This window comes from Mesorhizobium sp. 43Arga (genome assembly GCF_053714255.1).
The window spans coordinates 671,402-724,559 of sequence record NZ_JBSKBO010000002.1 but is presented as its reverse complement, the minus strand read 5'-3'; the positions used below and the strand labels follow the sequence as shown (position 1 = coordinate 724,559).

At 63.4% G+C, this 53,158-nt stretch carries 61 protein-coding genes, 1 tRNA gene and 1 riboswitch (2 of these 63 cut by a window edge); of the genes, 38 read left to right on the top strand and 24 right to left on the bottom strand.

The features are described from left to right. Nucleotides 1–219, bottom strand: the 5' portion of a protein-coding gene (locus ACWGS8_RS09975; RefSeq protein WP_454580753.1) for a DUF922 domain-containing Zn-dependent protease. The gene continues 378 nt to the left of window position 1, outside the view; only the first 219 of its 597 coding nucleotides appear in the window; it begins with the start codon at nucleotides 217–219; its stop codon lies beyond the left edge, outside the window. A gap of 100 nt (nucleotides 220–319) precedes the next feature. Here ACWGS8_RS09975 and ACWGS8_RS09970 point away from each other — a divergent pair, with 100 nt between their 5' ends. The 9 genes from ACWGS8_RS09970 (at nucleotide 320) to ACWGS8_RS09930 (ending at nucleotide 8,666) form a co-directional block, all read left to right on the top strand. Further along, nucleotides 320–817 (top strand): hypothetical protein, encoded by a 498-nt coding sequence (locus ACWGS8_RS09970; RefSeq protein ID WP_454580752.1) that lies wholly within the window; start codon nucleotides 320–322, stop codon nucleotides 815–817. Nucleotides 818–979: 162 nt separating this feature from the next. Continuing rightward, a complete protein-coding gene (locus ACWGS8_RS09965; RefSeq protein WP_454580751.1) occupies nucleotides 980–1,525 on the top strand; it encodes an NADAR family protein in 546 nt (181 codons plus the stop codon). 130 nt (nucleotides 1,526–1,655) lie between these two features. Further along, on the top strand, nucleotides 1,656–2,108 hold the full coding sequence (locus ACWGS8_RS09960) for an N-acetyltransferase family protein (protein ID WP_454580750.1): 453 nt from the start codon (nucleotides 1,656–1,658) through the stop codon (nucleotides 2,106–2,108). A 169-nt stretch (nucleotides 2,109–2,277) separates the two neighbouring features. Beyond that, on the top strand, nucleotides 2,278–3,447 hold the full coding sequence (locus tag ACWGS8_RS09955; RefSeq protein WP_454581259.1) for an aminotransferase-like domain-containing protein: 1,170 nt from the start codon (nucleotides 2,278–2,280) through the stop codon (nucleotides 3,445–3,447). 69 nt (nucleotides 3,448–3,516) lie between these two features. Beyond that, on the top strand, nucleotides 3,517–3,936 hold the full coding sequence (locus ACWGS8_RS09950; RefSeq protein WP_454580749.1) for a VOC family protein: 420 nt from the start codon (nucleotides 3,517–3,519) through the stop codon (nucleotides 3,934–3,936). 211 nt (nucleotides 3,937–4,147) lie between these two features. Next, nucleotides 4,148–4,663, top strand: coding sequence for a hypothetical protein (locus ACWGS8_RS09945; protein WP_454580748.1), 516 nt, complete (start codon nucleotides 4,148–4,150; stop codon nucleotides 4,661–4,663). A gap of 101 nt (nucleotides 4,664–4,764) precedes the next feature. After that, on the top strand, nucleotides 4,765–5,382 hold the full coding sequence (locus tag ACWGS8_RS09940; RefSeq protein ID WP_454580747.1) for a C39 family peptidase: 618 nt from the start codon (nucleotides 4,765–4,767) through the stop codon (nucleotides 5,380–5,382). A 15-nt stretch (nucleotides 5,383–5,397) separates the two neighbouring features. Next, nucleotides 5,398–6,471, top strand: a complete 1,074-nt coding sequence (locus tag ACWGS8_RS09935; RefSeq protein ID WP_454580746.1) for a D-alanine--D-alanine ligase family protein — start codon at nucleotides 5,398–5,400, stop codon at nucleotides 6,469–6,471. Between the two features lie 206 nt (nucleotides 6,472–6,677). Next, nucleotides 6,678–8,666, top strand: a complete 1,989-nt coding sequence (locus ACWGS8_RS09930; protein ID WP_454580745.1) for an AI-2E family transporter — start codon at nucleotides 6,678–6,680, stop codon at nucleotides 8,664–8,666. Between the two features lie 80 nt (nucleotides 8,667–8,746). On the opposite strand, the gene ACWGS8_RS09925 is transcribed toward ACWGS8_RS09930, so the two are convergent. After that, nucleotides 8,747–9,625: an alpha/beta hydrolase gene (locus ACWGS8_RS09925; protein WP_454580744.1), complete on the bottom strand. Its 879-nt coding sequence runs from the start codon at nucleotides 9,623–9,625 to the stop codon at nucleotides 8,747–8,749. Nucleotides 9,626–9,893: 268 nt separating this feature from the next. On the opposite strand from ACWGS8_RS09925, the gene ACWGS8_RS09920 reads away from it, so the two are divergent. The 3 genes from ACWGS8_RS09920 to ACWGS8_RS09910 all read left to right on the top strand — a co-directional run bounded on the left by ACWGS8_RS09920 (nucleotide 9,894) and on the right by ACWGS8_RS09910 (nucleotide 11,817). Further along, the gene (locus tag ACWGS8_RS09920; protein ID WP_454580743.1) at nucleotides 9,894–10,433 is read left to right on the top strand and encodes a TetR/AcrR family transcriptional regulator; all 540 of its coding nucleotides are present in this window, start codon (nucleotides 9,894–9,896) and stop codon (nucleotides 10,431–10,433) included. Nucleotides 10,434–10,589: 156 nt separating this feature from the next. Beyond that, entirely contained in the window at nucleotides 10,590–11,486 is an 897-nt protein-coding gene (locus ACWGS8_RS09915; RefSeq protein ID WP_454580742.1) for an aminoglycoside phosphotransferase family protein, read from the top strand. 100 nt (nucleotides 11,487–11,586) lie between these two features. Beyond that, the gene (locus tag ACWGS8_RS09910; protein WP_454580741.1) at nucleotides 11,587–11,817 is read left to right on the top strand and encodes a hypothetical protein; all 231 of its coding nucleotides are present in this window, start codon (nucleotides 11,587–11,589) and stop codon (nucleotides 11,815–11,817) included. 248 nt (nucleotides 11,818–12,065) lie between these two features. On the opposite strand, the gene ACWGS8_RS09905 is transcribed toward ACWGS8_RS09910, so the two are convergent. From ACWGS8_RS09905 to ACWGS8_RS09885, 5 genes are all read right to left on the bottom strand, one after another. Next, nucleotides 12,066–12,851 (bottom strand): DUF1236 domain-containing protein, encoded by a 786-nt coding sequence (locus ACWGS8_RS09905; RefSeq protein WP_454581258.1) that lies wholly within the window; start codon nucleotides 12,849–12,851, stop codon nucleotides 12,066–12,068. A gap of 287 nt (nucleotides 12,852–13,138) precedes the next feature. Then, nucleotides 13,139–16,300: a glycosyltransferase gene (locus ACWGS8_RS09900; protein ID WP_454580740.1), complete on the bottom strand. Its 3,162-nt coding sequence runs from the start codon at nucleotides 16,298–16,300 to the stop codon at nucleotides 13,139–13,141. Between the two features lie 117 nt (nucleotides 16,301–16,417). Further along, on the bottom strand, nucleotides 16,418–18,568 hold the full coding sequence (locus ACWGS8_RS09895) for a caspase family protein (RefSeq protein WP_454580739.1): 2,151 nt from the start codon (nucleotides 18,566–18,568) through the stop codon (nucleotides 16,418–16,420). Nucleotides 18,569–18,805: 237 nt separating this feature from the next. Continuing rightward, complete coding sequence (locus ACWGS8_RS09890; RefSeq protein ID WP_454580738.1) at nucleotides 18,806–19,810, bottom strand: aldo/keto reductase; 1,005 nt, start codon at nucleotides 19,808–19,810, stop codon at nucleotides 18,806–18,808. A gap of 183 nt (nucleotides 19,811–19,993) precedes the next feature. Next, nucleotides 19,994–20,299 carry a hypothetical protein gene (locus ACWGS8_RS09885; RefSeq protein WP_454580737.1) on the bottom strand — a complete coding sequence of 102 codons (306 nt, stop codon included), beginning with the start codon at nucleotides 20,297–20,299 and terminating at the stop codon, nucleotides 19,994–19,996. A 273-nt stretch (nucleotides 20,300–20,572) separates the two neighbouring features. Here ACWGS8_RS09885 and ACWGS8_RS09880 point away from each other — a divergent pair, with 273 nt between their 5' ends. Both ACWGS8_RS09880 and ACWGS8_RS09875 read left to right on the top strand, forming a co-directional pair. Next, the gene (locus tag ACWGS8_RS09880) at nucleotides 20,573–20,809 is read left to right on the top strand and encodes a hypothetical protein (RefSeq protein WP_454580736.1); all 237 of its coding nucleotides are present in this window, start codon (nucleotides 20,573–20,575) and stop codon (nucleotides 20,807–20,809) included. A 79-nt stretch (nucleotides 20,810–20,888) separates the two neighbouring features. Continuing rightward, entirely contained in the window at nucleotides 20,889–22,073 is a 1,185-nt protein-coding gene (locus ACWGS8_RS09875; RefSeq protein ID WP_454580735.1) for a sensor histidine kinase, read from the top strand. 77 nt (nucleotides 22,074–22,150) lie between these two features. On the opposite strand, the gene ACWGS8_RS09870 is transcribed toward ACWGS8_RS09875, so the two are convergent. The 5 genes from ACWGS8_RS09870 to ACWGS8_RS09850 form a co-directional block, all read right to left on the bottom strand. Next, nucleotides 22,151–22,384 (bottom strand): DUF378 domain-containing protein, encoded by a 234-nt coding sequence (locus ACWGS8_RS09870; protein WP_454580734.1) that lies wholly within the window; start codon nucleotides 22,382–22,384, stop codon nucleotides 22,151–22,153. 119 nt (nucleotides 22,385–22,503) lie between these two features. Next, nucleotides 22,504–22,749, bottom strand: a complete 246-nt coding sequence (locus ACWGS8_RS09865) for a DUF982 domain-containing protein (protein WP_454580733.1) — start codon at nucleotides 22,747–22,749, stop codon at nucleotides 22,504–22,506. Between the two features lie 1,191 nt (nucleotides 22,750–23,940). Next, nucleotides 23,941–24,014: transfer RNA gene (locus ACWGS8_RS09860), tRNA-Gln, on the bottom strand. Nucleotides 24,015–24,051: 37 nt separating this feature from the next. Next, on the bottom strand, nucleotides 24,052–24,348 hold the full coding sequence (locus ACWGS8_RS09855; protein WP_454580732.1) for a hypothetical protein: 297 nt from the start codon (nucleotides 24,346–24,348) through the stop codon (nucleotides 24,052–24,054). A gap of 238 nt (nucleotides 24,349–24,586) precedes the next feature. Beyond that, nucleotides 24,587–25,489, bottom strand: a complete 903-nt coding sequence (locus ACWGS8_RS09850; RefSeq protein ID WP_454580731.1) for an alpha/beta fold hydrolase — start codon at nucleotides 25,487–25,489, stop codon at nucleotides 24,587–24,589. Nucleotides 25,490–25,646: 157 nt separating this feature from the next. Here ACWGS8_RS09850 and ACWGS8_RS09845 point away from each other — a divergent pair, with 157 nt between their 5' ends. After that, a complete protein-coding gene (locus ACWGS8_RS09845) occupies nucleotides 25,647–25,940 on the top strand; it encodes a hypothetical protein (RefSeq protein ID WP_454580730.1) in 294 nt (97 codons plus the stop codon). Between the two features lie 86 nt (nucleotides 25,941–26,026). Here ACWGS8_RS09845 and ACWGS8_RS09840 read toward each other — a convergent pair whose 3' ends face one another. From ACWGS8_RS09840 to ACWGS8_RS09820, 5 genes are all read right to left on the bottom strand, one after another. Beyond that, nucleotides 26,027–26,272 (bottom strand): DUF982 domain-containing protein, encoded by a 246-nt coding sequence (locus tag ACWGS8_RS09840; RefSeq protein WP_454580729.1) that lies wholly within the window; start codon nucleotides 26,270–26,272, stop codon nucleotides 26,027–26,029. Between the two features lie 26 nt (nucleotides 26,273–26,298). Continuing rightward, complete coding sequence (locus tag ACWGS8_RS09835) at nucleotides 26,299–26,535, bottom strand: DUF982 domain-containing protein (protein WP_454580728.1); 237 nt, start codon at nucleotides 26,533–26,535, stop codon at nucleotides 26,299–26,301. 118 nt (nucleotides 26,536–26,653) lie between these two features. Next, a complete protein-coding gene (locus tag ACWGS8_RS09830; RefSeq protein WP_454580727.1) occupies nucleotides 26,654–27,109 on the bottom strand; it encodes a GFA family protein in 456 nt (151 codons plus the stop codon). 205 nt (nucleotides 27,110–27,314) lie between these two features. Then, nucleotides 27,315–27,494: a DUF3606 domain-containing protein gene (locus ACWGS8_RS09825; protein WP_015317039.1), complete on the bottom strand. Its 180-nt coding sequence runs from the start codon at nucleotides 27,492–27,494 to the stop codon at nucleotides 27,315–27,317. 220 nt (nucleotides 27,495–27,714) lie between these two features. After that, nucleotides 27,715–28,083 carry a VOC family protein gene (locus ACWGS8_RS09820; protein WP_454580726.1) on the bottom strand — a complete coding sequence of 123 codons (369 nt, stop codon included), beginning with the start codon at nucleotides 28,081–28,083 and terminating at the stop codon, nucleotides 27,715–27,717. A 223-nt stretch (nucleotides 28,084–28,306) separates the two neighbouring features. Between ACWGS8_RS09820 and ACWGS8_RS09815 the strand changes: the two genes are divergently transcribed. After that, a complete protein-coding gene (locus tag ACWGS8_RS09815) occupies nucleotides 28,307–28,732 on the top strand; it encodes a DoxX family protein (protein WP_454580725.1) in 426 nt (141 codons plus the stop codon). A gap of 75 nt (nucleotides 28,733–28,807) precedes the next feature. Here ACWGS8_RS09815 and ACWGS8_RS09810 read toward each other — a convergent pair whose 3' ends face one another. Together ACWGS8_RS09810 and ACWGS8_RS09805 are read right to left on the bottom strand one after the other, a co-directional pair. Next, nucleotides 28,808–29,113: a hypothetical protein gene (locus tag ACWGS8_RS09810; RefSeq protein ID WP_010910423.1), complete on the bottom strand. Its 306-nt coding sequence runs from the start codon at nucleotides 29,111–29,113 to the stop codon at nucleotides 28,808–28,810. A 116-nt stretch (nucleotides 29,114–29,229) separates the two neighbouring features. Continuing rightward, nucleotides 29,230–29,499 carry a hypothetical protein gene (locus tag ACWGS8_RS09805; RefSeq protein ID WP_454580724.1) on the bottom strand — a complete coding sequence of 90 codons (270 nt, stop codon included), beginning with the start codon at nucleotides 29,497–29,499 and terminating at the stop codon, nucleotides 29,230–29,232. 332 nt (nucleotides 29,500–29,831) lie between these two features. Between ACWGS8_RS09805 and ACWGS8_RS09800 the strand changes: the two genes are divergently transcribed. The 8 genes from ACWGS8_RS09800 to ACWGS8_RS09765 all read left to right on the top strand — a co-directional run bounded on the left by ACWGS8_RS09800 (nucleotide 29,832) and on the right by ACWGS8_RS09765 (nucleotide 33,748). Beyond that, nucleotides 29,832–30,239 carry a hypothetical protein gene (locus ACWGS8_RS09800; RefSeq protein ID WP_454580723.1) on the top strand — a complete coding sequence of 136 codons (408 nt, stop codon included), beginning with the start codon at nucleotides 29,832–29,834 and terminating at the stop codon, nucleotides 30,237–30,239. Continuing rightward, on the top strand, nucleotides 30,232–30,621 hold the full coding sequence (locus tag ACWGS8_RS09795; RefSeq protein ID WP_454580722.1) for a hypothetical protein: 390 nt from the start codon (nucleotides 30,232–30,234) through the stop codon (nucleotides 30,619–30,621). The genes ACWGS8_RS09800 and ACWGS8_RS09795 overlap by 8 nt, the downstream gene beginning before the upstream one ends. Then, nucleotides 30,515–31,279 carry a terminase large subunit domain-containing protein gene (locus tag ACWGS8_RS09790; RefSeq protein WP_454580721.1) on the top strand — a complete coding sequence of 255 codons (765 nt, stop codon included), beginning with the start codon at nucleotides 30,515–30,517 and terminating at the stop codon, nucleotides 31,277–31,279. Before ACWGS8_RS09795 ends, ACWGS8_RS09790 begins: the two co-directional genes overlap by 107 nt. 302 nt (nucleotides 31,280–31,581) lie before the next feature. Beyond that, the gene (locus ACWGS8_RS09785; protein WP_454580720.1) at nucleotides 31,582–32,709 is read left to right on the top strand and encodes a phage terminase large subunit family protein; all 1,128 of its coding nucleotides are present in this window, start codon (nucleotides 31,582–31,584) and stop codon (nucleotides 32,707–32,709) included. A 2-nt stretch (nucleotides 32,710–32,711) separates the two neighbouring features. Then, entirely contained in the window at nucleotides 32,712–32,912 is a 201-nt protein-coding gene (locus tag ACWGS8_RS09780; protein WP_454580719.1) for a hypothetical protein, read from the top strand. Then, a complete protein-coding gene (locus ACWGS8_RS09775; protein ID WP_454580718.1) occupies nucleotides 32,909–33,148 on the top strand; it encodes an ABC transporter permease in 240 nt (79 codons plus the stop codon). The genes ACWGS8_RS09780 and ACWGS8_RS09775 overlap by 4 nt, the downstream gene beginning before the upstream one ends. Continuing rightward, nucleotides 33,133–33,327 (top strand): hypothetical protein, encoded by a 195-nt coding sequence (locus ACWGS8_RS09770; protein ID WP_454580717.1) that lies wholly within the window; start codon nucleotides 33,133–33,135, stop codon nucleotides 33,325–33,327. Before ACWGS8_RS09775 ends, ACWGS8_RS09770 begins: the two co-directional genes overlap by 16 nt. A gap of 103 nt (nucleotides 33,328–33,430) precedes the next feature. Then, nucleotides 33,431–33,748 (top strand): hypothetical protein, encoded by a 318-nt coding sequence (locus ACWGS8_RS09765; protein WP_454581257.1) that lies wholly within the window; start codon nucleotides 33,431–33,433, stop codon nucleotides 33,746–33,748. Between the two features lie 117 nt (nucleotides 33,749–33,865). Here ACWGS8_RS09765 and ACWGS8_RS09760 read toward each other — a convergent pair whose 3' ends face one another. Next, the gene (locus tag ACWGS8_RS09760) at nucleotides 33,866–34,072 is read right to left on the bottom strand and encodes a hypothetical protein (protein WP_199649964.1); all 207 of its coding nucleotides are present in this window, start codon (nucleotides 34,070–34,072) and stop codon (nucleotides 33,866–33,868) included. 944 nt (nucleotides 34,073–35,016) lie between these two features. Here ACWGS8_RS09760 and ACWGS8_RS09755 point away from each other — a divergent pair. After that, nucleotides 35,017–35,487, top strand: a complete 471-nt coding sequence (locus tag ACWGS8_RS09755) for a GNAT family N-acetyltransferase (RefSeq protein ID WP_454580716.1) — start codon at nucleotides 35,017–35,019, stop codon at nucleotides 35,485–35,487. A 94-nt stretch (nucleotides 35,488–35,581) separates the two neighbouring features. Here ACWGS8_RS09755 and ACWGS8_RS09750 read toward each other — a convergent pair whose 3' ends face one another. After that, nucleotides 35,582–36,289, bottom strand: a complete 708-nt coding sequence (locus ACWGS8_RS09750) for a hypothetical protein (protein WP_454580715.1) — start codon at nucleotides 36,287–36,289, stop codon at nucleotides 35,582–35,584. Between the two features lie 157 nt (nucleotides 36,290–36,446). Here ACWGS8_RS09750 and ACWGS8_RS09745 point away from each other — a divergent pair, with 157 nt between their 5' ends. Both ACWGS8_RS09745 and msrA read left to right on the top strand, forming a co-directional pair. Further along, complete coding sequence (locus ACWGS8_RS09745; RefSeq protein ID WP_454580714.1) at nucleotides 36,447–38,033, top strand: glycosyltransferase family 39 protein; 1,587 nt, start codon at nucleotides 36,447–36,449, stop codon at nucleotides 38,031–38,033. A 174-nt stretch (nucleotides 38,034–38,207) separates the two neighbouring features. Then, nucleotides 38,208–38,726 (top strand): peptide-methionine (S)-S-oxide reductase MsrA, encoded by a 519-nt coding sequence (gene msrA, locus ACWGS8_RS09740; RefSeq protein WP_019859281.1) that lies wholly within the window; start codon nucleotides 38,208–38,210, stop codon nucleotides 38,724–38,726. A 78-nt stretch (nucleotides 38,727–38,804) separates the two neighbouring features. On the opposite strand, the gene ACWGS8_RS09735 is transcribed toward msrA, so the two are convergent. Continuing rightward, nucleotides 38,805–39,011, bottom strand: a complete 207-nt coding sequence (locus ACWGS8_RS09735) for a hypothetical protein (protein ID WP_454580713.1) — start codon at nucleotides 39,009–39,011, stop codon at nucleotides 38,805–38,807. A gap of 84 nt (nucleotides 39,012–39,095) precedes the next feature. Then, a riboswitch (TPP riboswitch) is annotated at nucleotides 39,096–39,209 on the top strand. Between ACWGS8_RS09735 and ACWGS8_RS09730 the strand changes: the two genes are divergently transcribed. The 4 genes from ACWGS8_RS09730 to ACWGS8_RS09715 all read left to right on the top strand — a co-directional run bounded on the left by ACWGS8_RS09730 (nucleotide 39,200) and on the right by ACWGS8_RS09715 (nucleotide 42,443). Continuing rightward, complete coding sequence (locus ACWGS8_RS09730) at nucleotides 39,200–39,808, top strand: Ykof family thiamine-binding protein (protein ID WP_199642009.1); 609 nt, start codon at nucleotides 39,200–39,202, stop codon at nucleotides 39,806–39,808. It overlaps the preceding riboswitch by 10 nt. A 43-nt stretch (nucleotides 39,809–39,851) precedes the next feature. Beyond that, on the top strand, nucleotides 39,852–40,670 hold the full coding sequence (locus tag ACWGS8_RS09725; RefSeq protein ID WP_454580712.1) for an ABC transporter permease: 819 nt from the start codon (nucleotides 39,852–39,854) through the stop codon (nucleotides 40,668–40,670). Further along, nucleotides 40,667–41,434 (top strand): ABC transporter ATP-binding protein, encoded by a 768-nt coding sequence (locus ACWGS8_RS09720; RefSeq protein ID WP_454580711.1) that lies wholly within the window; start codon nucleotides 40,667–40,669, stop codon nucleotides 41,432–41,434. Before ACWGS8_RS09725 ends, ACWGS8_RS09720 begins: the two co-directional genes overlap by 4 nt. Continuing rightward, nucleotides 41,427–42,443, top strand: a complete 1,017-nt coding sequence (locus ACWGS8_RS09715; protein WP_454580710.1) for an ABC transporter substrate-binding protein — start codon at nucleotides 41,427–41,429, stop codon at nucleotides 42,441–42,443. Before ACWGS8_RS09720 ends, ACWGS8_RS09715 begins: the two co-directional genes overlap by 8 nt. A gap of 133 nt (nucleotides 42,444–42,576) precedes the next feature. Here the strand turns inward: ACWGS8_RS09715 and ACWGS8_RS09710 are convergent, their stop codons facing one another. Both ACWGS8_RS09710 and ACWGS8_RS09705 read right to left on the bottom strand, forming a co-directional pair. After that, nucleotides 42,577–43,353 carry a hypothetical protein gene (locus tag ACWGS8_RS09710; protein ID WP_454580709.1) on the bottom strand — a complete coding sequence of 259 codons (777 nt, stop codon included), beginning with the start codon at nucleotides 43,351–43,353 and terminating at the stop codon, nucleotides 42,577–42,579. 22 nt (nucleotides 43,354–43,375) lie between these two features. Beyond that, entirely contained in the window at nucleotides 43,376–46,927 is a 3,552-nt protein-coding gene (locus ACWGS8_RS09705) for a tetratricopeptide repeat protein (protein WP_454580708.1), read from the bottom strand. 392 nt (nucleotides 46,928–47,319) lie between these two features. On the opposite strand from ACWGS8_RS09705, the gene ACWGS8_RS09700 reads away from it, so the two are divergent. The 7 genes from ACWGS8_RS09700 to ACWGS8_RS09670 all read left to right on the top strand — a co-directional run. Further along, a complete protein-coding gene (locus ACWGS8_RS09700) occupies nucleotides 47,320–47,844 on the top strand; it encodes a methyltransferase family protein (protein WP_454580707.1) in 525 nt (174 codons plus the stop codon). A 393-nt stretch (nucleotides 47,845–48,237) separates the two neighbouring features. Further along, nucleotides 48,238–48,891 (top strand): hypothetical protein, encoded by a 654-nt coding sequence (locus ACWGS8_RS09695; RefSeq protein ID WP_454580706.1) that lies wholly within the window; start codon nucleotides 48,238–48,240, stop codon nucleotides 48,889–48,891. Nucleotides 48,892–49,162: 271 nt separating this feature from the next. Next, nucleotides 49,163–49,327, top strand: a complete 165-nt coding sequence (locus ACWGS8_RS09690) for a DUF3309 family protein (protein WP_352627205.1) — start codon at nucleotides 49,163–49,165, stop codon at nucleotides 49,325–49,327. Between the two features lie 394 nt (nucleotides 49,328–49,721). Further along, complete coding sequence (locus tag ACWGS8_RS09685) at nucleotides 49,722–50,447, top strand: GntR family transcriptional regulator (protein WP_095203906.1); 726 nt, start codon at nucleotides 49,722–49,724, stop codon at nucleotides 50,445–50,447. Between the two features lie 3 nt (nucleotides 50,448–50,450). Further along, entirely contained in the window at nucleotides 50,451–51,473 is a 1,023-nt protein-coding gene (locus tag ACWGS8_RS09680; RefSeq protein WP_454580705.1) for an ADP-ribosylglycohydrolase family protein, read from the top strand. Then, on the top strand, nucleotides 51,470–52,447 hold the full coding sequence (locus tag ACWGS8_RS09675) for a carbohydrate kinase family protein (RefSeq protein WP_454580704.1): 978 nt from the start codon (nucleotides 51,470–51,472) through the stop codon (nucleotides 52,445–52,447). Before ACWGS8_RS09680 ends, ACWGS8_RS09675 begins: the two co-directional genes overlap by 4 nt. Nucleotides 52,448–52,486: 39 nt before the next feature. Further along, nucleotides 52,487–53,158 carry the 5' portion of an ABC transporter substrate-binding protein gene (locus ACWGS8_RS09670; protein WP_454580703.1) on the top strand. Its footprint extends 390 nt past the window's final position, so the window shows 672 of its 1,062 coding nt (coding positions 1–672); it begins with the start codon at nucleotides 52,487–52,489; the stop codon falls past the right edge of the window.

The following is a 53,158-nucleotide window of genomic DNA, read 5'->3' as shown; positions in this document are numbered from 1 at the left end:
GTCCCTGACCCCCCAGGTCAGCTTGAAGTTGGTGTAGGCGATGGCGCGGGCAATACCGACATTCGGTCCGTTCTCGCCGATCGACCGGTAGAGCTCCAGCCCGGACTGGCCCGAAATGGCGTAGGTCTCGACCTTCTCGACCGGCTTCCACTGCGCATGGGCGGTGACCGGCAAGGCCACCAGGGCGGTCAGCAGAAGACACAGACGAACTCTCGGCACAACACTCTCCAAACCGAACGGCCGTGCCGAACAGACAATGGCACCGGATCGCTTTTCCTATATGCTGCCGGTCGGTGCTGCAAATGTAAGGTGGGGAATCATGAAAGCGGGATATCTCGTCGTCGCTGGTGTCGTGGCCGCATTGCAGGCCGCGCAGCCGGCTTTTGCCGGGTCGTGCGGCGGCTGGAGCGCCAAGATGGAGGAAGACGAGGGCGGCAGCGTGCTGACCGCCTCGGTCTGCGGCGGACCAAAAGGCGATGCGCATCTGATGCTGGCCTGTTTCGACAAGCCGGTGCTGAGCTACGACCTCGGTGCCAGCGGCCAGCAGTTGGAGCCCGGCCTCAGCGGCGCGTTCGATTTCAAGGCCGACGGCAAGATCGTGACCAAGACGCTGCAGCTGGAGGCCATGTACAATTACTTCGTGGTGGATCTGGAGAAAGCTGATCCGCTGCTCGATCTGTTGCGGGGGAAGGGCGATGTGTCTGTCAGTTCGGCCAAGTATGGTTCGAACAGTTTTCCGCTGAAGGGTTCGAAGGGGGCCGTAGGCAAAGTGCTGGCGCAGTGCGGGAAGGCGAAGCCCGCCACTGATGCTGATTGAGGAGGCGCCGTGCTTCGCGCGCCGTCGATGAACATCGCCGACAGCGCCCGAGCACCGACGCCCGATGAGGGTGAGGCCAAGGCATAAGCTGATAGCTTGGTGCTGCCGGCACAGCAGGAACGGTATTGACAAGTCACCCGTCCGCTCTGTTCCGTCGCGCCCATGATTTACGATCGTTCCCAGCTCGAAGATGCCTTCCGGGCGAAGTCCCGGCTCAAATTCCTCTTCTTCTGGGGACATCAGCCCTCCAAGGATGGCAGCATCACTGCGTCCTGCTTCAGCCAGTGGTGGCCAGCCCCCTTTGTCCTGGCTGGGCGGAGCTATCCAACAACCGAACATTGGATGATGGCCGAGAAAGCGCGGCTGTTCGGCGATGGCGAGACGGCGGCGCAGATCCTGCAGGCGGGAAGCCCGAAGCAGGCGAAGCAGTTCGGCCGGCAGGTGCGCGGTTTTGACGAGGCCAGATGGGACGCCGAGAAACGGCGCATCGTGGGCGAGGGGAGTTTTGAAAAATTCCGGCAGAATGCCGCCCTGCGCGCATATCTGCTGTCGACCGGCGAGCAGATCCTGGTCGAGGCGAGCCCGATGGATCGTGTCTGGGGTATCGGACTGGCCGCCGATGACAAGAAAGCGGCGAACCCGCTGCTGTGGCGCGGGGACAACCTCCTGGGGTTTGCGCTGATGCAGGCGCGCGACCGGCTGCGTTGAGGATGGCCGAACAAGCTGCTCGGCTGTGTCGAGGCCGAAGAGCCGGTCTGACTTAGACGCAGGCGCGCATCGAAGTCTCGCATCTCCATACAATATTGCCGCCACCACCGCCGCGCGCTATCCCCGCACCATGATCACCTTCCGCAAGGCGCAAGCCTCCGACCTGCCTGATATCGTCGCGATGCTGGCCGACGATCCGCTGGGCGCCGCCCGTGAAGATGCCTCGTTGCCGCTGGCGCGGGGCTACCTCGATGCCTTCAACGCCATCGATGCCGATCCCAACCAGTTGCTGGTGGTGGCCATGGACGGGGCCGAGGTGATCGGCACGTTGCAGATCACCTTCCTTGCCGGGCTGTCGCGCAAGGGTGCGTGGCGCGGGCAGATCGAGGCGGTGCGGGTCGCCGGCCACCGGCGCTCGGGCGGCATCGGCCGGCTGATGCTCGAATGGGCGATCGAGCAGTGCCGGGCACGCGGCTGCGGCGTTGTGCAACTGACAACCGACAAGGGGCGGGCGGACGCGCACCGCTTCTATGAGAACCTTGGCTTCACCGCCAGCCATATTGGCTACAAGAAGAACCTTTAGGCGCTTCCGTTCCGCCCAGGCGGCGACTGGCGTATAGCGGAAGGCGTTCAGGCACTATTCAAATTGCCTGACAAAGCGGATATAGGTCAGCTACATTGACCTATATGAAAATCGTCTGGGGAGGCGTGACTTGACCCTTTTGAACCTGCTGGCTTCGCGCTCGTCGCGCATGAAGGCCTCCGAAATCCGCGAACTGTTGAAGCTGCTCGACCAGCCCGACATCATCTCCTTCGCCGGCGGCATTCCCGACCCGGCGCTGTTTCCGGCCGAGGCGATCCGCGCTGCCTATGCCGAGGTGCTGGGTGGCGCCGAGGCCGGGGCTGCGCTGCAGTACCAGGTGTCGGAAGGCTATCTGCCGCTGCGGCGCTGGATCGCCGGGCAGATGGGCAAGCTCGGCGTCGCCTGCGACGAGGGCAACATCTTCATCACCTCCGGCTCGCAGCAAGCGCTGGACTATCTCGGAAAACTGTTCCTGTCGCCGGGCGACGCCGCGCTGGTGACATGGCCGACCTATCTCGGCGCGCTGCAGGCCTTCAACGCCTATGAGCCGCGCTACGACCGGCTGCGGCCGGAAGGCGGCAACATGACGCCGGACGCCTATCGCGCCGCGGCCGCCGCCAATGGCGGCAAGGTCAAGTTCGCCTATCTGGTGCCCGACTTCGCCAACCCGACCGGCAACACGCTCGATCGAAAGCAGCGCGAAGCGGTGCTCGACCTCGCCGGCGAACTCGACATCGCCGTCATCGAGGACGCCGCCTATCGGGCGCTGCGTTATGATGGCGACGGCGTGCCGCCGATCCTGGCGCTCGACTGCGCGCGGTCCGGCGGCATCGACAAGGCGCGCACGCTCTATTGCGGCTCGTTCTCGAAAATCCTGTCGCCCGGCATGCGCGTCGGCTGGGTGTGCGCGCCGCGTCATGTGGTGGAAAAGCTGGTGCTGATGAAGCAGGCGTCCGACCTGCACAGCCCGTCGATCAACCAGCTGGTCATGCACCGCGTCGCCGAATCCGTGTTCGACGGCCAGGTCGACAAACTCATCGGCGCCTATCGCGAGCGCCGCGACGGCCTGCTGGGCGCGCTCGAAGCCAACATGCCTGAGGGCGTGGCCTGGAGCCGGCCGGAAGGCGGCATGTTCGTCTGGGCGACATTGCCGGAAGGGTCCGACGCCACCGAGCTTTTGGCGCGGTCGGTGAAGGAGGCGCGCGTCGCCTTCGTGCCCGGCAATGCTTTTTACGCCGACGGTACCGGACGCAACACGCTGCGGCTGTCCTTCACGCTGGCCGACCAGCGCGCGGTGACGGAGGGCATTCCACGGCTGGCGGCGCTGCTGAAGCAGTGACCCATCGGCGCGCGCATTGACGGCGCCGTTCGCAAACCTAGATTTGCAGCCTTGCAAGGAGGAATTTGCATGGAACTGCACCGCGGCCGGCTCATCGACCATCTCCAGCTGGTAGTGAGGGATCTCGCCGCCAGCCGGCGGTTCTACGAGGCGGTCTTGCAGGTGCTCGACGTGCCGATCGGCGGGACCGGTGAGGATTATTTCTGGTCCGACGAGCTGTTCATCTCCAGCGCCGACAGCCGGGCCGCGCAGGGAAAACTCACCGGCCGTCACCATCTGGCCTTCCAGGCCAGGGACCATGCGATGGTCGATGCCTTCTACAAGGCCGGGCTAGCGGCCGGCGGCACGGACAATGGCGCGCCGGGCGAGCGGCCCTATCATCCCGGCTATTACGCCGCCTTCCTGCTCGACCCGGACGGCAACAACATCGAGGCCGTCCATCACGGTGCGCACGCGCGCAGTGCCGCTTCGGTAAAGGTCACCTTCTAGGGACTTTCATGGAATTTCAGCCGCGGCCGCCGTCCGGCGGCATTTGCGCGCGTCCTGATCCAACGCGGATTGACGGCGTCCCTATAGTTGCCAGGTCGCTGACCCCGTTGCTAACCGTGCAAAGGCGGCCGGAATCGGCATTAAGGCAAGGTACTCCGTGAATTTCTGCCGGACTGAGACATCTTTTCCCCATCGTGGAGAAATATATTTCATGCAAAGATCGACGAAGGCAATCTGCGCTGCCACGCTTTTACTTATGGGAGGAGCCATTTCGCCGACAAGCATATTATCGGTTTCTTATATTTCATCGGCGCAGGCTCAGGAGGAATATCTTCCGACAGAGAAGGACTTTGTCGGCAAATGGAAGCTCAGCGGCTCGGCCATCCGGCCGCCGCGCGACATGACGGATGCGCCGACGCCGGAACAGGACGCGGCTGCCGCCGAGTTCATGCAGACGGTGACCACCTTCTACGGCGCGTTCGACTATCTGGAGATCACCGCGGACGGCCGCTACAATTTCCATCAGCCGGGTGACCCGGCGTCGGGCGCCTGCGTCTGGTGCGGAACCTGGTCCTTCAGCAAGAGCTCGCTATGGCTCAAGCTGGACACGGCGCCCAGGCTCGACATCTACGCCAAGGACGGCGACATCCAGATGACCTACACCGCCGAGCCCGACGAAAAGTCGAAATATGCCTGGCTGGTCTTCGGCTGGACGAAGGCCGAGTAGGCGCCACGCAACACGTCATTGAACTTCGACAGTCTTTAAACGGCTTTTCATCAATCTCTTATTCTCGCATACGAGATTGATGCGAGCCGCCCGGGAACCCTATGAGCCCATTGCCTGAAGCCGTGCCGTTTTTCAGCCAGTGGGAGACGCCTGACATGACGCTGGCCGTGCTCGCCGATGGCGCCAATGTGGCGCTCAGGCGCGATCCGCTGTGGCAAGGGTCGGGCGCGGAAACACCAGACGAATATGCGGTCTGGGCCGCCAACATCTGCGGTATGGCGTGCCTGAAGATGATCCTGGCGACCCGCGGCGAGATCGTGCCGACGATCGAGCTGGCGAGACGCTGCACTGGATATGGCGGCTATGTCGTCAGTGAGGGCTCGATCAAGGGGCTGATCTACGCGCCCTTCGTCACCTTCGTGAAGGCGGAGTTCGGCCTGGAGGCGCAAGTGATGACCAATGTCGCGACCTCGGACATTCCGTCGATCCTCGCCCGGTCACGCTTCTTCATCGCTTCGGTCAGCAGCGCGATCCGCTGGCCCGAGCGCGAGCCGCCGTGGAAGGGCGGCCATCTGGTGCTGGTCACTGCCGCGTCGGATGACGGTTTTCGCTTTCACAACCCATCCGGCCATACCAGCGCCACACAGGCAAACGCAGTGTTGGCGCCAGCCGATTTCGACCGTTTCTTTGCCAATCGCGGCATTGCCGTCGCCATTTGATTTCGAGGGATTTCAATGAAGGAAAAAACAAGGGTCGCCATCCTCTATGGCGGGCGTTCGGCCGAGCACGAGGTGTCGCGGCTGTCGGCCGCCAACGTGCTGAAGGCGATCGACCGGACGCGATACGAGGTGGTGCCGATCGCCATTTCCAGGGACGGCAGATGGCGGCTGCAGCCTTCGTCGCAAGCTGGCGCCGACGGGGCAGGGGCTTTGGTGTCGGAGGATGGCTTGGAGGTCGCCCTGCTGCCCGGCGGCAAGGGCCGGCTTGTGGCTCTCACCGAGAATGGCGAACAGCCTGACCCTGTCGATGTCGTCTTTCCCGTGCTGCATGGGCCGTTCGGCGAGGACGGTTCGGTGCAAGGCTATGCCGAGGTCGCCGACGTCGCCTATGTCGGCTGCGGCATCCTGGCTTCCGCCGCCGCCATGGACAAGGATGTCGCCAAGCGGCTGTTGCGCGAGGCAGGGCTTGCCGTTGCCCGCTCGGTTACCGTGCTAAGAGGCGAGGTCGGTTCGTTCCAGGAGATTGCCGGGGCGCTTGGGCTGCCTTTCTTCGCCAAGCCGGCGCGCCAGGGTTCGTCCTTCGGGGTGAGCAAGGTGCATGACAGGGATGGCTTCGAGCAGGCCGTCGAAACGGCTCTGCGCTATGACAGCAAGGCGCTGATCGAAGAGTTCGTCGACGGCCGCGAGATCGAGTGCTCGGTGCTGGAGCGGGCCGACGGTTCGCTGACGGTTTCGCTGCCGGGCGAGATCATTCCCGCCGGCAAGCATGGCTTCTACACTTATAAGGCCAAATATCTCGATGCCGACGGCGCGCTGGTCAAGGTGCCCGCCGATGTCCCGGCCGATGTCGCCGAAAGAGCGAAGGAGATGGCCGCGCGGGCCTTCCGGGCGCTCGGCTGCGAGGCCATGGCGCGCGTCGACTTCTTCCTGCGCGCCGACGGTTCGCTGCTGGTCAACGAGGTCAACACGCTGCCCGGCTTCACCGACATCTCCATGTACGCCCAGGCGCTGGCGGCGGCCGGCATTGCCTATAGCAAGGTGATCGACGTGCTGATCGAGCACGCGCTGGCAAGGCATGCGGCGCGGTGATCCGCCCTATGCAGCTTGAAGGTTGCCGCCGGCCCTGAAGCATGAATCCCGACGGGCGGACAAAATCACTTCTCTCCATTGCCTCGGGCCCGCCGGGAACATACTGACCCGGCCGGAATTGAAGGGTAACCAGTGGTCTGCCGGCCAAGGTTGCACGCCGGCTCAATATAGCGGACCATGGGCGGTGGCAGGGGGAGAGACATCAAGTGGCGGCCACTCGTCGAAACGGGACGGCGTCCGAGGCGCATGGGCTGGACGAGATTCTTTCGGCCGCCGCGCCCCGTCCGCGAACCGCGTTGCCCAATGTGGCGACCACCGTCACCACGGTGGCGGCGCTGTATTTCGGCCGTGAGGTGTTCCTGCCGATCGCGATCGCGCTGCTTTTGACCTTCGCGCTGGCGCCTTTGGTTTCGGCGCTCAAACGGGTCGGCATTCCCCGGATCGCCGCCGTCATCGCCAGTGTGCTGAGCGCCTTCGCCGCCCTTGCCCTGTTCAGCTTCGTTGTCGCCACGCAGGTCAGCGAATTGGCGCAGAACATTCCGGTCTACCAAACCAACATCCTTACCAAGATCCGCGCGCTCAAGGAAACCGGCGTCGGGGGCGGGATCATCGCCAGATTGAGCAGCGTGGTCGAGCGTGTCGGCCAGGAGATCGACAGGCAGGACGCCACGCTGCCGGCCGCAACGCCAGACAAGCCGCCGCGCGAGCCGGTGCCGGTCGAGATCGTTGCGCGCGAGAGGCCGCTCGAAGTCCTGCAGAACATCGTCGGTCCGCTGATAAGCCCGCTCGGGTCCGCAGGCCTGATCATCATCGTCGTCATCTTCATGCTGCTCGAGCGGGAGGATTTGCGCGACCGCTTCATCAGGCTTGTCGGCTATGGCGACCTTCACCGCACCACCGAGGCGCTTCAAGATGCAGCCAAGCGGGTGGGCCGCTACCTGCTCATGCAACTGGTCGTCAACATTCTCTACGCCATACCGATCGCGATCGGGCTGTGGGTCCTCGGCATTCCCAACGCGCTGCTGTGGGGGCTTCTGGCGCTGGCGCTGCGCTTCGTTCCCTATATCGGCCCGGCCATCGGCATGCTTTTGCCGCTCTTCCTGGCGCTGGCCGTCGCTCCCGGCTGGTCGCTCGTCCTGTGGACGGCGGCGCTGTTCGTGGTGATGGAACTGGTCACCGGCAATGTCGTCGAGCCCTGGCTCTACGGCTCGCGAACCGGACTGTCGCCGCTGGCGATCATCGTTGCGGCGATCTTCTGGACGTGGCTGTGGGGTCCGCTCGGGCTCGTCCTGTCGACGCCGCTCACCGTCTGCCTGGTCGTGCTGGGCAGGCACGTGCCGCAGTTTGAATTCCTCGACGTGCTGTTCGGCAACGAGCCGGTGCTGGAACCGCATGCGCGGCTCTACCAGCGGCTTCTGGCCGGCGACCCGGACGAAGCCACCGACCACGCAGAGGAGATGCTCGAGGAAAAATATCTGGTCGAATTCTACGACAAGGTGGCCATCCCGGCGCTTCTGCTGGGCGAGCGCGACCGTGTGCGCGGCGTCATGGGCGACCTGCAAAGGCGGCAGGTGGCGGCCAGCGCGCTCGCGCTGGTGGCCAATCTCGAAGACGATGCCAGGGAGGAAGCGGCCGAGGAGGACGCGCCGCACGGGGCTGAAGAGGCCGGCGAGCCCGGCGATGCCGCCGCCGAGGACGAGGCCGAGCTGCCCGACGGCAGTGGCCTGTCGGTGCTTTGTGCCGGCGGGCGCGGCGAACTCGACGATGCCGCCGCGGCGATGCTGGCGCAGGTCCTGGAGGTCCAGGGGGCGACCGTGTCGAAGGCTGACTTTGTCGACATGGAACCTGCCAGCATCCGCCGCCTCGAGCTCGAGGCCGTCGACACCGTGGTGGTCGGCTTCCTGAACCGCGATTCCGTCAAGCACGCCCGCTTCCTGGTTCGGCGGCTGAAGCGCGCGAAGGCGGCACTACGGGTGGGCATCGTGTTCTGGTCGGAGACCGGCAATGGGGACAAGCAAGCGGCGGCCAAGCTCGCCCAGGACATCAATGCGGATTTCGTTGCGCATGGCATGGGGGACGCCGTGACGGGTGCGCTGTCGAACGAGCCGCCGGTGGCGCTGAAGCTCGTCGCCAAACGGCGCGCACGGCGGCCGCGCGCGGCGCCAAGGAAGGCAGCGGCCGCGGCGGCGGGCTAGAGCAGTTCCAGGAAAAGTGTGAGCGGTATTCCCGTAGGGAATTGCGCCAAAACAAAGAGTTAGAGCGGACGACCTTCAGGCTACGCTTGACCGGCGGCCAAGCGCGCGGTGAGAAATGCTCCGATCGCGTCAAGCGCTTTGTCCGCTGCCGACAGGTGACCGACACCGGACAGAAAGCCGTGTGGCATGCCGTTCCAGATGTCGAGCGTGGCATCGACTTCCGCCGCGACGGCCTGCTCGGTGTAGCGCGTGGCATCATCAAGAAGCATCTCGTCGTCGCCGACATGCAGGCACATCGGAGGAAGGCCCGCCAAGCTCCCATATAATGGCGAAGCCAAGGGATCGGTCGGGTCGTGACCGGCAAGGTAGGAGCGGACCAGTTCAACAACCTGGACCCGCGTGAAGTATGGGTCGGCCGTCGCACGGCTCTGCCAGGACGCACCCGAGAGCGTCAGGTCTGTCACCGGCGACAAGACGACCGCTCCGACTGGTTTGAGGCTGTCGGAGCGGCCCGCAAGGATCGAGAGCAGCGACAGCGCGAGGTTGCCTCCCGCCGAGTCGCCGAGGATGACGATGCGCTGGGCGCCTGTTGCGACCAGGCCGTCATAAGCGGCTTCAACGTCGTCCAATCCGGCGGGAAAGGGATGTTCGGGGGCCAGCCGATAATCGGGAATGAAGGCTTCCGTGTTGGCCCGGGCGGCTATGTGCCCCACCAGATGGCGGAATGCTTCCGCCGTGCCCCAGTTGAACCAGCCGCCATGGCAGTGCAGGAGGGCCTGCCCAGCCGCGGCGTCGCCTGGTATGCACCACCAACCCGCGACGCCGCCCACGGTGTCGGATCGGTAGAAGACGTCCTCGGGCGCACTGACCTTGCTTATGATGGCGTCGAAGATGCCGCGAGCGCCGACGCCCTGCATTCGACCCTTATTGGGCATGGCGAGGCCGCGCAGCGCCGCCATGGCGGCAGCATCCTCGCTGGTGAGCGGGTGGGTTGTGACCCGCGGTCCGGACCGAGCCGGGTCTTGTATCGATGCCGATTTCATGACTGCTCTCCGCAAGTTGACAGCGACGATCTAATTTAATTAACGAAACGTATCGTAATCGTAAATCGATGTCAATTGCCTTTACGTGCCGTTCTGTTAATTTTGGTTCATGTCCAAGATTCCCGTTTCAACACCCCGCTCGGGTCGGCCACGGAGCGAGGCCGCCGAAGCCCACACGGCGATCATGGATGCCGTCTACGAGCTGTTGCAGGAGACCTCGGCTCGCGACCTGACCATGGAAGCCATCGCCAAGCGCGCCGGCGTTGGCAAACCCACACTCTACAAATGGTGGTCGAACAAGGCCGCACTGATCATGGCGATGTTCCAGGAGCGCGTCTCGGGTAGACTGGATGCGGTTGAAGCCGTGACGGCGGAGGAAGTCCTTCGTGTCAGGGTGCGGGTCCTGATCGGTGAGTTCAACGGCCTGTTTGGCAAGTTCTTTGCGGACCTGATTGCAGAGGGCCAAAACGATCCTGCGGTCCTGCGAGAACTCTATGACAAGCACATTGCCGAAAGGCGCGCATCGGCGGCGGCGGATGTCGAACGCGGGAAGGCAATGGGCGAGTTTTCAAACGACACAGATGCCACCTTGCTGATCGATGCTCTCTTTGGCCCGATCTATCTCCGCCTCATGCTGAAGTTCGCTCCGCTCACGGAAGAATATGGCGACGAGCTTGTCGATCAGGTCTTGCGTGGGGTGCGGCCGAAAGATGCGACTGCTTGATGACGCAGGGCGCGGAAGGCAAGTACGAAGCTGGCGCCAGCGGTCGACGGTGCGAAAGTGGAGGCAACGAAGCGGCCGGCAAAGGCGCTTATAACGGCTTTGCGCCTCATCCCGGTCGTCGGCGCCGGCGGATCATGCCCGGCAGGACGAGAACTGATGATGCATGACGATCAGGTGGATATCGACATCGATATCGCCGGCCAGATGATCCGCGATCAGTTTCCCCAATATCGCCATGAGGACATCACCTCGATTGGATCGTCGGGAACCGTCAACGCGATCTTCCGCATTGGCTCAAAGACCGCTGCGCGGTTCCCGCTGCGGGCGATGAAGCCGGCCGATTGCGCCGACATGCTTCGGTCGGAGGCCGCTGCCTTGGTCGAGATTGGACAACATTGCCTGTTTCCGACGCCGCAACCGATTGGGTTCGGCGAACCCGGTCCTCGATACCCAATGCCATGGGCATTGCAGACGTGGATCGAAGGCGAGGTTGCCACGCCGCTCGGGCTAAGCGGATCGACGATTTTCGCCCACGACCTTGCACACCTCGTGGCATCGTTGCGCCAGGCGGACACACGGGGCAGGCGCTTCGACGGGCAAGGACGTGGTGGACATCTCCCCGATCATGACGATTGGATGGCCGTCTGCTTTGAAAACAGCGAGGGCCTGCTGGATGTGGCTCGACTGCGCGATTTGTGGGCTCGGTTGCGGGAGCTGCCCTCCGCTGGGCCTGTCGTGATGAGCCACAAGGACCTTATTCCAGCAAACCTTCTCGTGCAGGGCGAGCGTCTTGTCGGCGTGCTTGATTGCGGCAGTTTCGGGCCAGCCGACCCGTCGCTGGATCTGGTGGTCGCGTGGCATCTGCTGGACCACGAGCGAAGGGCGATCTTTCGGCGCGGCCTTCAGGTCGAGGACCTCTTATGGAAGCGCAGTGCTGCCTGGGCATTCCAGCAGGCCATGGGTCTCGTCTGGTATTACCGCCGCACCAACCCCGCCATGAGCGCGCTGGGGCGCAGCACGCTGTCTCGCATTCTCGACGATCCTGACATCTGAACCCTGATTGCCGGCGGCGAGCTACAGGGTCTGTCGGAACATTACGCTCCACCAATGCGTTTCACGATCCAGCAAGGGACATTTTTGTTGGAGGCTGAACATGCGCAGCTTCGAATTGATCGATCTGCTTTGCGTGGTCGAGGCCTGCAGGCACGATCGAGTGGTCGGAAATTTTGTCTCGATGGCTGAAGGCGTGGAAGAGTTGCGGGTGCTGACCGGCGATTTCGTGTCACCCGACGATGTGGTGGCAAACGCTCTCTCCACGGTAGCGCTTGCACGGGGCTGCTCAGTCTTGTTCGATGAACAGGCAGGGGCTGAAATTCAGCTTTAATGTCCTGATGGCTAAATCTCCATGACGCGGAAAGCCGTCCTGGGTCCGTTCGCCCGGTTGATCTAGAGCGTTTCACCGTTTCATGGAAACGGCAAAACGCTCTAACTCTTTGTTTTGACGCAATTCCCAAGGGAAAGCGCTGCGCGCTTTTCCCGGGAAAACCGCTCACACTGTTCCGGGAATTGCTCTAGCGGTAGGTTTCATAAAAACGCCCGCCACCTGGATGTGGCGGGCGTGATGGCCACAAGTCAGGTCAGGATAACGACGATCTTGAACGTATCCGGATCGACGATGACGATCCGACCGTCGGCCAATACGAAATAGTCGTAGCTTTCGTACGCCGGTACGATCTTGACAATACGCTTGGGCAGATGATGCAACCGGATCTTGTGCCGGGGAACCTCGATGCCGACCGCAATGTCGAAATCGACGTTGGACACCGGCTCGACCCGGGTCTCCTTGATGACCTGGGTGATCTGGGTTTTCTGTTCGACGGTCACATTGCTGATGGAAGCAGTCGACCCCTGATCAGTCTGCGTCGAGGTCTTGCCCTGAGCCTGCTGGTCCGTCTGGACCTTGGCCTTACCCTGGGCCTGCTGATCGGTGGTCGCATTTGGCTTGCCCTGGGCCTGCTGGTCCGTCTGGACCTTGGCCTTACCCTGGGCCTGATCGGTGGTCGCATTTGGCTTGCCCTGGGCCTGCTGGTTCGTCTGGACCTTGGCCTTGCCCTGGGCCTGATCGGTGGTCGCATTTGACTTGCCCTGGGCCTGGTCCGTCTCGACCTTGGCCTTGCCCTGAGCCTGCTCGTCGGTCTTGAGTTTCGGCTTGCCCTGGGCCTGTTGGTCCGTCTGGACCTTCGCCTTGCCTTGGGCCTGCTCGCCCATCTTCATCTTCGAGCCTTTTTGACAGTTGGCCGCGCCGGAGGCGCAATTGGCGTCACCGCCCGGCTGGGTTTCAGCCGGCTGTGTCTGGGCAATCGCGGCACCGCATCCGATGCCGAGCGCGAGCATGCTGGTGATCAAAATATGCTTCATGGGAGGTCTCCTCGAAAGCATCAGTCCCTTCGCGGGGTAAACCTCAACGAAAAAACTTCGTTCCAGGCGAATTGGCAAAATCGACAGGCGGAAATCTCAGGGAAAAGGCGGGGGACAATCACATCAGGGATGCTCTCGATGAGTTCGCGGCTTCGCGAAAAGCCGACACCTTTGCGTCGGTGGATTTGTAGAGTGTCAAGGCAAGAGTGCCGAATGCATGTACGTCCGCAACGTTTCCACTACCGAGAAGCGGGCCGAGGTGTTGCATGGAACAGTTCCGCCATACGTCAGCTATCCTGGGTGATGTCCCGGTCAGTTCGGACAATCCTGGCATGGTCTTCGATATAGTTCGCGATGACGTCGGCGCCGTTGGTCCAGGGGACCGCCTCGCAGCGCGCCGCCATTCCTTCGCGCTCGGAGGGGTCGAGCAGCTGTTCAATGAAGCGGTCAACATGTGGAAGGTCATGGTCGCGCCGCATCAGGAGGCCAAAACCGCCAAGCTCTGCCCAGCGAGCGCGGTTGAGCTGCAGGTCCATCTCATCGCTCTCGTTGGGCACGAACAAGGTCGGCACCGCGCCAAGGATGTTTTCATGAAACGTATTGTAGCCAGGCGCGACCACCGCGGCGTCGAATGCGCGGCTGTAGCGGAAACTCGGGAACAGCTCGATGATGCGATGCCTCGGACCGACCGGCTCGTCTGACTCGAAATCGGCGCGGATCGGCGAGCGGATGTCCAGCACCAGCGTATCGGGACGGTCAAGCAGGGCTTTGAGAGTGCCGTTGCGGACGCCGCGCATGTCGAAATTGCTGCCAGAGCCGAGTTGCAGGGCGACGACGGTCATGCCATCGGGTATTTCGAGGAAGTTGCGCGCGGCGGCTGTGTCCAGGCGCTGATCTGGCTCCAGCAACAACACCGGCGGAACCAACAGAACCTTGTCGCGCACTTCCAAGGTTGGGCCGTGATCGAATTCATCGGCAAGTTCGCCAGGCTCTATCACAGCGTCGAAAGCGCCCGCCATCTCAAGGAACGGGCGGTGCGATTCCCGCCACATCGGTCGACGTACCCAGATCGACAACAGGTTGGGGTCCATGGCAAGGGCTGCGACGACACCGTCGAAGACAGCCGTGGCGTCATAGGCAAATACCGCGGGACGCAGGTGACTGATCAGGTCGAACAGTTCTTCGGCAAGCACGTCGTTCCAGTCCTCGGGCGCGGCATCGATGGCGCGGTGATGGGTCAGGAAGTGAGCGTGATACCCCTCGTCGGTTGCAATTTTCATGGCATAGGACATTGTCGCAAAAACGGGCTTGAGCCCTGGCGGCAGTCGCTGGGCGACAGCCAGCTGCTGCGCGAGATGCCCCATTCCGATGCCGTTGGACGATGCAAACAGCACCTGACGTATCGGCAAAGGCTGAATCATCGACGCTCGCACGGCCGCCGCATCCCGTGGTCTGGAAATGTTGAACAGCCTCTCAAGGCGTTGCGGGAAGAGCTCGGCAGAATGGTGCCGGGCAACGAACTCCCTGGCCAAGGCCGATTGCTGCGCGTAGGCCTCCACGTCGGTGATGAACTTGCCGATGACGTGCTCAACATCTCTCGGCGCCGCATAGACTGCTGCGTCACCGAACAATGGCTGGAAGTGCGCGGGGAGAATCGTGACGAGACCTACCGCGAGCGCTTCGAGGATCGTGCGGCCAAAAGCTTCCGACCAGGAATCGCTATGGTAGTAGACGTAGAAATCGAGCCCTTGGAGAAACCCGGGAATGCCGGTCCATGCAAAGGGCAGTATTTCCCAGTTGGCCGGCAGCGGACCATAGAGTTCCTGGAGGAAGGAACCGCCGCCCAGGATCCTGATGCTGTAGCGGGCTGCGTCGGCAGGATAGACGCGCAGCGCGTCGGCGGCCCTGCTCGGCCATTTCAGTTTATCCGGGCGGGCATGGCGGCCGATGACGACCGGATTGTGCGGCGGACCGTCAGGCCTGCGAGGCCAGTCGTCGAGATCGATCAGATTGGTCCAGTTTTCAGGCAGGAGTTCCGCGCCCGCAGGCAAACGACGGGGCAAGGCATCCCGAACGACGGCACTGACGGGGGCGAGCCAAACCTTGACGCCATACGCCCAATGGCAATTGCTTACGATGCGCGCCAGGTCGTACTGCGGCTTGCCCCGCCGGTCGACCATGGGATGATGGAGAACCATGACCATGCGTTCGGTCCGGATGCCGGTCCGCCTGGTGAAGCGGTTGGACATTATCGCCGGATGGTGCACCAGGACGAGGCCGGCATCGACCTTGGTGTCTGGGTCGATCCGTTCTGTCGCGCCGCCATCTACCAGTGCCCGCAAGTCCGGATGCATCGGGTAGGGGTGACGCAGCAATGGTCCCTTCACGGCCAGCAAGCCGGTCTTGAAACCCGCACGGGCGGCCGCTCGGATTTCCACGGCGAGCGCCGTGGAGGTGCCGCCTTCGAAGCGGACATCGGCGACAAACAGAATGTCCAGCCTCATGATTTGGGCACGTTCGGCACTTTGCGGGCGGATGCCGCCGGTGCCAAGGAAACTGTCGATATTCGTGCCGTAAGTCAGAACACGGCGGGGGCGCCATTTTGCAAGAAGCAGCCGCCAGCGCTCCCGCAAATAAGCCTGCCAGGGCATGTCTGCCGCGTGCAGCCGCTGCTCCGTCAACGGAGGCAGATACTCGAAGATCACGCCGTGACGGCGGAATATCGTGAAGTCCGGATTGTCGGTCAGATAGATGAGCCGATCGCGCTTTCCGGGAAGCTTGCGCTTGGTCGTAACAATGATTTCTTCGAGAAAATCAGGATTTACGCCTAAAATTGTAACAATAATTGTTGAGACGTCTTCTTTTGATTTGTACGTATAGATACTTCCGGGGTCCCCAACTCCCGGATTTTGCTCATCCTTTCGAAGGAAAAGTTCCTTCAGCTTTCTCATCTGAATGGCGCTCACATGAGGGATGCGGGAATCTACCAATGGCGATTTGTGCGTGTCAAACGTTGAAGTCGACGCGCCGCGTCGTGTGATGCCGTCACACTGTCCTTGAGCTGGTCGGTGCAGCCTATGCAGGCGTGGCGAGAAAGCCCGCAACGCCGGCACACTCCGGTTACATGCCTTCGCCAAACTCTGCCGGCAGTCCGTCAGTGGCCAGGGCTGGTGCATTCGCCCGCCTTGCCCTTGACTGTAGGGCAGTAGGCGTATTTTCTTGTTACGGCGTGACGTTGAAAGTCCTGATGCGATGCCGCGGCCGTTTTTGGCCGAGGCTGGAGCGACGCAAATGGCAAGATTGCTGCTGGCAAAGATGGCTTCGGCCGCCGCCTTGGTTTCGACCTCTGTCATACTGAGCGGATGCGGGACGATTGCAGGAAGGCCCATCATTTGCGATTTCGGCTTTTCGCCGAAGGATGGACGGTGCGCCAAGGTCACCAAAGTCACCAAGATCACCAAGGTAAGCACGCCTCGACGCGACAAATCGAGCCCGAGGCACGGCAATTCTCACTATTGATCTGTTCGGCCCCAACGATCGGGACCGTCTTTGGTCTCTATCGCGCGTTACGGACCGTTCTGTTTGATGTACAGTTCAACTTCGCCGTCTATTTCCTTTCGAGTTGCGGGGTCTATTTTCCCGGCTATCTCAGCCTTTGCCTGTTCTCCCTGATCGGCCCGAAGCCTCGCGGCGAGCGAGGCGTCGAAGTAGGCTCGTCGCAGGTCAGGCTTGCCCCCGGCAAATACACCGTCGCGATGCCCCCATGCGAGACGGACGTAGGCGTACTCATTTCCCCGGTTTGCGGAAAGCTCAAGAAGGGTCAGGGCGCGGCGAGGATCGGCAGGCAGCTTGCGGTCGCCCTTCAGATATAGCTGTGACATAAAATAGGGTGCGTACCTGTTGCCCATGTCGTTTGCGCGCTGCAACAGTTCGAGTCCTCGCGGTACGTCCTTTTTCACGCCTTCGCCCGCGAGATACGCCTGTCCCAGGTTTGCCATCGCATCGATCTGGCCGGTATCGGCTGCTGCTGAATACAAGGAGGCCGCCTGGACGTAGTCTTGCTTGACGCCAGTGCCGAGGCGGTACGCGTCACCAAGCGCGGTGATCGCATTCGCCCAGCCACTCGATGCGGCCAAGCGATACCAAAGAACGCCTTCCTCCGGCAGCTTTGGCACGCCTTGGCCGGCAATATAGGCGGAGCCGATGTCGGTCCTGGCTCTGAGATTGCCAAGCGCGGCCGCCCGAACGTAAAAGTCGAACGCGCGGCCGTAGTCGATCTCGCGCCCCATGCCGACGCGTGCCATGTAGCCCATGTTGATGAGCGCGGCGCTGTATTGCTGATTGCCGGCCAATTCGTAGAAATGCTCGGCCCAGCTATAGCGCCGGGCAATTTCCAGAACACGGCCGAACTGGAACTGCAGGCGCGGGTTGTTGATGTCGGCCGCCAGTGCAAAAGCGCAAGCGCGCAACGCGTCCCGAACGTTGACGAGCCCGTTGGTGACACCGGGCACCGCGCGCTGTGGGTCGTTGGGATCGGCGGCGTAGAGATCGCAATCCGTGACCATCGTCCGCATGCCGCGCTGCGTGTCGGGCAGGTTGCTCGGCCAAATACGAAAGGTCTCGCTGACGGCGCGCTCGCCGGCCTGCTGGAACACGAACTCCTCGCTCAAGGCCTTGCCACCCGCCTCGACCGGCGCCGCGGCCGCGATCGAGCTAGAGACCAGATTGCCGTTGACATAGAGCCCGCGCTTGGTCAACGCAGCCACCTTGAAGCGGCTCTTCTCCGTCGCCTCGGCCGCGTAGCGGCTATTCGGAAAGACCTTCACAAAGCGCTCGAAGTCCTCCGGATTCTGGCTGTCGCTGATGAAGGACCATAACACCTCATCGATGGTCAGGCCGCCATTCGCTTCGGCAGCGTGCTCGGCTTGCGCAACCTGCTTGCCGGCGTCACCCTGCCGAAAGACGAATTTCGTTTCGATCGAGCCGGTGATCCAGGGAATTTGGGAGCCGGCTGTCGCCTGGCGAACGTCGCCCCGCACCGTGCGGAACGTGTCGTACACATCGAGATTGGGCATGAGCAGGGCGTTGGCGAGCGCCGACGAATAGGGGCTGTTGATGCCCGTCCCGTCATAGGCGACCTCACCGGCGCTGGTGGCAAAGGCGACCAGCACCTGGCCGCTGCCGGCCTCCGTGTAGGCGAGGCCTTGCTGCAACCCCTTCTCCTTGGCCACCGGATTGTTGCGGCAGGCATCGAGGATGAAGACTTTCACGCCGACCGGATCGTTCTTCACGATGTCGATCAGATCGTTGAGCCTCATGGCGTCGGCCGCGACGTCCTTGGCCGACGAGATCCGCGTATCGACGGGGAGCAGCAGGTTCTGGCCGTTATACTGCAGGGCGTGGCCGGCGTAATAGAAGACCGCCATGTCGGCGCCTATGAGATGCGCGCGTATCGCATCGTTCAGGTCTTTCTCCGCCGATTTCTTGATATCGTAAAAGAGCAGGACGTCGAATTTGAGCTCGGTCAAGGTATTGGCGATGAGCTTGGCGTCGTTGCGGGGATTGGTCAGAGGGGCAAACGGATATTCGCTGTTGCCGACGACAATGGCCGCGCGCCGCTCGGCGTGGGCCTGGGCGAGCCAAAGCGCGCTGAACGCGGCCAGGAACGCGAGCAGGAGCCCTTGCCTCAAATAGCTGGAAAAGCTCTTCCGCAACATGCCTTCACCGCCATTTTCAAGAGGGAAGCATCCTGCTGATCATAACCCAAACAACGGCAAAATTCCAACGACCGCAGGCGCTGCGCATCGTCGGAACCTTATCTACAGCGAGGGCTTCAGATCGCGCGGGAAAAACGGATCGGCGCTGATGCCGGCGAGGGGGCCGCGCCGACATGTTTCGGTATTCGGAATTGTGTTGGACGATCGACAGCACGCGCCCTGATCGGGGCCCCAAGGCTACCGATCGACCATCGCCATCCCACGCTCGCCATAACGCGGGCCGGAGATTTTTCCTGGCGCCAGCGCCTCGTCCAGCGCGGCCATTTCGGCGGCGTCGAGTTTCAGCGAGGCGGCGGCGATGTTCTCCTCCAGATATTGTCTGCGTTTGGTGCCGGGGATCGGCACGATATCGACAGCGAAATCGCTGCCTTTGCCGAGCAGCCAGGCCAGCGCGATCTGGCCGGGCTTGACGCCGCGGGCAGCCGCGATGTCGCGCACGTTGCTCGCCGCCTCGACATTGGCGTCGTAATTCTCGCCCCGGTAGCGCGGGTCGTTGCGGCGGAAATCGCCTTCGGGATAGTCCTCGGCGCGCTTGACGTCGCCGGTGAGGAAACCACGGCCGAGCGGCGCGAACGGCACCAGGCCGATGCCGAGTTCTCCGAGCAGCGGGATGATCTCCGGCTCCAGATTGCGCTCCCACAGGGAGTATTCGCTCTGCAGCGCCGAGACGGGAAAGACGGCATGCGCCCGGCGGATGTTGGCGCTACCTGCCTCCGAGAGGCCGAAAAAGCGCACCTTGCCTTCGGCGACCAGTTTGCCGACCGCGCCGGCGACATCCTCCATCGGCACACCGGGGTCGACGCGATGCTGGTAGAGCAGGTCGATATGGTCGGTGGCGAGCCGGCCGAGCGAGGCTTCCACAACCTCGCGGATATGCTCGGGCCGGCTATCGACGCCGCCGATCTGCTTGCCGTTTTCGATGCGGAAGCCGAATTTGGTGGCGATCGTCACTTGGTCGCGCTTGCCCTTTAGCGCCCGGCCGAGCAATGCCTCGTTGGTGTGCGGGCCATAGACCTCGGCGGTATCGAGGAAGGTGCAGCCAAGTTCGATGGCGCGATGCAGCGTGGCGATGGATTCGGCCTCGTCGGCCGGACCGTAGGACTGGCTCATGCCCATGCAGCCGAGACCGATGGCCGAGACTTTCAATCCCTGGCTGCCGAGTTTTCGTGTGGTGAGGGTCATGGCTGCGCTGCTCCGGTTGGGGGTTGCAGCACCATATAGAGCGTGCGCTCAGTTGCCATAGGTGTCTCGCGCCGCCTCAACCGACTGTGATCAAGGGCGCCGGCCAGGCTCACGCCGGAGCCATGCGTCAGTCCACATGTTGGAAGCGACGCCGCGCCCACATGGCGCTGCGTCGGAGCGACATCACTGGATCGAGGCCGGCTGCGACAGAATGACGGGCCTGATCGCTGGTTCCTCACCCTCGACAATGCCGTTTCCGGACAGCGCCAACCCGTTGACCAAGGTGTCGAATTCGATTGGCGCGCCAAGCAGTTGGGCCGCCCGCAAAACCAGGTATTCAATATCCTCGAGGGCGACGTTCTCGGCCAGATTCAGGACTCTGACCTGCTCGGCCGTCGTCGTGATGTTGACGATGCCTGCCGTCTTGAACGCCTTCTCGACCGCTGAATTGACGTCGCCGCGCAGGCGCATGGAGTATTCGTGCCGCATCGAAACCTCCCAAAGGGAACGGTTTTCTGTTCAGGCTAAAGCATGCGCCCGGAGCGTCGGACTGGCAAGTGAAATTTTCGGAATATCCAAATAAAATCAGTTAGTTAGGATAGTTACAGAAATGTGCATCAGGCGTTCGATGGGTATCATGAGTTTGATGTGTTGAGGGCCCATTGGCTGGTCTTGACGTGTAATGAGCGTCACCATACTTATAAGCTGAATGAGCTAAATACTAACTCACGGTATTTTTAGTCCTGAGGGAGGAGGGCGCACGTGGCTGAACTGGAACGCCCGGAACGTCTGCAGATCATGCTCACCACGGACGAGTTGGCGGCGCTGGAAAACTGGCGTTTCGAAAGGCGCATGCCAAGCCGCTCGGCAGCGGTCAGGGAACTGCTGCGGCGCGGTCTTTCCTCGGACGGGTTCCTGATGGCCGAGCAGGGGATCAAGTCGCAGGAGTTCGGTGTCCTACCCGACGACGACAAGACCAGCGATAGGCCTTCGGAGTGAAGCCGGCTCCATCGGTGACGCGCCCCATATGCGAATTGCGCGCGGGGGAGATTGCCTTGATCGGCTTTCGCGCTACCTCATGCCAATGAGCGAAATGGTGGCGACGACGGCGGACATCGCAACAAACAACCAAAAACAGAACGCGACCGCCGACGCACGCCTCGCGGCCATCGTCGATTCTTCTTTCGATGCCATCATCAGCAAGGATTTGAGCAGCATCATCACGAGCTGGAACCTGGCGGCCGAACGCATGTTCGGCTACACCGCCGAGGAAGCCATCGGCCAGTCGATCCTCATGCTCATCCCCGATCACCTCAAGAGCGAGGAGACCGAGATCATCAGCAGGATTCGCAGTGGCCACCGCGTGGCGAGTTATGAGACGACGCGAAGGCGCAAGGACGGCGCGCTCATCTCCGTCTCGCTGACGATTTCGCCGATCAAGAACGCCAATGGCGAGATCGTCGGCGCCTCCAAGATCGCCCGTGACATTTCCGCCGCAAAGGAGAGTGAGCGCCGGATCAGGCTGCTGATGCGGGAGGTCAACCATCGCGTCAAGAACCAGTTCGCCGTCATCCTGTCGATGGTCAGGGAGACAAGCAAGCGCTCGAGCGACCCACAGGAGTTCGAGGAACTGATCCGCGCCCGCATCATGGCGTTGTCGCGTTCGCATGATCTGCTCGTCACCTCGGAGTGGGCCGGCGCCAGCCTGTTCGACCTGATCCAGGAACATCTGAAGCCTTTCGGCCGCGAGGAGCAGATCCTGCTCTCCGGCCCGGTCCTGACGTTGCAGTCGAATGCGGTGCAGAATCTCGGCATGGCTTTCCACGAGCTCGGCACGAACTCGTCCAAATATGGCGCGCTGGGCAGCGAAGACGGTAAGGTCGAGATCACCTGGACAATCGGTTCAAGCGCCCAGGGCTCCGGCGCCCAGGACTTGGGCGCTAAGGACTTGGGCGCTAAGGACTTGGGCACCAAGGACTTGGGCACCAAGAACGCCGGCGCATCGGGCGGGCGCGACTTCCAGCTGCTGTGGACCGAGACCTCCAAGCCCCGTGGGGACGACAGGCGAGACGAGAGCACGCGCAAGGGATTCGGCACCGTTGTCCTGCAGCGGGTGGCGCCGCAGTCGCTGGGCGGGTCGGCTCAACTGGAGCGCTCGCCCGGTCGTCTCAGCTGGCGCCTCAGCGCGCCGCTGGCATCGATCATCGTGCCGCAAGCCGGCGTCGAACCCGACGACGGCGCAGCGCCGGGCTTCGGCATCTGAACGCCCCGTTTGCCCCATCAGGATTGGCGTCGTGCCCAACCGGGGCGGCGGGTTTTTCCGCCGCCCCGGCTTGCCGGTCACCGGTGATGGGGGAGATGCCTTTCGGCATCGACTTCCCCAATGGTGAAGCTCTGGAAGCCCGGCATGAGCTGCCATATGGCTGCAAGCTCTATGATCAGATAGGCCAGGCGGGCCAGCATGGCGCCCCCAAGGACCGTGCCGATTACGTCATAGCCGGTCACACCCATGGACAGCCAGTTGAGACCGCCAAGGATGATGAGGGCGAGCGTGACGAGGTTCATGATGCGCATAAACGCCTCCTGATGTTGCCTGACAAAAAGACGTCCGCAAAAAAACGCTTGCCGTTTCAAACGGTTCCGTCGATCACGAAATTGTGAATGAGGGTTGCGGTCCGTGAATGCGGCGCGGCCTACTCGACCAGTATATGCGCCTCGCGCGCGGCCTCGATCAAAGCCTCCCTGGCGATATCGGGAGACACATCGCCGCTTGTCGCGCGGCGGCAGGCGCGCAGCGCGGACTGATGTTTCGGGCTGCCGGCGTCGCGCCAGTGTGTCGTCAACAATTCGATGGCCTGCTGTGTATTGGACAGGTGACGGGTGGCGCCGGCCACACCGACCGAAACCACCACGGGCCTGGAGAACCATGCAGTTTGCATTGCAACCTCGACAAAGTTGCTGGCGAAAAACGCGCATGCCGGCGCAAAGTTTCACCGGTTCCAATCACTGTCGCGTGAGGCTGGGCGTCGGCCAAGAACGCATCGTCCCTGGCCGCGCCAGCAGCGCTAGCCAGAGGGTGCCCTTAGCGACCACGATCGCTGCATCTTCGAAAGTTCGCTCGGAGATATGCACGAGGCACGAGACCTGAAGGTCCCGAGGGCTTCCTGTCGATAGCGAGACCTGTTCCTCGATACGCGGCACTGTCTGGAAAATGGCGTCGTTAGCGCATTGGAAAGCACGCGTGGTAACTGTTGATTCAACCATTGCTGGTATTTTGAATGGGTGTGGTAGCGGCTCCGGCAGTGCAACGGGGGCCGGGTTGCCGGAGCCGCCTACGCGGTCCGGTTGGGGTCTGACCGCGCTGTTCCAAAATAGGACAGCGCGGTCAACGATTCGTTAAAATCCAAGATAGCTAATTAAGTTTGCGCTAATCGAACGGCGATGTTCCAGCGATGGGAACGGCATTCGATGGAAGATGAATCACGGGTCGACGGAACATTAGTCGTTTCTAATAGTTTACGTTGTCGGCAGGATGGGGGCATTCCTGCTGAAGATCGGCTCTCCGATCGGCCCGCGCGCCTCTCCCGAGAGCGCGGGCTTTTCCGCGCCGATAGAACGGGGCGGCGGCCCGGCACACTTGGTTGGGGGAAAGTGATGTGCCGGGCCTAACCGGCGTGGGGCGGCTGCCGGCTGGCTATATATGCGGCATGGCTGGTAGGGCTGAAGCATTCAAATGAAGGAGGTGTATATCGCGATTGGATAAAGTAACGGAACGTCCAATGGACGATACCGGAACCAAAGCGGTTACGTCAGACCTTTGCGTGAGGACCATGGGACCTTGGTCCCCATGGGAAAAGCCCGCCGCAGGAGCGACCTGCAGCGGGCTTTTGTAGTGGCTACATCCCGAAGGAATCGACCGCTTGTGATTGCACTGTGAACCAAGTGGCCGCGTCAGCCTATGGTGTGATCGCGGAAGGCAGGTTTGGGGCTCGGTTACAGACACGGTGGGATGCTCCTGCTCGCCGAGACACCGGGAAGGTGGCTTTGCGTTCTTGCCCAGGTCCCATGTCCTGAACCTTCCTTGTGCGATGATATTCGACAGATCTGGAAGCCGACGATCTGATTGTGCCTGGTTCCCGCTCATGGGCTCGAACCACGATTCACGCCTTCAAAGGGCGCTGTCCTACCATTAGACGAAGCGGGAGAAGCTCGGATGGTTATGCCGCCAGGACGGCGAGGCGTCAATTCGGGAAGTTGTCGACCGGCTCTTCGCAGCGATAGACCGGGCAGTGCCCGTCGCGCGCCGGGATATAGGCCGACATCGGCACGTCCGGCCAGTCGCATTCATTGCCGAACGGCCTGACATAGCGGTCATAGGTGTTCGGTCCCGTGGTCAGCACCACGGCGCGGCGGCTCTGGATCATGGCCCGGATCTCGGCGCAGCTCATGCCGCGGCTGTCGGGTCGCGCCTCGGCTGCAGCGGTCGCCGCGAGCATGGTGCCCAAGGTCATCAACAGGACAGGAAGGCGAGCGGACATGGTGGCCTCTTTGGTTCGGGTGCTGCATGCATTGTCCCATAAAACCCATCATGTGTCCGCCGGTTCCGCGACGGCCGAGCATTGCGCCCGAAGCCATGTGCTGTTCCTTCTGCGGCGGCCGCGACCGCCTCTATGAGGAGTGCCCGCAGAGGACCGATCCGCCTGCCGCTCCATCGGACGATGCGGAGAAACCTAGCTGACCCGGTCCTTTAGGCGGCGGCGCCGGCAAGGTCGACCACTAGGCGCGGCCCGGTTCGCCGAAGAAATCCGCCAATGCCCGCGCGGTTTGTTCCGGCGCCTCCTCGGGGAAGAAATGGCCGCCGGGCATGGCCCGCCCGCGGACATCATCGGCCCAGCCCCGCCAAAGAGCCAGCGGCCCGCCTTCGCCCGCATACCAATCGGCAAGCGCGCCTTGCCCGCTCCACAGCGCCAGCACCGGGCAGCGGATACGCCGTCCGGCGGCCTTGTCGGCATGGTCGTGCTCACGGTCCAGCGTCGCCGCCGCGCGGTATTCCTCGCAAATGGCGTGGATGTGGGCGGGATCACGCAAGGCATCGATATAGGCCTGGCGCACCTCGGGCGGAAACGCCGACGGCGATGATCCCCAGCCGCCGAGCGCGTTGTCGACGATCGGCTCGGCGGATCCCGCCAGCATCAACTCCGGCAAGGGCTCGGGCTGCGCCAGCAGCGACCACGGCCAGTAGCCCTGTGCCAGTCTGGCGTCGGCCCGATCCCACGCGTCGGCCGTTGCGACGATGTCCAGCACCGCAAGCTTTTCAACGCGGCCGGGATGATCGAGCGCCATGCGGTACGCAACCCGCCCACCGCGATCATGGCCGGCGACCATGAAGCTGCCAAAGCCGAGCTTGGCCATCAGGGCCGCCATGTCGGCGGCCATGGCCCGTTTGGCATAAGGGGCGTGCGCGCTGTCCGACGACGGGCACGCGCTGGCGCCATAGCCGCGCAGGTCGGCGCAGATGACGGTGAACCGCTTGGCCAATTCAGGCGCCACGTCGCGCCACATCAGATGGGTCTGCGGAAAACCGTGCAAGAGCAGCAGCGCCGGACCGCTGCCCGCCCGGCGGACAAATATGCCGGCCTCGCCGGTATCGATCTCCATCGTCTGAAAATTACGGAGCATGATGGTGCCTCCTTGCCGCCAACGGCCGGAGGCTGGATTTGGTTGCGGACGGTCGCGCCGGGGCGCCCACCTTTGTTCGCCAACCTTTCGGGCCGTTGGGCGTTGTCCCTGCGAGGCAGGCCGCCGCGGGCGGCCGTGCAAGCAAAAGGAGGCTCGGATGAAACCTCTCGTCATCGCGTCGCTGATGCTGGCCCTGGCCGTGCCGGCGGCGGCACAGACGGACCAGCAGGGCACCGACCCGGCCCCGCAGGTCGACAAATGCCGGGTCCAGCCCGATCAAGGCAAGCAGCAGCCAGGTGGCGGCAATCTGAGCGAAAAGCTCAATGATTGCGGCGGCGTGCTGAGGCCGCCGGCCACTGGCGACCAGGGCATGGCCACGCCGGCGCCCGACGTAGGCAAGACACCGGTGATCAAGCCGGGCCAAATTCCGGCCCAGCCTCCGGCTCAGTAGAAGGCGGTCCGGGCATTGTTTCCGCAAGGCGATCGTCTTGATGCCGATGGCGCCAAGAGCTTCGGGAGGGATTGCTGGCCACAGCCCTAGCGAACCAGCACGCCGGCATGATCGCACAACGCCGTAAAGGCCTCCTGCGCCTGCGCCGCGCCGTCCTTGTCTTCCAGCGCCGCCTCGATCTTTTCGCGCGCGGCCTGGTAGAAGGGACCGCGGCTGGCATGCGGCCAGTCGATCAGGATTTCACTGGCGTCCTGAAGGGTCGCCACCTCACGGATCGTGTCGGAGCCGTGCGGCTTGATCCGCACCGGTGTCGACAACATCACATCGGCCATTGCTTTTCCCGCCTTTGGTTTTTCCGCTATTGGAGGATGCGGGCTTCGCGCGCGGCGTCGATCATCGCCCGCATCGCCTTTTTCGGCGGCGTCCAGCCATCCAGTGCGTCGCGGCAGCAGCGCAGCGCCGCCTGGTAGCGCCGGCCTCGGCCGGCCGGCCAGTCGCCGAGGCATTCCAGCCCCTCCCAGGCACTGCGCACCACGCGTTCACGCTCGGGGGCGAATTTCAGGCGGATCGGTCGGGGAAACATCTTGTCGTTCAACTGAAATCTCCGTGGCATGTCGCCCGACAGTGACCGTCGTTCTGGAACGGCGGCACGCATGAGGGGCGTCGGATAACGGCGCCGACAAAGGAGGGTTCCAGGCCCGAAGGATCAATTTTCAATCGTGCGCGACGGTGTCCGACAAAGGCCTCGGCGCCGGCGGCTCGGCATCTTCAGGCGTTGGCCCGTCAAGGGGCCGGTCGTGCTCGAATTGTTCGGTGCCGGGCAAGGCATGCAGCCAGGTCTCGCGGCGGCCGATCCACAATTCATATTGCGGCTCCAGGTCGGTCGGCGCGACGTCGAGGCTGCCGAGCATCACCTCGACCTCGGTGTCGCCGATCCAGGCGACGCGGCTGCCGCAGGTCGGGCAAAAGCTGCGCGTGCCGTAGCTGGCGACCTCGCCCGATGTCTTGAAGACGTCGAGCGGCCAGATGGCGAAGGCCGAATAGGCCGAGCCGCTCGCCTTGCGGCAGTCCTTGCAGTGGCAAAGGCCGACGCGGATCGGCTGGCCGGTGACGACGAAATGCACGCCGCCGCACAGGCAACTCCCGGTTCTGCGTGTGGTGTCGGACATGATCGCGGCCCTCCCTCGGTCTGGCGTTCGTCAGTCTGGCACGTTGCTGGCGGGGCGGGACAGATGCTCGTCGGCCATTCTGTTGGCCAGAAACCGGGACAAGACATCCCGTTTCGCCAACCGGGGTGGTGCTACCAACCCGGCCGATGCGGCCCGCAGCATCTTCAACGCCATGCCGGCGAAATGGTTGCGGCTTGCGGCCGTCCTATCCGCGCGCGGCCATGTGATTGTCGAGCTTCTTGCGCGACGGGCCGTAGCGCTTGATGATGGTCTGGGCTTCGCTCTGCGGGATGCCGTATTTGCGCGCGAAGGCGGCGACCTCGTAGGTCTCCTCGCTCGAAACCAGCTTGCGGTCCTGTTTGGTCTTCGATTTGTCGTCGGGCATGCCGGGCCTCGCTCTCTGTCAGCCGCATGATCACGCGGACATCATTATATAGGATGCCGCGGTCAGACATAACAGCGACCGGCGCTGCTGGTTCCATGGCGGAGGACAGAAGCCTGACGCGGATCGCAGGTCGTCAGGCCGATGCAGCGCCCGCGGCACGGGGCGGTCTCGGCGCATTCGGCGCAAGGCGCGCTGGCGCCAAGGGCCGGGCGCTCGGGGATCATGCCCTTGGTTCAAAAAGCTCGACCACGTTGCCGGACGGGTCTTCGCAAAGGATCTGGCGGCCGCCGGGGCCGTCGACGATCTCGTTGCGGAACGGCACGCCGGCCTCGGCCATCCGGGCGGCGAGCGCCGGCAGGTCCTGCACCTCGATGACGATGCGGTTCCAGCCGCCAGGCTGCGGCGTGCGGCCATCCGGCATCGGTCTTGCCGCCGAGGCCATCGGGCCGGCGAGCCAGAACGTCAGGTCGTCGCGCTTGAGGATGGCCATCGCCGGACCGAACTGCTGGCGCAGCGCGAACCCCAGATGGCTGGTGTAAAATTCTATCGCCTGCTCGACATCGCTGACGAGATACCGGACCGTCGCCATTGCTGGCTCCCTCGCAAACTGATCACGCCCCCTTGGCGAGGGTAGCTTTCGGGGCGGGTCGCGGCAAGGTTGCAACCCGGCGACGGCGTCCTGTCGGTGAGCGCCGGCCCGCTGCCGACGCCCGCCGCGGCCGCGCTTGCGGACAAAATTTCAGGCCGGTGTCGGAACCGCACGGCCTCGCCCGTCCTTGGGTCGATATCCATCGCAACCCTGGAGAGACAATATGCCGGACATTATTCAATCGCCGTGGCAGACCGCGGCCATCCTCATCGCCCGCCTGATCTTCGCCGCCATGTTCCTGATGGGGGTGGCCTTCAAGTTCATGGACATGGGGGCCACCGCCGGCTACATCGCCGCCGCCGGCTTCCCGTTTCCGCTGTTTCTGGCCTGGTGCGCCGCGATCCTCGAGACGCTGCTGGTGATCGCCTTCCTGACCGGCGCGCTGTTGACCCCGGCGGCGCTCGTCGCGGCGGTCTATGTCACCTTCCTCGGCTTTGCCTTCCACGGCCCGTCGCACTGGGCCTCGAACCAGGCCGAGTTCGGCGCCTTCATGTCGCATTTCCCGTTCGCCGCCGGCCTGCTCTTCGCCGCCGTCCACGGGCCGGGACGGACGCTGGCGCTGAACCTGGGCTGGCCGGGCAGGGCGTGAGGGGAGGCAGGGCGTAAGGCGAGCAACGAAAATTGCAGGTTCGCCGTTTCCGTGAAACGGTGAACCATCCGGGCCTCACAGCTGATCGTTGTAGGGCTCCTTCATCTGGCCGACCATGCGGGCCAGCTTCGAGAAGGACGGCATGTCGGCCTCGGGCTGGCACTGGTTGGCGAGTTCCAGCAGCCGGATCGGGAAATTGACGGCGTCGCGGCTCGACGCCGACATGCCATTGGACCGCTCCTCGCCGGTTTCGCTGGCCTCGGCCTTGCGTAGCGCGATGTCGATCTCCTCCGATGTCAGCACCCCCTTGCGAACCAGCACGTGGTTGATCGAGGCGACGGCCATCAGCAGGCCTTCGAGTTGCAGATTGGCGACGTTCATTGGGGTTCCCTCCATTGACCAAAGGGGAAACGCGCCAGCGGCGTTTCCGATCCGAAGCCAGGCGCGAGCCGGTTTCAACCGGGATGCCGGGCAGGGCGCTGGCTCGTGCGACTGGCCTATTCCTGCGTCAGGCGCTCGCCATATTCGCGCCACACCGCCTTGACCTCCAGGCTGCCGAGGCGCGGGATCGACGGATCGCCGCAGGTGATGGTGACGGCGCCGATATCATAATTGGGGTAGGCGTTGGCGACGAAGCGGATCGCTTCGCCGAGCGAGTTCACGCGGATGACCGGATCAGCCTGGCCCTGACCGGTGCTGCGCACACCGGAAACCGTGGCTGGAGCATGCCGCATCCTGAAGACGGATGCCATGGCTGGCCTGTCCATCGTCCTCTCCCACAAGGCCGTGCGACGCGAATCATTCCATGAGCTTCTTCTGATGGTCCCACAGCTGCCGGCTGATGAAAAGCCGGCTAGCCGATGTGGGTTTCGGCCGCGGCGCGGAGCTTGATCGAGGAGGAGGCTCGAGGGTTTTAGCGATCTAGGAATTTTTTCCTTGACCGGGTGAGGGCAGGCATGCTACATTTTTGTCCATGGTGCTGATTTGCGCCAAAGACCCGCCGCCGAGGCGGGTTTTGTGTTTTGGGCGCCTTGTCGGCCGATCCGCCCGGCCGCCAACTTTGTATGCCGGCGGGCCAGCGATCTTTGCGAGAAATCCAATGACCCAGCGCTACGCCACGATCATCGCCGACGATGACGGCCGCGAAATCGTCAGCGCCATTGGCGAATTCGAGGGCGCGCCGCCACGCCCGCGCCTGGGCCGGATCGAGCCGGTGGCAGCAGGCGTGCTGATCGGCATGGTGCGGGATGCGGAGGGTGGCTTTGGTTTCCCGCAAGCCGCCATCGGCGGGCAGGCCATCGGTCTCGTATTGGCGCGGCTCAGGGCGCAGGCCAGCGTGGCAAAACGCGCCGTTGCGCCAGACCCTGCCGCGACCGCAAAGCCGAAGCGCGCGAAGAGCGCCAAGGTGGCGAAAAGGAAATCCCGCCGGAAGAAACCGGCGAGATCGGTGCCGAAGACGGCCTTGGCTGCTGCCGCCAGCGGCGCCGTGGATCAAGCCGATGGCTGACGAAGCCGCCGGCAAGCCGACGCGCGCCAAGGCGAGGCTGGCAAGGCGCAAGCCCGTCGCCAAGCCTGCCTTGGCACGGAAGCCTCACGCGACGCGGACGAAGAAGACGCTGGGCGATGATTTTCTCGCCGCCGTGCGGGCCGATTTCCGCGCGCATGGCGCCGGCGTCATTGCCGAGGTGCGGGCCGACAAGCCCGACCAGTATCTGAAGATCGTGCTGTCGGCGCTGCCAAGGGATTTTGATGTCGCCGTCAACCATCTGGACGCCCTGAGCGATGAAGAAATCCGCAGTCGTATCCGCAACCTCGAAACCATCCTCAAGCCGTTCCTCGAAGAATCCGCCGATATCAGCGAAGACGGAATATCTGGCGCTGCTGGCTGAGCTTGACCGCCGCAGACGCTGCAACCAGCTGGCGGCCTACAAGCCGTATTTTCGCCAGGCTGAATTTCACGCGGCAGGTGCGCTCAACCGCGAAAGGCTGTTCATGGCCGGCAACCAGCTCGGCAAGACCAGGGCCGGCGGCGCCGAATGGGCGATGCACCTGACCGGCCGTTATCCCGCGTGGTGGCAAGGCAAGGTTTTCGACACGCTGGTGCGGCTGTGGGCCGCCGGCGTGACCGGCGAGGGCACGCGCGATAACCCGCAGCGCGTGCTGGTCGGCCCGCCGCAGCAGCAGGCGGCCTGGGGCACCGGCATGATCCCGGCCGATGCTATTCGTCACACCATCATGGGCCGCGGTGCACCGAGCGCGCTCGACAGCGTCGTCGTACGCCATGGCGGCGGCGGCGATGTCCAGGCCGGCGAGAGCGTGCTGTCGTTCAAGAGCTTCGAGAAAGGCCGCGAGAAATGGCAGGGCGAGACGCTGCACGGCGTCTGGTTCGACGAGGAACCGCCGCTCGACATCTATTCCGAAGGCCTGACCCGCACCAACGCGACCGGCGGGATTACGATCGTCACTTTTACGCCGCTGCTCGGCATGAGCGATGTGGTGCTGCTGTTTTTGTCGGCGGGGGATGTGGAGAGGATGGGGAAGGGGTGAGAAGCGGTCCGCTTTAGCGGGCGAAAAGCCAATTGCTTGGCTTTTCGAGCTTCGAACGCCTTGAGCCTGCGAAAGGCCGGGGCACCTCTCAAAACCTGGTTCCTCGCGCCCGCCAGGGGCGGGGGAGAGGTGGCCGCGAAGCGGACGGAGAGGGGGCTTCGTAGGGCGCTGGCTTAACAGGATCGGCCTTGCTTCGTCTTGCTAAGTCAGCGCCATCCCCCTCTCCGTCGCGGCTTCGCCGCGCCACCTCTCTCCCCACATTCGCGGGGGCGAGGAACCCAAAATTTCCAAAGGCTCCCCCAATGTCCCGTCACGTCACCTTCATGACCATCGACGATGCCGCGCATTATTCGCCCGAGGAACGCGCGGCGATCGTTGAGGCCTATCCCGAGCATGAGCGCGAGGCCCGCGCGCTGGGCATTCCGGTGCTGGGCTCGGGCCGCATCTTTCCGGTGGCCGAGGCGCTGATCGCCTGCGAGCCGTTCCGGCTGCCGCGCTACTGGCCGCGTATCGGTGCGCTCGATTTCGGCTGGGACCATCCTTCCGCCGCCGTCGAACTCGCCTGGGATACGGAGGCTGATGTCGTCTATGTCACAAAAGCAGCGCGGGCCTCGCAGCAGACGCCGGCGATGCAGACGCTGACCCTAAAACCCTGGGGCGAATGGCTGCCCTTTGCCTGGCCGCGCGACGGCCGCCGCGAGACGCTGGAAGGGGCCGGCGTGGCGCTGGCCAAGCAATATTCAGCGCACGGGCTGAACATGCTGTCGCGCCACGCGCAATTTGCGGACGGTTCGGTCTCGGTCGAGGCCGGGCTGATGGAGATGCTCGACCGCATGCAATCCAGCCGCTTCAAGGTGTTTTCGACGCTCGCCGACTGGTGGGAGGAGTTCAGGCTTTTTCGGCGCTTCTATTGGGATGTGGTGCTTGGCGCCGAACTGCCCGATGGTGTCGACTACGCCGTATTCGACTTCGCGGTGAACAGCGGACCGGGCAGGGCGGCAAAATACCTGCAGGCAAGCGTGGGCGTCTCGCAGGATGGGCGCATCGGTCCGGCGACGCTGGCGGCCGTCAAGATAAAGCCGGCTGGCGTCGTCATCGACCAGCTTTGCGATGCGCGGCTGGCGTTTCTCAGGCGATTGCCGACATGGGCGACATTCGGGCGCGGCTGGTCCGATCGGGTCGGGTCGGTGCGAGCCCAGGCCCTGCTGATGTCGGCACAGCCTGCGACGCCCGGGCCGGTTCCTCGACCGGTCCAGCTGCCGCCCGGAGCTGAAACGCCCGCCGGCAACGCGCCCGTGCCGGCGTCGCCGACACCGGGCGGTTCCGGCGTACCGGCTGCTGCCAGGGCTAGCCGTGTCATCGCAGCTTGCCTGCTCATCGCCTATGCCACCTGGCATCACATTGCCGTCGCCTTGCAAGGGATGTTCTGACCATGGCCACTATCACCCAACCGACCAGCCGCCCGACCAATAAGCTGACGGCCGCGACCATTGCCGCCGCGGCCATGTCGGTGTCCGGTGTCTTCGTGCGCAATCTCTGGCCGTCCTGGTACGACGCCGAAACCTGGGCCACGCTTCTGCCGATTGCGGTCTTCGCCCTCGGCTATCTGGTCAAGGATGAACCCAACCGATGAGCGCGCTTCTCACATTCGTGGCTAGCAATCCGACCCTTCTCGGCATTGGTGCGGCGATCCTCGCTGCACTGGGCTGGGGTGTTCGCCAGCGGCTTGCCGGCGAGCGAAGCGAGCGCGCCCGGCAGGCCGCCGCCGAAGCCGCCGCGCACGACATCGCCGACCAGGTCCAGAAGGATGTCGGCGCACTGCCGGCCGCCACAGCGCGAAAGGAGCTCAAATCATGGGCAAGGGATTGATGCTTGTGTCCGTCCTGGCCGCTCTGGCCGGCTGCACCACCGTCAAGGGCGGATTCTGTGGGGTGTCCAGCCCGCTGCGCCTGTCGGCGGCCGCGGTCGATGCGCTGTCAGACGCCGAGGTCAAGGCGATGTTGGCGCACAACCGCAAGGGCGAAAAACTGTGCGGGTGGAAGCCATGACGGTCGTCGCACTTCCGCTGGACGCGGCCATGCTGCTTGCCGGGCTGGTCATCTTCGGCGCCGGATCGATCTTCGGCTTCCTCGTCGCGAGGGCGATGAAATGATGCACGATCTCTTCGACCTGCTCGGCATCAAGGGACCGGTCGTCGTCGCCGGTCTGGCCGGCGGTGTGCTGCGCGCTTTGTCGCGCCACCGCTACAAGCTGCGCGAAATGGTGGCCTCGCCGATCTGCGGCGCGCTCGCAGCGGCCTATCTGACGCTGCCCGTGGTCCAGTATTCCCGCGCCACGGGCCTGCCGCTGGCCAATGACGACACGACGACGCTGGCGGCGGCGTTTCTCATCGGCGTCTGCGCCATGTGGATCTCGGACATTCTGTTCGAGGTGATCGTGCGGAAGTTCAGGCCGGCGACGGATGACTGAAAGGCCGCAGAAGCGGGCTTCTGTGTTGCTGATGGTTGCTTCGTTGTCTCCCGGCAGGCTAGGCGGCGCGACCGCGCTGATGGCCGTGGCGGCCTTTGGCTCCGATATAAGTGCCTCTCAGTGGAATCTGGTTTTGAAGACACGAAAGACTTCGCACCAGAGGCGGAAATCGGCCGGTCGCCCGGCGAAGTGTGCTTCCATGGCACAGTAGGCCGCTGCGGTCTGCGCTTCCGGCCCATAGAGTTCGATTGCGGCAATTACTGCATCGTTAGGATCGGCAAAATCTGAAAGCCTCAGTGCCGCGCCATTGTCTGTCCGGAGCATCGAGCAACACCTTCTGTTCAGCGCCTTCATGCCGCATATGTGGCGCAAATCACTCCACCTGCGGCCCAGCGGCCTGTTGCTAGAGGGGACTGGCAGCGGAAAGCCGCTGGGCCTGACCGGCAGGGCCTTGAGGATGGCAGCGCCGACTGGCGAATATGTATGCCCCCCTGCTCATATCGGCGAAACATGCGAACGAAGGAAGGGCAAGGCGCGCTGGCTCCGGCTGGCAGGCTTTTCGTTTTAGGAACAATTTCAGCGGAGGCTGATTGAATCACGGTTTTCGAGGAACGAGCAGCTGTCGTGGCTTCGCCATCGGGGATGGGCACCTTCGCCCTCAGTCTGCCTTGCCGCGCCTCCAGGAACACCAGTATTTGGGCGGACTAATTTGCTTCGGAAGCCCCCGCGCCCTTGTTGGGGCGGAATGGAGCACCAATCGAATGATGCGCTTGCCTCCCCTATCATTGCAAAATACATGGCCGGCGTCATTGGGCAAACCGAACGATTTCGCTCTCCAGGCAACCACGTCAAGCCAAATCGCTCGTGGATCGTAGTTCGCCGGCATTCGGAACTGAAACAGGCTTCGCAGCTTCTATCTGAGCGAAGCTTAATGAGGGGGGCCTAATGTTCAGTGACAAGGAAACCCGATTTTTAGAGGCTGGGCTGCTCATGGCGGTGCCGCTCTCAATCCTGATCGCGGTCTTCGTGGTTAGCGTCACGTTTGGCTGGTTCGGGTGACAGGTTGCCGCGGCGGGGCGCGATCCAGGAAGAGCTCCGGCCTTGCCCTGCGTCCGAGAATTCGCGCCTGACGGCTCGATCGAGCCAGTGCCCGCCTCGGCTCACGCCGAGGCGGGCTTTTTGTGTTTGTGGCTCCTGACCGGCCACTGCTATATCGCGGTGCAAGGTTGCCGGACTCGCGGCGGCGTTGATCCAGCCCGGGGTTTCAGATGCACATTGAACGATATGAGGGGAGCCGCGAAATATTGCTGCCGCTGTTTGCCCTTGCCGACGATTCCCCCACGCAGGTTTCCAGCTATATCGAGGAGGGCGAGGTGCTGGTCGCGCGCGAGGGCAACAGGATCATCGGCCACGTGCAGCTCATCGAGACAGGCGAGGGCGGTGTCTTCGAGCTCAAGAGCCTGGCGGTTCGTCCGGCAAGGCAGAGCGAGGGGTTGGGGCGTGCCCTTGTCGCGGCGGCGATCGCCCGCTGCCGCGAGCGCTACGGCCGGCGGTTGACCGTGGCGACCGCGGCAGCCGATATCGGCAATTTGCGATTTTACCAGAGACAGGGCTTTCGAATGTCTCGCATCGTGCAGGATGCGTTCGGGCCATCGACCGGTTACCCCGAAGGCTCGGCTGTCAACGGCATTCCGCTGCGCGACCAGGTGGTTTTCGAACGCGACCTCGGCGCGGATTGAGGATCGTCCACTCCGCGCTCCAGCCTCGAGGCAGTCGCAGATCATTCGATAGCCCGCTCCGGTTCGCCGGGCGGGCTATTTCGCGTTTCCGGGTCTAGGCGAGGATGTTGACGGCGCGGGCCGCGACCAGCGCGATCGTCAACAGCGAGATCATCGCCTCGGCCATCATCAACAGCTTGGCGCGCTGTGACAGCGGCAAGGTGTCGGTCGGCGAAAACGCCGTCGCATTGGTGAAGGCGAGGAAGAAATAATCGACGAAGCCCGGCAGCCAGTCGCGGATCTCGCGGTCGTTCAGGGTCATTTGCGGGAACAGGAAGTCGGAATGGGCGCGTTTGACGAGGCCGCAGGTCGGCGGCCCGCCGCGGTCCGTGCTCCAGAACCATAATGCAAACACGATGACATTGGTGACCCAGATGTTGAGCGCGTCGATCAGCAGCGTCGGGCCGCTGGAGCCGGCATGGCCCGCCAGCAAGGCGCGCACCAGGAACACCAGCGAACCGCAATTCATGACGCTGACGACGCCCGTCATCACCAGCGCCGTCCTGCGGATGATGACGCGAAACCGGCCGACCAGATACCAGTGCTCCTCTTCGATCGCTTTCTGTGTGGCGACCTGTGTCCAGGCGGTGGCGACGGACAGGGGCACGAGTAGGGCGGCCTCCAGCGCCGGCGCCAGCCAGCGCGGGCCGAACGAAAGATCGTTTATCACCAGGAGCTGCAGACAGATGATGACGAGGACAGCCGCACGTGCCAGCCAGAAGTCGAGCGCACGATGGTGGATGACGGCATGCTGATGACGCATCGAATATCCGGGACGTTCAGGCAGGATCAAATGGGCGGCTGTTCTGCCGGGGGCGGGCAACGGGCGCCGAAATTCCCGCCCAATCTTGGTTTTGCAATGGCTTGCAAGTATACTTTTTCGTAAGCTTTGACGTTGGGGCTGTTCGGCAAACCGGACGATGTGGTTTAAGCGCCGCATGGTGGGAATAGACGACTCCATCGATGGTTGGGCGCCGGCGGGACTTAATGCCGCCGGCCTCGAACCGTCATCGATATGGCCCGGCCTGCTCCGCCATCCCTGGTATTTGCTGGCGCTTTTGTGCCTGGTGCAGATCCTGTGCTGGACGGTGGTGCCGGCCCTGATAGATCCCGCCCCGCCCGGCGATGTGGTGGAAGGCTTCATGTGGGGCCGCGAATGGGTGCTGTTGACATACAAGCACCCGCAGCTTCCAGGCTGGCTGCTCGAAACCAGCCATCTTCTGACCGGATCGTTCCGCTGGCCGCAATACATGCTTGCCCAGCTGACGATCTCGTCGACCTTCGTCTTGGTCTATCTGCTGGCCCGCGACATGCTCGGGCAAAGCCGTGCGCTGGCCGCCGTGCTTTTGATGCCGTCGGTCTATTTCTTCGGCTGGCCGACCCCGCAATTCAATCATGACTATGCGCAGATGCCGTTCTGGGCGGCCATCTGCTGGCTGCTCTGGCGCGCCGGCCGTGGCGGCGGGCCGGGCTGGTGGCTGGCGCTCGGACTGGTGTCGGGCGTCGGGCTCTATGCCAAGTTCTCCACCGGCCTGCTGCTTGCCTTCGGCGCACTCTGGCTGTTGTGCGACGCGCGCGCGCGCAGCCGGCTGGCGACGCCCTGGCCATGGCTTGGCCTTGCGGTTTTTCTCGCCGTTGCCGCGCCGCTGGCCATCGCGCTCTACCACATCGATTTCCTGCCGCTGACCTATTTCGCCGCCCGCGACCAATGGGTGACCGAAAACCGGGGGCGCCTCTACTATATCGGTGTCCAGATGGCCGGGCTCTCCGGCTTTCTTCTGGTGCTGACAATATCCGGGTTGTTGCGGCGCTCGCCCGCCCCGGAAGCGCCGGTCGAGCGCGGTATTCTGGTCTATCTGGTGTGGATGGGGCTCGGCCCGGCGACCCTGATCATGGTGGCCTCGCTGTTCACCGGCACCGGCGAGTCCTGGGGCGCGCCGATGTACAATCTTGTCGGTGTCACGGTGCTCGCCTTTCTCGGCCATCGGCTCGGCGCCATCGAGATGCGAAGGCTGGCGATCTGCGCGTTCCTCTGCATCGTCACCATGTCGGGCGCCTATGCGGCGCTGCGCTGGACGGGCTGCAATGTGCGGGGGCGCCTGGACGCCGTCTGCTGGCCGGCACAGCCGATCGCCGACGAGGCCGAGGCGGTCTGGCACGCGGCGGCGCCCGGCCGGCTCGACATTGTCGGCGGCGACACCCAGGTGGCCATGCTGGCGGGCCTCAATGCCTATGACAAGCCGTCGATCTTCACCGATCTCGATACTCACTTCGCGCCCTGGATCACCAGGCAGCGCTTGCACGACCACGGCATGCTGATGGTTTGGCCAGGGCAGGGCGTGCCGCCGCAGTTGCGGACGTGGCTGGGCAACCTGCCGGTCAAGACCGTCCTTTTCAATTGGTCGCGCACGGCGCCGCCTTTGCAGATCAGCTTTGCCGCCATTCCGCCCGGCACGCTGTATCCGCCGCTTGCCGTCGACAGCCAGACCCGGCAACCGCGCGACTGAAACGGTTCGATCCCCGACCGCGTCGTGATATCGTTCGCTCATGGCCGCGTTGGTTCCACGCGACTGGACGAAACGGACGACAATGCCCATCTATTGGGAAATCCAATTTTGTCTGCGCAATTCCGAGCGGGAAACCGCTACACGAGCTGGAATTGCCTTTTGAGGAGACGTGACATGGCGACTTCGACCGAACGCGCAGTGCTAGCCGGCGGCTGTTTCTGGGGCATGCAGGATCTGATACGGCGCTATCCCGGCGTCATCTCCACGCGTGTCGGCTATAGTGGCGGCGATGTGGCCAACGCCACCTATCGCAACCACGGCACCCACGCCGAAGCCATCGAGATCAATTTCGATCCGGCGGTGATCAGCTATCGCACGCTGCTGGAGCGCTTTTTCCAGATCCATGATCCGACGACGCGCAACCGCCAGGGCAACGATGTCGGGATGAGCTACCGTTCGGCGATCTACTATACGAGCGACGAGCAAAAGCGCGTCGCCGAAGACACCATCGCCGATGTCGATGCTTCCGGCCTGTGGCCCGGCAAGGTCGTTACGGAAGTCGCGCCGGCCGGCGCCTTCTGGGAAGCCGAGCCCGAACACCAGGATTATCTGGAGAAATATCCAAACGGCTACACCTGCCACTTCGTCAGGCCGGGCTGGAAGCTGCCGGTTCGCGAGAAGGCCGCATCCTAACGGTTGAGCAAAAACAGCGTTGGGAATGATGTCGAAAGCCGCCGGTGTCCGGCGGCTTTTTCGTTTTTGGGCAATCATTTACCTGCCGCAGTTGTTGTCGTTGACGGTGGGAGCCGTCGCGTTGCCGTTGGCATAGGTCTGCGCACCTTGCGGGTTGGTCGGGCAATTCCGATCCGCATTGGAGTTCATGTCGCGCGGCGCGATGGTCGTGCTGTTGGTAATTGCCGGATCGAGCGTATTGGGCGAGGCTGGCGTGCACGGCTGCGGGGCATCGCCTGCGTCCACGCAACGGCCGGAACTGGTGCAACGCTTTTAGCCCGGTGCGCTGAAAAAACGGCTTCCCCAATGGCACGAATGGTGCTTTAACGCGCCCATCCACAGGGGTGCTCCGTACGGTCGGGGCTGAGACGGGGGCGGCAAGCCCACAGACCCTAGAAGCTGATCTGGGTAATACCAGCGGAGCGAGGCGGGCGATGTTTTCAGGCGCACAGATCTCCCTATATCCCATGGCCGACGATTTCGTCGGCGTCATCCTGGGCGCGCTCGGCGCGCTCGATCCCTACCGGGACAGGCTCCGGATCGAGACCGACGACATCTCGACCTTGCTGGTCGGGCCACCCGAAGTGTTGTTCCCGGCGCTGCGCGACCTGTTCGTTGCGGCGGCGCAAAGCGGCAAGCACTGCGTGCTGTCGGCAGCCATTTCGCGCGGCTGCCCGGGCGAGCCGGACGATCCGATCTGCCGCTCCGATGCGTTTGGCGGGCCTGTCGGGCCGCTCGGCCCGCGCAAGGAAGCCGCCATCACCGCGGTGCGCAATGCTGCTGCCACCGGCCAGCCGGCGGCGGCGCAATTCTCGCTCTATGTGATGGGCACCGGCGACCACATGGATGAGATCTATGGCTGCATCGACTTCCTGAAACAGTCCGGCGTCTATGATCGTTCCAAGAACTTTTGCACCAAACTGCGCGGTGATACCGGCGCGATCTTTTCGGCGCTGAACGAAGCCTTCTGCCGCTTCGGGCCGGGCGCCGGCCACGTAACCCTCGACGTCACGGTTTCGGCCAACAGCCCGACCGCTGTCTGAACAGAACGCGTTTTCTTCGCGCGGCCGTCAAGGTTGTCCTTTCGTGGTTTCATCGTCATCCAGCCGCCCGCGGCAGCTCGCGGGCCTCTTCGCCAAGCTGGCACCGGCCGTGGTGTCGGTCGGGTTGCTGCTCATGGCCTGGGAACTCTACGCAGATTATTCCGGCATCAAGCCGACGATCCTGCCGGCGCCGTCACGCGTCTTCGAACAGGCGATGCTCAATCGCGAGGCGCTGATCGACAACGCCATTCCCACCATCCGCGCCACGTTGATCGGCTTTGCCTGCTCGCTCGCCGCCGCTTTCGCGCTGTCTATGCTGGTCGAATTCTTCCAGCCGCTGCGGCGCGCTCTGTTTCCCGTCTTCATCGTCAGCCAGACCTTGCCGCTGGTGGCGATCGCGCCGCTGGTGGTTTTGTGGTTCGGCTTCGGTTTGACGCCAAAGATCATGCTGGTAGCGCTGGTCACTTTCTTCCCGATGCTGGTGGCTCTGGTGCAGGGCTACGAGGCGACCGAGGTGGAGATCGGCCGGATGCTGCGCGCCATGGGGGCAGGGCGCTGGCGCGTCTTCGTGCTGGCGCGGCTGCCTTCGGCACTGCCCTATTTCTTCGCCGGCCTGCGGATCTCCATCACCTATGCCGTGGTCGGCGCCATCTTCGCCGAATATGCCGGTGCGGCCAAAGGGCTGGGCATCTACATGCTCAACGCCAAGAACAATTTCCGCCCCGATCTGGTGCTGGCCGCGGTCGGCGTCAGTGCCGCGCTCACGCTGATCCTGTTCGGGCTGGCGGTGCTCTTGCAGCGCCTCGCCATGCCTTGGGAGCGGGCCGGCCCGCAATCTGCGGGGAAGGGGCCATTGCGATGAGCCGGCTCGAATTGCGGCATGTGCGCAAGGCGTTCGGCGGGCTTGACGTGCTCGCCGACATTTCGCTCAGCGTCGGTGCCGGCGAATTCGTCTCGATCCTTGGGCCTTCGGGTGCCGGCAAGTCGACGCTGTTCCAGCTTCTGACGGGTGCCGAGCATGGCGAAGGCGAGATGTTGTTCGACGGTATGCCGCTCGACGACCATGGCCGGCATTTCGCGTTCATGCCGCAGCGCGACGCGCTGATGCCGTGGCGGCGCATCCTCGACAACGCGACGCTTGGGCTCGAGGTGCAAGGCGTCAAACGCAAGGCGGCGCGGGCGCGTGTCGCGCCGCTTTTTGCCGAGTTCGGCCTTGCCGGCTTCGAACGGCATTTTCCGGCACAGCTTTCGGGCGGCATGCGCCAGCGCGCGGCATTGCTGCGCACGGTGGTGCAGGAGCGCGACATGCTTTTGCTCGACGAGCCGTTCGGCGCGCTCGACGCGCTGACCCGCGCGGCCATGCAACGCTGGCTCGAGCGGATGTGGCGGCATCATGGCTGGACGGCGCTGCTGATCACGCACGATGTGCGCGAGGCGGTGTTCCTGTCCGACCGCATCTATGTGCTGTCGGCGCGCCCGGCACTTGTGCTGCGTGAAATCAGGGTGCCGCTGCCGCGTCCGCGCAATCCGACCGGCGCCGCCGCGCAGCAGGCCAGCGCACTCGAAGCCGAGATCCTCGACATTCTGCTCAACCCTCAACTCTCCAAAGGACATGACCATGATTGACCTGACACGCCGGCAGGCCTTGCTGCTCACCCTTGCCAGCGGACTTCCGCTGATCGCCGGATCGAGCCGCTCCTTCGCGGCAACGCCAAAAGTCACTGTCGCGCTGGACTGGACGGTCAACACCAACCACATCGGGCTGTTCGTCGCGCGCGACAAGGGGTTTTACCGCGAGGCCGGCCTCGAGATGGATATTCTGCCCTATAGCGATACCGGCGCCGGCACGCTGGTCGCCAACCGCGTCGCCGATTTCGGCATCAACGGCACCATCAGCCTGTTCACCCAGAAGACCGCCGGCGCCGATCTGAAGGCCGTCTACGCCGTGGTGCAGTCCGAAACCGGCCGGGTGGTCTTCAATGCGGCGCGCGGCGAGATCAAAAGTCCGAGGGACCTTGACGGCTTGACCTATGGCGGTTTCGGCAGCGCCTGGGAAAACGCGCTGATCTCGACCATCATCCGCCACGATGGCGGCAAGGGCAATTTCGAAACGGTGACGCTCGGCACTTCCGCTTATGAAGCGCTGGCCAATGGTTCCGTCGATTTCACGCTCGAAGTCTCGACTTGGGAGGGCGTCGAGGCCGAACTCAAAGGCATCAAGCAGCGCAGCTTCGTCTATGCCGATTACGGCGTGCCCGACGAGCACACAACGCTGATTTCCTCGAGCGAAGCCTATCTCAAGGCAAACCCGGCACTGGCATCGGCCTTCGTCCAGGCAACGCGGCGCGGCTATCAGTTCACCGTCGATCATCCGAAGGAAGCCGCCGCGCTGCTGATCGCCGCCAGCAAGGACGCCTTGACCAATCCGGCATTGATCGAGGCGTCGCTGAAGGCGCTGATCGACGGACACTATCTGCGCGCGGAGAACGGCGCCATCGGCACGATGGATCCGGCCAAAATGGACGCCATCGGCGACTATCTCTTCAAAGCGGGCATTTTGCGCGACGCCGATGGTAAGATTCTGACGCAACGCCCTGATTTCACGAAGTATTTCAGCAATTCAGCTTTAAGCTAGAGTGGTTGTCGTCCGTGAAACGGTAAACCGGGGGCGGCCAGTCTGCCTCTCGAAACCGAGGTATGCCTGTCGACCCAAAGGGGCTCGCCAGGCATGACAGATCCTGATCAACCGCGTGGATCCGCAGACCCGGCTAATTCCGGGCGATCTCATAGAGCAAAGTGGTTTTGATGTGCCGCCCGGCCTCACCCTGCAGCGACAGAGCGGACGTATAAAGTTTCGCGACGGCCGGGCAGAGCCCTTCGAATTCCAGGCTGATATTGGCAATGGCGTTCATCTCGACGGGAGTGCCGCCGGCCTTGATGAAAGCGTCGGCCAGCAGCGACCAGTCTTCATCGCTGGCCGAAGCGGCCGGCAGGCCGCCCTTTTTCGCCGCGCCGAGGGCTTGGAACAGGGTGGCGCCGATCTTGTCCATGTCACCCAGAAAATCCCGGTCAGGCGTGCTGAGCGCGCCCGGCCCCTGGCGAAGGTAGTTGTTGCAGGTGGCAGCGGTTTCCCGCGCCATGACATGGTTGAGCATGTCCAATTGCGCGCGCAGGGCTTCCGCAGCCTTGCTGTCCGGAGCCGAGGACAGAAGGGACGCGTATCGTTGCCTGAGATCGGCCACCGCTACCCTGCTGGTGTTTCGCACCTGGTCGACATTTCCAAGCCTGGCCACGGCCGTGATCTTTTCCACGACGGCTTCGTAGTCTTGCGGAAACTCCTGCTTGATTGCCTTGAAGATCTGGCTTCCCTGGCTCTCAATCTGTTCGCTCACCTGAGCAGTGGTCAGCGTCTGCGGATCGGACGAGCCTGCCGCGTGGTAGAGATACTTGCCACCAGCAAAGCCGAGCGCCCAGGGCAACACCTTCACCGCAACGAACGACAAAGCGGCTACTGCCGCCACGCCCACGCCTTTCCAACGTCCCATCCTCCTGCCCTCCTGAACTGTCTTACTTCACGCCAAGGCTCAGCGCCTTCTTGCGGTCGGCCTCGGCGCGCTTATGGTTGCCCTTGGCTTCCCACGCCATGCTTCGCGCGTTGTAGGCGGTGGCGAAATCCGGTTGGAGCTTTATCGCCTGGCTCAAATCGGCGATGGCGCCGTCATAATCCGCCCTGCTGGTCTGGATCACGCCTCGGCCCAAATAGGCAAAGGGGTTTCCGCGATCGAGGCTGAGTGCCTTTTCGAAATCGCGTAACGCTGCGACGTCCTCATGCCTGCCCATCCATATGAGACCCCGATCGGCATAGACCCTTGCGTCCGAGGTGTTGAGGCTGATGGCCTTGTCGTAGTCCGCGAGCGCGCCATCGTAATCGCCTTGGAAACCGAGGTTTTGGCCACGGTCGTAGTAGGTTTCGGCAAGACCCGGATTGAGCGTAATCGCCTGGCTGTAATCGGCGACCGCATGCGCGTAATCGCTCTTGGCCTCCCAGGCCTCTGCTCGGGCGAGATAGGCATCGTGGAACGCCGGAAAGAATGAAATCGCTTTGCCATACAGGGCTATGGCGCCGTCATAGTCGTCCTTTCTATACAGGGCTCGACCCTTGTTGAAGGTCTGTGCGGCCAGCGAAGTCCAACTCGGCCTGGTCGCTTGCTCGCCAGCCCGGCCAGCGGCTTGGCCCGGCATCTTCGACGCGTTGGCTTCGTCTCTTGCAAGCATCGCCAATTCGCGACTCTTGCGGGCGAGGGCCATCTTTGGATTGAGCTTCAGCGCCTGGTCCAAGTCGGCAATCGCCGGGTCGTAGTCGCCCTTGGTGAACCAGACAGTGCCACGCGCAAAATAAGCCGGCGCATATTGGGGGTTGAGTTCGATCACACGGCTGTAGTCGGCGATGGCACGATCCAGTTCGTTCTTGTTTGTCCACGCGACGGCGCGGCCGATGTAGGCGTCTGAATGGCCGGGATAGAGTTCGATCACCTCGCCGAAGTCGGTGATGGCTGCGTCGTACATGCCCTTCTCGACGAGCGACAGACCGCGGCCGATATAGGCCGAGGCCTTTCTTGGATCGAGCGCAATCGCCTCGCTGTATTCGGCGATGGCGCGATCGAATTTGCCTTCGTCGTAGAAGGCCTCGCCGCGGTCGATGAAAGCCTTGAGGTTCTTCGAGTCTGAGCCGACCACATCCGACGCGGCGCCACCTTCTGACAGCACAGCCACCGTCGCTCTGCGCGCAACCGTATAGTCTGGATTGCTGGGGCTGAGCTTTATGGGTTGATCGAAGTCGTCAATCGCCTTCGAATAGTCCTTGCCGTCGGCCCACGCCATGCCGTGCCCGTAATAGCTGGCATCGTCCTTCGGATCGATTCCGATCGCCACCGAATAGGCAGCGATTGCGCTTTCTGCGTCGCCCTTGGCATGCTGAGCCATGCCTTTGCAGTAAAATGCGTCGCGCGCCTTCGGATCGAGCGTGGCGGCGCGGTCGCAATCGGCGAGAGCACCATCGATGTCGCCAAGCGTGATCTTGGCGAGGCCCCGGCGAAAATGCACCGCGGCAAAATTGGGGGCGAGTTCGATGACCTTGCCGTAGTCGGCGATCGCCAGCTGGTAGGCGCGTTTGGCGGCCCAGGCCTTGCCGCCGCCGAAATAGGCGAACCGGTTGTTCGGGTGGAGCGCAATCGCATGGTTGTAGGCGCCGATCGCCTGATCGTACTTGCCCATGTCCAGGAAGGCATCGCCGCCAAGGATCGCTTCCAGGGCCTGCGGGTCGGTCGCCTCCAGGGCCTTCGCGGCCAGCGTGTCCTGCGTGGCCGTTACATCGGGAACGAGGGCTGACGGCGTGGGCTGTTGAGTGTCCGGCAATGGTGGCGGTTTGCTGTGTTTACCCTGTTCACTGCAACCTCCCGCCCATTTTGGATCGAGTTCGGCGGCGCGACGGCAATCCGCCGCTGCACCGACCATATCGCCCTTCAGTGTCCTTGCACCTGCCCGGCGGAAATAGGCTTCGGCGCTCTCGGGATCCAGGCTGATCGCCTTGTCGAGATCGAGAAGTGCGCCTTCGACGCCATATTTTGCAAGCCGCGCCGAGGCGCGCTCGAGCAGGATTCTTGCGGCTGCAGGATCCTTCCCTGTGGCAGCCGACGGCGCTGTTTCGCCCGGGGCATGTTCGCTGCAAGAGCCCGCGCGCCTCGGGTCGAGTTCGATGGCGCGCCGGCAGTCGGTTGCGGCGGTGGCGTATTTTCCCTGGGATGCCTCGGCAAGCGCCCGGTCGGAAAAGGCCCCGGCGTCGTAAGGACCCAGCTGGATCGCAAAGCTGAATGAATCTATCGCGCCTCCGACGTCGCCTTGCACCTGCTGTTCCAGCCCCCGTTTGAGATTCCAGGCAACGAGTTCGGAGTGATCCTCTTTGGGGTAGAGTTGCAGCGGTTCGTAGACCGGGGATGCGGCAGGCCTGGATGTCTGTGGCACAGCCGGCGCCTTCGCGCCCACCGGCCCTGTGTCGCAGCCATCTGCCTTTTTCGGATCGAGCTCGACGGCCTTTCGGCAATCGGCGGCCGCGCCGGTGGCGTCGCCGCCGCGGGTGCGCACCAGGGAGCGACCGAAATAGGCCCTGGCATAGTTTGCATCAAGTGCGATCGCTCTGTCGAAATCGGCTATGGCGCGATCGTTGTTGCCTTTGCTTGCCCACGCTACGGCTCGGTAATAGTAACCCTCCGCACCAGCGGCATCGAGTTCGATTGCCTTGCTGGTGTCGGAAATCGCGCGAATCCAATCGTTCTTGCCAAGCCAGGCGGCACCGCGGCTGGCATAGGCGTAGGCGTTTTTGGGATCGAGGCCTAGCGCAACGTCATAATCGGCGATGGCGGGATCGAATTCGCCCTTGGCGGCGCGGGCAACGCCGCGGTTGATGTAGGCGATCACGTCCTGCGGATCGATGCGGATCGCCTCGTCATATTCGGCGACGGCACGCACCAGGTCATTCTTCCTGTCCCAGGCGATCCCGAGGCCGCCATGCGCCTTGCCGTTGCCGGGATCGGCCTCGATCGCCTGCTGAAAATTGAGAATGGCCGCGTCGGTCTCGCCTTTGCGCAGGAAGGCGGCGCCGCGGCTGGAATAAGCATCACTGGACGACGGCTCCAGGCTGATGGCGACGTTGAAATCCGCGATAGCCTGGTCGTCGTCTCCCTTGTCGTACCAATCGGCCCCGCGGTTGAAGTAGGGCGAGGCCTGTTTTGGATCGAGCGCAATCGCCTCACTATAGTCCGCGATCGCGCGATCTTGATCCTGCCTGTCGTCCCAGGCGACGCCTCGATAGAAGTAGGCCATGACGCGGATGCGCGTCATCTCCGTGGTGTCCCCGGCAATCGGCGTGCAGGCGGCGATGCGCTTGTCCGGCTCGATGTCCTTGCCGATACAGGTAGCATAGTCCTTCTCTGCGGCGAGCGCCGATACGTTCAGGGCAAGAACGACCGCGAGCGCAGCCAAAAGCCGGCCGGGCGAAACCTTCATCGGCACACGCAATCCAATCGCGGCGGCGGGCAGCCACGCATCCTTCCAGCTCGCCATATCGCTGGTCCTCCCACGAAAAACCTTGGCCCGCCTCAGCGGTAATCCTTGCATTGTTCCTTATTTGTTCCAAAAATGCAAGCATAAATTGCAGGCGCCCTACTGACACCGTTAAACCTGATCTCGCGCCTGGCGCGAACCCGATTTCGCGCCGATCCGATCTTCCGGGTTAACCGCACGGCAATGGTTGCGTGCAATGGTCGCTTTGAGGGATCATCGGGGTGTTTGCGTTGCTCACGTCAAAAAGTGAAGCGTTTTCGCGCAGTAATGAGGGCGGATTTTTCTCCGCCGCGCGAAGGCGTGAAATACTGGTCGACCTGCGCGAAGGCTTTTTTCGCCTCTGTGCCCTGGCCTGCGCGGGGCTGTTCGTCTATCGGGGCGTGTCCCAGCTCGTGGAGGACCCCACCCGGCTCAACGCCGCGCTGGTGGCGATTTCCGAGATCCTCACATTCACCTGGCTGCTTCTGTCGCGGCGTCCGGTGACGCGTGACTGGAATCCGCTCACGGTCATCGTCTCCGTGACCGCCAGTTTCGGGGTTGCGTTGATCAGCCTCCAGCCTGGCATAGCGCTTGTTCCGGTCTATTTCGCCGCGCCGCTGCAGTTCGTCGCGCTGTTGTTTGTCATCTGGGGCAAGATATCGCTTGGCCGTTCCTTTGCCATCCTGCCCGCCAACCGCGGTGTGATGACCGGTGGCGCCTACCGGATTGTGCGGCACCCGATCTATGCCGGCTACCTTGCCGGCCATGTGCTCTATCTGCTGTCGGCCTTTTCCTTCCACAACCTCGCGGTCTATGTGGTCATCACCTATATGCAGCTGTATCGTATCCTGCGCGAGGAGGCCCTTCTGGCCGCCGAGCCGGAGTATCGCGCTTACATGGAACGTGTGCGCTACAGGCTGTTCTATCGCCTATTCTGAGGACAAGACCGTCGATTGAAGCGGTGGTCAATCCTGTTTGGCGTGGGGTTGGCCAACGGCGCTTCCCTCGGGCGGTTCACCATTTCACAGAAGCGCTGATGCGTTCCCTCCCTTTGTTTTGGTGAAGTTCCTGCCGGCAACAATGGCGATTCCCATAGAATCGTTTTTCATCATATCCAACAAAATATATCGATGGAGTTTTTTCAAAGCTAGGAATATTCGTTACACATGTAGTATAGTTTTACTCCTCTTATATTGTCCGTATTTTAGGAATAAATACCATCGCCTACGCTAGTAGGCGCGAAATTGAAACTGAATCTCACCTGCGGCGTAGCTGAGTTTGCAGTCGGCTGTGCGCCGGCTGTCATAGGGCAACGACAACAGGAGAGTGTTATGGCTTTCACCATCAAGACAGTCGCCAGTATGTTGGCGGGTAGTGCAATGGTCCTCGTTCTTTCCATGCCGGCAAGCGCAGCCGGCCTCGGCGTCGGCGCCTCGGTGGGCGGCAGCAATGCCGGGGTCGGGGCCAGTGTCGGCGGCTCCAACAGCGCCAGCGCCGGGCTCGGTGCCTCGGTGGGTGGCGGCGGGGGCATCAATGCCGGGGCTGGTGCCAATGTCGGCGGCTCCAACAGCGCCAGCGCCGGGCTCGGCGCCTCGGTGGGTGGCGGCGGGGGCATCAATGCCGGAGCCGGTGCCAATGTCGGCGGCTCCAGCAGCACCACCGCCGGGCTCGGCGTTTCCGTCGGTGGCAGCAACGGCATCAATGCAGGCACCAATGTTGACGGCACTGGTGGTGCCACCGCCGGGCTCGGCGCCAATGTCGGTGGCACGGGCGGCATCGGCGTGGGCATTGGAACCAATCCCAGCAATCCGTCCAACCCGAGCAATCTCTCGACCCCCAGCAATCCGAACCTGCCGGGTGTCGTGGCCCAGATGTCCAGCAGCCAGGTGGCGCGCATGAAGAAGCGCTGTGTCGACGTGCTCAGCAGTGAGGGCAGCTACGATCGCGACCTGCGTCAGCTCTGCCTGTTGATCGCCCGCCGCTGACGCCAAAGCCGCCAGGGAGGGACGTGCACGATCGGCCGTGAGGCTTTTGACGGCCTGGCCTCCGGCCGGTCGGAGGCCCGGCACTCGGGCGGGCCTCCCGCGTGTCGGGCGCTTTCAATTCCGGGCCTGTGTCCATCGGGACAATCGGATCCTTCGTTCGCTGGCGAACAGTCGGGCGGAACGGTAAGGCGGCTTGAACGTTCTCATCTTCGAAACATCGCAAGCGACGGTGTTCGAAACCGGCGCATCGGCGCCCAAGGGAGCGGGAACCATGAGCTTAGGCACGATACTCATCATCATTCTTATCCTCGCGCTGCTTGGCGGCTTTAGCGGGCTAGGCGGCGGGCCGTTCTATGGAACGGGCTACTATGGCGGCGGCGGGCTCGGGCTTGTCTTGCTGATCATCATCATCCTCGTCGTGCTGGGGCGTATCTAGCTGCCTGCCAGCCACCAGGATGATCGCACTCTCGTGACGGCGTCGGGGCCGAGGCGCACCGGATTGTGATGCAAGCGAGCCGGCTTGTGATCCGACATTCCGCAGGACTGGCGTATAGTGATTTCGGTCCACACCCCCGTGGAAACAAGAGGAGAGGGTCCCACCCCTTCATCCTCCTCCAAGGCCCGCCCCGGTATCCCGGAGCGGGCTTTGCTTTTCTCATGATATTTTTGGAAATGCCCTGGCCTCGGTGGTCTCGTCGATATCGAGGATCCGGTTCGGTCAGTTCGTGCCAAAACTGTCTGCATGGGGCCGTTCATCCAGCGATCGTTGACAGGGCTGCCGCGACCATATATTGAACAGGACTATACAGGTTCACTGAACAGGTATGCATATGAAGCGGCGCGCGGTTCAACTGTCTCCCGGCACGGGCAAGCCCGAGCAGATCGCGACTGTTTTGGAGCATGAAATCCGCTCCGGCGTGCTCGGCTTCGGCGACCGCCTGCAAAGCGAGAACGAACTCGTCCAGCGCTTTTCCGTCAGTCGCAACACGGTCCGCAAGGGCCTCGAGGAGCTGTCCAGTCGCGGGCTGATCACTACCAAGGTCGGCATCGGCTCCTTCGTTACCTTCGACGGCAAGCCGGTCGACGACTCCATCGGCTGGTCGCGGGCGCTGGCCAATGCCGGCGCCAATGCCGAAACAAGGACGCTGCGGCTGGAGGTCATCGAAGACGCCGATCTCGCCGCCTTGCTGGAAATCGAAAGCCCGTTCTTCATCGCTGTCGACCGGGTGCGCACCAATGCCAGCGACGGCCATGCGATTTCCATCGAGCGCAGCCGCCTGCCACTGTCGCCGGAGCTTGAGGATGTGCCGCTGCGCGGCCTGCGCGAAGGCTCGCTGCACCAGACGCTGCGCGGTGCCGGCCTTATCCCCGACCATGGCGAGGAGTGGGTCGGCATCGAGATGCTCAATGCCGAGGATGCGGCGATCCTCGGTTGCCCGCAAGGCACGCCCTTCCTGCGCGGCCGCCGGCTGACGCGTGCGGCCGACGACCGGCCGATCGAATACGTCACCAGCCTGCTCAATCCCGCGCATTTCGCGCTGCATATGAGGTTCTGAGCGATGCCGGACACGCTTGATCGCGCCATGGGCGCGCTTGCCGGCGGAGCGCTGGGAGACGCACTCGGCATGCCGACGCAGCTCCTGTCGCCGGCGCGTATTGCCGAGCTCTACGGCCATGTCGAGGATTTCGTCGCGCCTTTCGCCGACCATCCGGTGTCGAAGGGTCTCGTGGCCGGCACCATCACCGACGATACCGAACAGGCGCTGCTGCTCGGCCGCATCCTGGTTGTTTCAGGCGAGCGCTTCGACCACACGCGCTGGGTCAACGCGCTGCTCGACTGGGAGCGCGAGGTCAAAGCGCGCGGCAGCTACGATCTGCTGGGGCCGTCGACCAAGCGCGCCATCGACGCCATCAACAATGGCATGCCGGTCGAGGAAGCGGGGCGCAGCGGCGACACCAATGGGGCTGCCATGCGCATCGCGCCGGTCGGCATCATGATGCCGCTGGAGCCGCTCGACGCATTCGTCGCCAAGGTGGCCGAGACCAGCCGCGCCACGCACAACACGTCCATTGCGATCGCCTCTGCCGCGGCGGTTGCGGCCGCCGTCAGCTGTGGCGTTTCCGGCGGCGACTGGCGCGCCGCATCCGACAGTGCCGTCGCTGCGGCCAGGCGAGGGGCGACGCTTGGCCATTGGGTGACCGGCGGCGACATCGCCGCGCGCATCGTCTGGGCACAGGAGCTGGTGCGCGGCAAGATGACGGGGGATGCGATCCGGCTGATCACCGATCTGGTCGGCACCGGCGTCGCCAGCCAGGAATCGGTTCCGGCGGCCTTCGCGGTGCTGGAAGTCGCCGGCGGCGATCCCTGGCAAGCGGCCGTCATCAGCGCCAATCTCGGCGGCGACACCGACACGATCGGCGCCATCGCGGCCGGCATGGCCGGCGCCTGCATGGGCTTTTCTCGGTTGCCGCAGCAGCATGTTGCCCGGCTTGTCGGCATCGACATGTCAGAGGTGCGCGCACTTGCCGCTGATCTCGTGGCGGCAAGGCTGGCGAAGACCGGCAAGGATGCGGCGGCATGAGCGGGCGTCTCGTCCATATCGGCAGCGCGGTGGTCGACTATGTCTACCGCATCGACGCCTTGCCGGCGCCGGGCAGCGAGAAGACGGCATCGAGCTTTGCCCAGGTCGCCGGCGGCGGATTCAACATGATGGTCGCGGCCAGCCGCACCGGCATGACGGTAGTGTTCGGCGGCCAGCTCGGCAGCGGGCCGAACGGCGATTTCCTGCGCGCCGCCTTCGCCGCGGAGGGCATCGAGACGCTGACGCCGCCATCGCCTCATATGGACAGCGGCAATTGCGTTGCCATGATCTCGAGCGATGCCGAACGCACCTTCGTCTCGTGGCCTGGCGCGGAGAGCATCCTCACCCTCGACATGATGGCGCCGGTATCGGTGGCGCCGGATGATTGGGTGTTCACCTCAGGCTATACGCTGAGCTATGCGGGCAGCCGCGACGCGCTCGCCGATTGGATCGAGGCGCTGCCCGGGCAAACGCCGTTCGTCTTCGACCCGACGCCAGTCATTTCAGACATTCCGCGCTCCATCCTGTCGCGTGTGCTGGCCCGCATCACATGGCTGAGCTGCAACGCGACGGAAGCCGCCGAGATTGCCGGCCCAGGTGATGTCGAGAGCCTCGCTGCGCGGCTGCTTGCCGACCATTGCCCCCGGGCCGCCGGCGTCGTCGTCCGCTCGGCGGCCAGGGGCTGCCATATCAGGCTGGCCGACGGCACGGCGCAGACCATTGCCGGCTTTACGGTCACGGCAGTCGATACCAACGGCGCCGGCGACACCCATATCGGCGCTTTCGTCAGTGCGCTGGCGCGCGGTGTGCCGCCCTTCGAGGCCGGGCGCTATGCCAATGCGGCGGCGGCCATTTCGGTCACCCGCCATGGCGGCTCATCGGCGCCAACCGATGCGGAAATCCAGACTTTCCTGAGCCAGGCCGCCGCGACCGGCACGCCAGGCCAGAACCAGAAGGCCCATCAGACAGCCTGACAAGCCCCGCCAAGCGGGCAAACAAAGAGAGGAACCGACATGCGCATGCCAAGACTGACTGCCCTCTTGACGGCGACCGCCGTCTTCACCACCGCACTCACGCTGGCCGCCAGTGCCGCCGAAGTGCATGTGCTCAACTGGAAAGGCTACGGCGCCGACGAGCCCTGGGCGGTCGCCGCCTTCGAGAAGGCGACCGGCAACAAGGTCGTCAACGATTTCTTCAATTCCGAACAGGAAATGCTGACCAAGATCCGGACCAATCCTGGGCTTTATGACGTGGTCATGATCAACGCCGCCTTCAACGACCAGGCGATGGCCGAAAAGCTGATCCAGCCGATCGACGTGTCGAAACTGCCGAACTATGCAGACATCAGCAAGGACAAGGCCGGCTCACCGATGCTCGACCATGACGGCAAGGTCTATGGCGTGCCATGGGTGTGGGGGCTGACCGCGCTCGCCATCAATGAAAAATCCTTCGACAAGCCACCGACGTCGATCGCCGAAATGTGGGATCCCGCGCATAAGGGCCGCGTCGTCATCCGCGACGATGCCGTCGAGGCGGTGCAGTTCGGCGCCATCGCCACCGGCCAGAACATCAACGACATCAAGGATATGGATGCGGTCAAGACGAAGCTCACCTCGCTGATGCCGCAGATCAAGACGTTCTGGAGCTCGGAGAACGACTGGAACCAGATGGTCGCCTCCAACCAG

Excerpts from the sequence above, each read along its gene's own strand:
- ACWGS8_RS09910 (WP_454580741.1), top strand. The coding sequence starts at position 11,587 with ATGCGCAGCTTCGAATTGATCGATCTGCTTTGCGTGGTCGAGGCCTGC.
- ACWGS8_RS09895 (WP_454580739.1), bottom strand. The coding sequence starts at position 18,568 with ATGTTGCGGAAGAGCTTTTCCAGCTATTTGAGGCAAGGGCTCCTGCTC.
- ACWGS8_RS09720 (WP_454580711.1), top strand. The coding sequence starts at position 40,667 with ATGAGCCGGCTCGAATTGCGGCATGTGCGCAAGGCGTTCGGCGGGCTT.
- ACWGS8_RS09875 (WP_454580735.1), top strand. The coding sequence starts at position 20,889 with ATGCCAATGAGCGAAATGGTGGCGACGACGGCGGACATCGCAACAAAC.
- ACWGS8_RS09840 (WP_454580729.1), bottom strand. The coding sequence starts at position 26,272 with ATGGCCGATGTGATGTTGTCGACACCGGTGCGGATCAAGCCGCACGGC.
- ACWGS8_RS09775 (WP_454580718.1), top strand. The coding sequence starts at position 32,909 with ATGAGCGCGCTTCTCACATTCGTGGCTAGCAATCCGACCCTTCTCGGC.
- ACWGS8_RS09925 (WP_454580744.1), bottom strand. The coding sequence starts at position 9,625 with ATGGCGGCGCTGCGCGGCCTCGCCATGCCCAATAAGGGTCGAATGCAG.
- ACWGS8_RS09920 (WP_454580743.1), top strand. The coding sequence starts at position 9,894 with ATGGATGCCGTCTACGAGCTGTTGCAGGAGACCTCGGCTCGCGACCTG.
- ACWGS8_RS09870 (WP_454580734.1), bottom strand. The coding sequence starts at position 22,384 with ATGCGCATCATGAACCTCGTCACGCTCGCCCTCATCATCCTTGGCGGT.
- ACWGS8_RS09915 (WP_454580742.1), top strand. The coding sequence starts at position 10,590 with ATGATGCATGACGATCAGGTGGATATCGACATCGATATCGCCGGCCAG.
- ACWGS8_RS09755 (WP_454580716.1), top strand. The coding sequence starts at position 35,017 with ATGCACATTGAACGATATGAGGGGAGCCGCGAAATATTGCTGCCGCTG.
- ACWGS8_RS09680 (WP_454580705.1), top strand. The coding sequence starts at position 50,451 with ATGCCGGACACGCTTGATCGCGCCATGGGCGCGCTTGCCGGCGGAGCG.
- ACWGS8_RS09705 (WP_454580708.1), bottom strand. The coding sequence starts at position 46,927 with ATGGCGAGCTGGAAGGATGCGTGGCTGCCCGCCGCCGCGATTGGATTG.
- ACWGS8_RS09810 (WP_010910423.1), bottom strand. The coding sequence starts at position 29,113 with ATGAACGTCGCCAATCTGCAACTCGAAGGCCTGCTGATGGCCGTCGCC.
- ACWGS8_RS09710 (WP_454580709.1), bottom strand. The coding sequence starts at position 43,353 with ATGGGACGTTGGAAAGGCGTGGGCGTGGCGGCAGTAGCCGCTTTGTCG.
- ACWGS8_RS09690 (WP_352627205.1), top strand. The coding sequence starts at position 49,163 with ATGAGCTTAGGCACGATACTCATCATCATTCTTATCCTCGCGCTGCTT.
- ACWGS8_RS09830 (WP_454580727.1), bottom strand. The coding sequence starts at position 27,109 with ATGTCCGACACCACACGCAGAACCGGGAGTTGCCTGTGCGGCGGCGTG.
- ACWGS8_RS09965 (WP_454580751.1), top strand. The coding sequence starts at position 980 with ATGATTTACGATCGTTCCCAGCTCGAAGATGCCTTCCGGGCGAAGTCC.
- ACWGS8_RS09970 (WP_454580752.1), top strand. The coding sequence starts at position 320 with ATGAAAGCGGGATATCTCGTCGTCGCTGGTGTCGTGGCCGCATTGCAG.
- ACWGS8_RS09800 (WP_454580723.1), top strand. The coding sequence starts at position 29,832 with ATGACCCAGCGCTACGCCACGATCATCGCCGACGATGACGGCCGCGAA.
- ACWGS8_RS09905 (WP_454581258.1), bottom strand. The coding sequence starts at position 12,851 with ATGAAGCATATTTTGATCACCAGCATGCTCGCGCTCGGCATCGGATGC.
- ACWGS8_RS09730 (WP_199642009.1), top strand. The coding sequence starts at position 39,200 with ATGTTTTCAGGCGCACAGATCTCCCTATATCCCATGGCCGACGATTTC.
- ACWGS8_RS09820 (WP_454580726.1), bottom strand. The coding sequence starts at position 28,083 with ATGGCGACGGTCCGGTATCTCGTCAGCGATGTCGAGCAGGCGATAGAA.
- ACWGS8_RS09770 (WP_454580717.1), top strand. The coding sequence starts at position 33,133 with ATGGGCAAGGGATTGATGCTTGTGTCCGTCCTGGCCGCTCTGGCCGGC.
- ACWGS8_RS09945 (WP_454580748.1), top strand. The coding sequence starts at position 4,148 with ATGCAAAGATCGACGAAGGCAATCTGCGCTGCCACGCTTTTACTTATG.
- ACWGS8_RS09785 (WP_454580720.1), top strand. The coding sequence starts at position 31,582 with ATGTCCCGTCACGTCACCTTCATGACCATCGACGATGCCGCGCATTAT.
- ACWGS8_RS09815 (WP_454580725.1), top strand. The coding sequence starts at position 28,307 with ATGCCGGACATTATTCAATCGCCGTGGCAGACCGCGGCCATCCTCATC.
- ACWGS8_RS09955 (WP_454581259.1), top strand. The coding sequence starts at position 2,278 with ATGAAGGCCTCCGAAATCCGCGAACTGTTGAAGCTGCTCGACCAGCCC.
- ACWGS8_RS09940 (WP_454580747.1), top strand. The coding sequence starts at position 4,765 with ATGAGCCCATTGCCTGAAGCCGTGCCGTTTTTCAGCCAGTGGGAGACG.
- ACWGS8_RS09845 (WP_454580730.1), top strand. The coding sequence starts at position 25,647 with ATGAAACCTCTCGTCATCGCGTCGCTGATGCTGGCCCTGGCCGTGCCG.
- ACWGS8_RS09780 (WP_454580719.1), top strand. The coding sequence starts at position 32,712 with ATGGCCACTATCACCCAACCGACCAGCCGCCCGACCAATAAGCTGACG.
- ACWGS8_RS09865 (WP_454580733.1), bottom strand. The coding sequence starts at position 22,749 with ATGCAAACTGCATGGTTCTCCAGGCCCGTGGTGGTTTCGGTCGGTGTG.
- ACWGS8_RS09790 (WP_454580721.1), top strand. The coding sequence starts at position 30,515 with ATGAAGAAATCCGCAGTCGTATCCGCAACCTCGAAACCATCCTCAAGC.
- ACWGS8_RS09805 (WP_454580724.1), bottom strand. The coding sequence starts at position 29,499 with ATGGACAGGCCAGCCATGGCATCCGTCTTCAGGATGCGGCATGCTCCA.
- ACWGS8_RS09950 (WP_454580749.1), top strand. The coding sequence starts at position 3,517 with ATGGAACTGCACCGCGGCCGGCTCATCGACCATCTCCAGCTGGTAGTG.
- ACWGS8_RS09890 (WP_454580738.1), bottom strand. The coding sequence starts at position 19,810 with ATGACCCTCACCACACGAAAACTCGGCAGCCAGGGATTGAAAGTCTCG.
- msrA (WP_019859281.1), top strand. The coding sequence starts at position 38,208 with ATGGCGACTTCGACCGAACGCGCAGTGCTAGCCGGCGGCTGTTTCTGG.
- ACWGS8_RS09795 (WP_454580722.1), top strand. The coding sequence starts at position 30,232 with ATGGCTGACGAAGCCGCCGGCAAGCCGACGCGCGCCAAGGCGAGGCTG.
- ACWGS8_RS09695 (WP_454580706.1), top strand. The coding sequence starts at position 48,238 with ATGGCTTTCACCATCAAGACAGTCGCCAGTATGTTGGCGGGTAGTGCA.
- ACWGS8_RS09850 (WP_454580731.1), bottom strand. The coding sequence starts at position 25,489 with ATGCTCCGTAATTTTCAGACGATGGAGATCGATACCGGCGAGGCCGGC.
- ACWGS8_RS09750 (WP_454580715.1), bottom strand. The coding sequence starts at position 36,289 with ATGCGTCATCAGCATGCCGTCATCCACCATCGTGCGCTCGACTTCTGG.
- ACWGS8_RS09765 (WP_454581257.1), top strand. The coding sequence starts at position 33,431 with ATGCACGATCTCTTCGACCTGCTCGGCATCAAGGGACCGGTCGTCGTC.
- ACWGS8_RS09715 (WP_454580710.1), top strand. The coding sequence starts at position 41,427 with ATGATTGACCTGACACGCCGGCAGGCCTTGCTGCTCACCCTTGCCAGC.
- ACWGS8_RS09675 (WP_454580704.1), top strand. The coding sequence starts at position 51,470 with ATGAGCGGGCGTCTCGTCCATATCGGCAGCGCGGTGGTCGACTATGTC.
- ACWGS8_RS09685 (WP_095203906.1), top strand. The coding sequence starts at position 49,722 with ATGAAGCGGCGCGCGGTTCAACTGTCTCCCGGCACGGGCAAGCCCGAG.
- ACWGS8_RS09745 (WP_454580714.1), top strand. The coding sequence starts at position 36,447 with ATGTGGTTTAAGCGCCGCATGGTGGGAATAGACGACTCCATCGATGGT.
- ACWGS8_RS09960 (WP_454580750.1), top strand. The coding sequence starts at position 1,656 with ATGATCACCTTCCGCAAGGCGCAAGCCTCCGACCTGCCTGATATCGTC.
- ACWGS8_RS09760 (WP_199649964.1), bottom strand. The coding sequence starts at position 34,072 with ATGCTCCGGACAGACAATGGCGCGGCACTGAGGCTTTCAGATTTTGCC.
- ACWGS8_RS09935 (WP_454580746.1), top strand. The coding sequence starts at position 5,398 with ATGAAGGAAAAAACAAGGGTCGCCATCCTCTATGGCGGGCGTTCGGCC.
- ACWGS8_RS09885 (WP_454580737.1), bottom strand. The coding sequence starts at position 20,299 with ATGCGGCACGAATACTCCATGCGCCTGCGCGGCGACGTCAATTCAGCG.
- ACWGS8_RS09825 (WP_015317039.1), bottom strand. The coding sequence starts at position 27,494 with ATGCCCGACGACAAATCGAAGACCAAACAGGACCGCAAGCTGGTTTCG.
- ACWGS8_RS09855 (WP_454580732.1), bottom strand. The coding sequence starts at position 24,348 with ATGTCCGCTCGCCTTCCTGTCCTGTTGATGACCTTGGGCACCATGCTC.